At 72.7% G+C, this 54,183-nt stretch carries 58 protein-coding genes; 28 read left to right on the top strand and 30 right to left on the bottom strand.

The window, feature by feature from the left end:
- Positions 1–56: 56 nt before the first annotated feature.
- Complete coding sequence (locus ACFY7C_RS28720) at positions 57–1,409, bottom strand: hypothetical protein (RefSeq protein WP_389655770.1); 1,353 nt, start codon at positions 1,407–1,409, stop codon at positions 57–59.
- A 91-nt stretch (positions 1,410–1,500) separates the two neighbouring features.
- Positions 1,501–1,683 (bottom strand): hypothetical protein, encoded by a 183-nt coding sequence (locus ACFY7C_RS28715; RefSeq protein ID WP_389655768.1) that lies wholly within the window; start codon positions 1,681–1,683, stop codon positions 1,501–1,503.
- Between the two features lie 250 nt (positions 1,684–1,933).
- On the opposite strand from ACFY7C_RS28715, the gene ACFY7C_RS28710 reads away from it, so the two are divergent.
- A complete protein-coding gene (locus ACFY7C_RS28710) occupies positions 1,934–3,982 on the top strand; it encodes a HelD family protein (RefSeq protein ID WP_389655766.1) in 2,049 nt (682 codons plus the stop codon).
- Here the strand turns inward: ACFY7C_RS28710 and ACFY7C_RS28705 are convergent.
- From ACFY7C_RS28705 to ACFY7C_RS28695, 3 genes are all read right to left on the bottom strand, one after another.
- A complete protein-coding gene (locus tag ACFY7C_RS28705; protein WP_389655764.1) occupies positions 3,979–4,905 on the bottom strand; it encodes an aminoglycoside phosphotransferase family protein in 927 nt (308 codons plus the stop codon). The genes ACFY7C_RS28710 and ACFY7C_RS28705 overlap by 4 nt on opposite strands.
- Positions 4,906–4,915: 10 nt before the next feature.
- Positions 4,916–5,467: a hypothetical protein gene (locus ACFY7C_RS28700; RefSeq protein ID WP_389655762.1), complete on the bottom strand. Its 552-nt coding sequence runs from the start codon at positions 5,465–5,467 to the stop codon at positions 4,916–4,918.
- A 98-nt stretch (positions 5,468–5,565) separates the two neighbouring features.
- Positions 5,566–5,796 carry a hypothetical protein gene (locus ACFY7C_RS28695; protein ID WP_389655760.1) on the bottom strand — a complete coding sequence of 77 codons (231 nt, stop codon included), beginning with the start codon at positions 5,794–5,796 and terminating at the stop codon, positions 5,566–5,568.
- A 257-nt stretch (positions 5,797–6,053) separates the two neighbouring features.
- On the opposite strand from ACFY7C_RS28695, the gene ACFY7C_RS28690 reads away from it, so the two are divergent.
- Positions 6,054–7,352, top strand: coding sequence for a multiprotein-bridging factor 1 family protein (locus tag ACFY7C_RS28690; protein ID WP_389655758.1), 1,299 nt, complete (start codon positions 6,054–6,056; stop codon positions 7,350–7,352).
- Here the strand turns inward: ACFY7C_RS28690 and cutA are convergent.
- A complete protein-coding gene (cutA, locus tag ACFY7C_RS28685) occupies positions 7,349–7,666 on the bottom strand; it encodes a divalent-cation tolerance protein CutA (RefSeq protein WP_389655756.1) in 318 nt (105 codons plus the stop codon). The two genes, ACFY7C_RS28690 and cutA, sit on opposite strands and share 4 nt — an antisense overlap.
- Positions 7,667–8,043: 377 nt before the next feature.
- On the opposite strand from cutA, the gene ACFY7C_RS28680 reads away from it, so the two are divergent.
- Positions 8,044–8,838: a hypothetical protein gene (locus ACFY7C_RS28680; protein WP_389655754.1), complete on the top strand. Its 795-nt coding sequence runs from the start codon at positions 8,044–8,046 to the stop codon at positions 8,836–8,838.
- A 1,245-nt stretch (positions 8,839–10,083) separates the two neighbouring features.
- Positions 10,084–10,788 carry a GNAT family N-acetyltransferase gene (locus tag ACFY7C_RS28675; RefSeq protein ID WP_389655752.1) on the top strand — a complete coding sequence of 235 codons (705 nt, stop codon included), beginning with the start codon at positions 10,084–10,086 and terminating at the stop codon, positions 10,786–10,788.
- A 115-nt stretch (positions 10,789–10,903) separates the two neighbouring features.
- On the opposite strand, the gene ACFY7C_RS28670 is transcribed toward ACFY7C_RS28675, so the two are convergent.
- On the bottom strand, positions 10,904–11,299 hold the full coding sequence (locus tag ACFY7C_RS28670; protein ID WP_389656899.1) for a RidA family protein: 396 nt from the start codon (positions 11,297–11,299) through the stop codon (positions 10,904–10,906).
- A 114-nt stretch (positions 11,300–11,413) separates the two neighbouring features.
- Here ACFY7C_RS28670 and ACFY7C_RS28665 point away from each other — a divergent pair, with 114 nt between their 5' ends.
- Positions 11,414–12,406, top strand: a complete 993-nt coding sequence (locus tag ACFY7C_RS28665; RefSeq protein WP_389655750.1) for a helix-turn-helix transcriptional regulator — start codon at positions 11,414–11,416, stop codon at positions 12,404–12,406.
- Between the two features lie 21 nt (positions 12,407–12,427).
- On the opposite strand, the gene ACFY7C_RS28660 is transcribed toward ACFY7C_RS28665, so the two are convergent.
- A complete protein-coding gene (locus tag ACFY7C_RS28660; RefSeq protein WP_389655748.1) occupies positions 12,428–13,117 on the bottom strand; it encodes a copper homeostasis protein CutC in 690 nt (229 codons plus the stop codon).
- Between the two features lie 47 nt (positions 13,118–13,164).
- Entirely contained in the window at positions 13,165–14,154 is a 990-nt protein-coding gene (locus tag ACFY7C_RS28655) for a hypothetical protein (RefSeq protein WP_389655746.1), read from the bottom strand.
- Between the two features lie 183 nt (positions 14,155–14,337).
- Between ACFY7C_RS28655 and ACFY7C_RS28650 the strand changes: the two genes are divergently transcribed.
- The 10 genes from ACFY7C_RS28650 (at position 14,338) to ACFY7C_RS28605 (ending at position 23,424) form a co-directional block, all read left to right on the top strand.
- The gene (locus ACFY7C_RS28650; protein ID WP_389655744.1) at positions 14,338–14,628 is read left to right on the top strand and encodes a heavy-metal-associated domain-containing protein; all 291 of its coding nucleotides are present in this window, start codon (positions 14,338–14,340) and stop codon (positions 14,626–14,628) included.
- Between the two features lie 91 nt (positions 14,629–14,719).
- Positions 14,720–17,014: a heavy metal translocating P-type ATPase gene (locus ACFY7C_RS28645; RefSeq protein ID WP_389655742.1), complete on the top strand. Its 2,295-nt coding sequence runs from the start codon at positions 14,720–14,722 to the stop codon at positions 17,012–17,014.
- 35 nt (positions 17,015–17,049) lie between these two features.
- Complete coding sequence (locus ACFY7C_RS28640) at positions 17,050–17,331, top strand: metal-sensitive transcriptional regulator (protein ID WP_128981368.1); 282 nt, start codon at positions 17,050–17,052, stop codon at positions 17,329–17,331.
- Between the two features lie 224 nt (positions 17,332–17,555).
- On the top strand, positions 17,556–17,945 hold the full coding sequence (locus tag ACFY7C_RS28635) for a BlaI/MecI/CopY family transcriptional regulator (RefSeq protein WP_389655740.1): 390 nt from the start codon (positions 17,556–17,558) through the stop codon (positions 17,943–17,945).
- Positions 17,942–18,853 carry a M56 family metallopeptidase gene (locus ACFY7C_RS28630; protein ID WP_389655738.1) on the top strand — a complete coding sequence of 304 codons (912 nt, stop codon included), beginning with the start codon at positions 17,942–17,944 and terminating at the stop codon, positions 18,851–18,853. The genes ACFY7C_RS28635 and ACFY7C_RS28630 overlap by 4 nt, the downstream gene beginning before the upstream one ends.
- A 105-nt stretch (positions 18,854–18,958) precedes the next feature.
- On the top strand, positions 18,959–19,438 hold the full coding sequence (locus ACFY7C_RS28625) for a GNAT family N-acetyltransferase (protein WP_389655736.1): 480 nt from the start codon (positions 18,959–18,961) through the stop codon (positions 19,436–19,438).
- A gap of 222 nt (positions 19,439–19,660) precedes the next feature.
- Positions 19,661–20,545: an SAM-dependent methyltransferase gene (locus ACFY7C_RS28620; RefSeq protein ID WP_389655734.1), complete on the top strand. Its 885-nt coding sequence runs from the start codon at positions 19,661–19,663 to the stop codon at positions 20,543–20,545.
- 67 nt (positions 20,546–20,612) lie between these two features.
- Complete coding sequence (locus ACFY7C_RS28615; protein WP_389655733.1) at positions 20,613–21,053, top strand: Fur family transcriptional regulator; 441 nt, start codon at positions 20,613–20,615, stop codon at positions 21,051–21,053.
- A gap of 97 nt (positions 21,054–21,150) precedes the next feature.
- Positions 21,151–22,224, top strand: a complete 1,074-nt coding sequence (locus ACFY7C_RS28610) for a LuxR C-terminal-related transcriptional regulator (RefSeq protein WP_389655731.1) — start codon at positions 21,151–21,153, stop codon at positions 22,222–22,224.
- Positions 22,225–22,380: 156 nt separating this feature from the next.
- Positions 22,381–23,424 (top strand): LuxR C-terminal-related transcriptional regulator, encoded by a 1,044-nt coding sequence (locus tag ACFY7C_RS28605; protein WP_389655730.1) that lies wholly within the window; start codon positions 22,381–22,383, stop codon positions 23,422–23,424.
- A 70-nt stretch (positions 23,425–23,494) separates the two neighbouring features.
- Here the strand turns inward: ACFY7C_RS28605 and ACFY7C_RS28600 are convergent, their stop codons facing one another.
- From ACFY7C_RS28600 to asnB, 6 genes are all read right to left on the bottom strand, one after another.
- Positions 23,495–23,689, bottom strand: coding sequence for a hypothetical protein (locus ACFY7C_RS28600; protein WP_389655728.1), 195 nt, complete (start codon positions 23,687–23,689; stop codon positions 23,495–23,497).
- Between the two features lie 217 nt (positions 23,690–23,906).
- Positions 23,907–25,217: a D-inositol-3-phosphate glycosyltransferase gene (gene mshA / locus ACFY7C_RS28595; RefSeq protein ID WP_389656896.1), complete on the bottom strand. Its 1,311-nt coding sequence runs from the start codon at positions 25,215–25,217 to the stop codon at positions 23,907–23,909.
- A 196-nt stretch (positions 25,218–25,413) separates the two neighbouring features.
- Positions 25,414–26,979 (bottom strand): class I tRNA ligase family protein, encoded by a 1,566-nt coding sequence (locus ACFY7C_RS28590; protein ID WP_389655727.1) that lies wholly within the window; start codon positions 26,977–26,979, stop codon positions 25,414–25,416.
- 16 nt (positions 26,980–26,995) lie between these two features.
- On the bottom strand, positions 26,996–27,742 hold the full coding sequence (locus ACFY7C_RS28585) for an SDR family oxidoreductase (RefSeq protein WP_389655726.1): 747 nt from the start codon (positions 27,740–27,742) through the stop codon (positions 26,996–26,998).
- Between the two features lie 138 nt (positions 27,743–27,880).
- A complete protein-coding gene (locus ACFY7C_RS28580; RefSeq protein ID WP_389655724.1) occupies positions 27,881–28,762 on the bottom strand; it encodes a hypothetical protein in 882 nt (293 codons plus the stop codon).
- Positions 28,763–28,802: 40 nt separating this feature from the next.
- Positions 28,803–30,611: an asparagine synthase (glutamine-hydrolyzing) gene (asnB, locus tag ACFY7C_RS28575; RefSeq protein ID WP_389655722.1), complete on the bottom strand. Its 1,809-nt coding sequence runs from the start codon at positions 30,609–30,611 to the stop codon at positions 28,803–28,805.
- Between the two features lie 156 nt (positions 30,612–30,767).
- On the opposite strand from asnB, the gene ACFY7C_RS28570 reads away from it, so the two are divergent.
- Complete coding sequence (locus tag ACFY7C_RS28570; protein ID WP_389655721.1) at positions 30,768–31,508, top strand: PIG-L deacetylase family protein; 741 nt, start codon at positions 30,768–30,770, stop codon at positions 31,506–31,508.
- 89 nt (positions 31,509–31,597) lie between these two features.
- Here the strand turns inward: ACFY7C_RS28570 and ACFY7C_RS28565 are convergent, their stop codons facing one another.
- From ACFY7C_RS28565 to ACFY7C_RS28550, 4 genes are all read right to left on the bottom strand, one after another.
- Positions 31,598–32,245, bottom strand: a complete 648-nt coding sequence (locus ACFY7C_RS28565; protein WP_389656893.1) for a DUF5701 family protein — start codon at positions 32,243–32,245, stop codon at positions 31,598–31,600.
- Between the two features lie 169 nt (positions 32,246–32,414).
- The gene (locus ACFY7C_RS28560; RefSeq protein ID WP_389655719.1) at positions 32,415–33,371 is read right to left on the bottom strand and encodes a sigma-70 family RNA polymerase sigma factor; all 957 of its coding nucleotides are present in this window, start codon (positions 33,369–33,371) and stop codon (positions 32,415–32,417) included.
- Positions 33,372–33,381: 10 nt separating this feature from the next.
- Positions 33,382–34,590, bottom strand: a complete 1,209-nt coding sequence (locus tag ACFY7C_RS28555; RefSeq protein WP_389656890.1) for an NAD(P)/FAD-dependent oxidoreductase — start codon at positions 34,588–34,590, stop codon at positions 33,382–33,384.
- Positions 34,591–34,687: 97 nt separating this feature from the next.
- The gene (locus tag ACFY7C_RS28550; protein WP_389655718.1) at positions 34,688–35,611 is read right to left on the bottom strand and encodes a LysR family transcriptional regulator; all 924 of its coding nucleotides are present in this window, start codon (positions 35,609–35,611) and stop codon (positions 34,688–34,690) included.
- 80 nt (positions 35,612–35,691) lie between these two features.
- On the opposite strand from ACFY7C_RS28550, the gene ACFY7C_RS28545 reads away from it, so the two are divergent.
- Positions 35,692–36,660, top strand: a complete 969-nt coding sequence (locus tag ACFY7C_RS28545; RefSeq protein WP_389655716.1) for an EamA family transporter — start codon at positions 35,692–35,694, stop codon at positions 36,658–36,660.
- A 54-nt stretch (positions 36,661–36,714) separates the two neighbouring features.
- Here ACFY7C_RS28545 and ACFY7C_RS28540 read toward each other — a convergent pair whose 3' ends face one another.
- The gene (locus tag ACFY7C_RS28540) at positions 36,715–37,137 is read right to left on the bottom strand and encodes an ATP-binding protein (RefSeq protein ID WP_389655715.1); all 423 of its coding nucleotides are present in this window, start codon (positions 37,135–37,137) and stop codon (positions 36,715–36,717) included.
- On the opposite strand from ACFY7C_RS28540, the gene ACFY7C_RS28535 reads away from it, so the two are divergent.
- Positions 37,136–37,348 carry a DUF397 domain-containing protein gene (locus ACFY7C_RS28535; RefSeq protein WP_389655714.1) on the top strand — a complete coding sequence of 71 codons (213 nt, stop codon included), beginning with the start codon at positions 37,136–37,138 and terminating at the stop codon, positions 37,346–37,348. The genes ACFY7C_RS28540 and ACFY7C_RS28535 overlap by 2 nt on opposite strands.
- Position 37,349: 1 nt before the next feature.
- On the opposite strand, the gene ACFY7C_RS28530 is transcribed toward ACFY7C_RS28535, so the two are convergent.
- Together ACFY7C_RS28530 and ACFY7C_RS28525 are read right to left on the bottom strand one after the other, a co-directional pair.
- Positions 37,350–37,961 (bottom strand): SMI1/KNR4 family protein, encoded by a 612-nt coding sequence (locus tag ACFY7C_RS28530; RefSeq protein WP_389655713.1) that lies wholly within the window; start codon positions 37,959–37,961, stop codon positions 37,350–37,352.
- A complete protein-coding gene (locus ACFY7C_RS28525; protein ID WP_389655712.1) occupies positions 37,961–38,515 on the bottom strand; it encodes a Uma2 family endonuclease in 555 nt (184 codons plus the stop codon). The genes ACFY7C_RS28530 and ACFY7C_RS28525 overlap by 1 nt, the downstream gene beginning before the upstream one ends.
- 177 nt (positions 38,516–38,692) lie before the next feature.
- Here ACFY7C_RS28525 and ACFY7C_RS28520 point away from each other — a divergent pair, with 177 nt between their 5' ends.
- The 4 genes from ACFY7C_RS28520 to ACFY7C_RS28505 all read left to right on the top strand — a co-directional run bounded on the left by ACFY7C_RS28520 (position 38,693) and on the right by ACFY7C_RS28505 (position 40,464).
- Positions 38,693–39,187, top strand: a complete 495-nt coding sequence (locus ACFY7C_RS28520) for a carboxymuconolactone decarboxylase family protein (RefSeq protein ID WP_389655711.1) — start codon at positions 38,693–38,695, stop codon at positions 39,185–39,187.
- A gap of 57 nt (positions 39,188–39,244) precedes the next feature.
- The gene (locus tag ACFY7C_RS28515; protein WP_389655710.1) at positions 39,245–39,706 is read left to right on the top strand and encodes a hypothetical protein; all 462 of its coding nucleotides are present in this window, start codon (positions 39,245–39,247) and stop codon (positions 39,704–39,706) included.
- Positions 39,703–40,074: a hypothetical protein gene (locus ACFY7C_RS28510; RefSeq protein WP_389655709.1), complete on the top strand. Its 372-nt coding sequence runs from the start codon at positions 39,703–39,705 to the stop codon at positions 40,072–40,074. Before ACFY7C_RS28515 ends, ACFY7C_RS28510 begins: the two co-directional genes overlap by 4 nt.
- A gap of 108 nt (positions 40,075–40,182) precedes the next feature.
- Positions 40,183–40,464, top strand: a complete 282-nt coding sequence (locus ACFY7C_RS28505) for a hypothetical protein (protein WP_389655708.1) — start codon at positions 40,183–40,185, stop codon at positions 40,462–40,464.
- A gap of 66 nt (positions 40,465–40,530) precedes the next feature.
- Here ACFY7C_RS28505 and ACFY7C_RS28500 read toward each other — a convergent pair whose 3' ends face one another.
- Complete coding sequence (locus tag ACFY7C_RS28500; protein ID WP_389655707.1) at positions 40,531–41,514, bottom strand: MBL fold metallo-hydrolase; 984 nt, start codon at positions 41,512–41,514, stop codon at positions 40,531–40,533.
- Entirely contained in the window at positions 41,511–42,098 is a 588-nt protein-coding gene (locus tag ACFY7C_RS28495; protein ID WP_389655706.1) for an NADPH-dependent FMN reductase, read from the bottom strand. The genes ACFY7C_RS28500 and ACFY7C_RS28495 overlap by 4 nt, the downstream gene beginning before the upstream one ends.
- 235 nt (positions 42,099–42,333) lie before the next feature.
- Here ACFY7C_RS28495 and ACFY7C_RS28490 point away from each other — a divergent pair, with 235 nt between their 5' ends.
- The 6 genes from ACFY7C_RS28490 (at position 42,334) to ACFY7C_RS28465 (ending at position 47,616) form a co-directional block, all read left to right on the top strand.
- Positions 42,334–43,458 (top strand): MFS transporter, encoded by a 1,125-nt coding sequence (locus ACFY7C_RS28490; RefSeq protein WP_389655705.1) that lies wholly within the window; start codon positions 42,334–42,336, stop codon positions 43,456–43,458.
- Positions 43,459–43,488: 30 nt separating this feature from the next.
- On the top strand, positions 43,489–43,983 hold the full coding sequence (locus ACFY7C_RS28485) for a cupin domain-containing protein (protein WP_389655703.1): 495 nt from the start codon (positions 43,489–43,491) through the stop codon (positions 43,981–43,983).
- 105 nt (positions 43,984–44,088) lie between these two features.
- Entirely contained in the window at positions 44,089–44,775 is a 687-nt protein-coding gene (locus tag ACFY7C_RS28480; protein ID WP_389655702.1) for a TetR/AcrR family transcriptional regulator, read from the top strand.
- Positions 44,776–44,859: 84 nt separating this feature from the next.
- Complete coding sequence (gene tpx, locus ACFY7C_RS28475; protein WP_389655701.1) at positions 44,860–45,360, top strand: thiol peroxidase; 501 nt, start codon at positions 44,860–44,862, stop codon at positions 45,358–45,360.
- Between the two features lie 165 nt (positions 45,361–45,525).
- Entirely contained in the window at positions 45,526–46,914 is a 1,389-nt protein-coding gene (locus ACFY7C_RS28470; protein WP_389655699.1) for an FAD-binding oxidoreductase, read from the top strand.
- Between the two features lie 129 nt (positions 46,915–47,043).
- Positions 47,044–47,616, top strand: coding sequence for a dihydrofolate reductase family protein (locus ACFY7C_RS28465; protein WP_389655698.1), 573 nt, complete (start codon positions 47,044–47,046; stop codon positions 47,614–47,616).
- 45 nt (positions 47,617–47,661) lie between these two features.
- Here ACFY7C_RS28465 and ACFY7C_RS28460 read toward each other — a convergent pair whose 3' ends face one another.
- From ACFY7C_RS28460 to ACFY7C_RS28435, 6 genes are all read right to left on the bottom strand, one after another.
- Positions 47,662–48,405 carry a class I SAM-dependent methyltransferase gene (locus ACFY7C_RS28460; RefSeq protein ID WP_389655696.1) on the bottom strand — a complete coding sequence of 248 codons (744 nt, stop codon included), beginning with the start codon at positions 48,403–48,405 and terminating at the stop codon, positions 47,662–47,664.
- A 115-nt stretch (positions 48,406–48,520) separates the two neighbouring features.
- Entirely contained in the window at positions 48,521–49,162 is a 642-nt protein-coding gene (locus tag ACFY7C_RS28455; RefSeq protein WP_389655695.1) for a LysE family transporter, read from the bottom strand.
- On the bottom strand, positions 49,159–49,452 hold the full coding sequence (locus ACFY7C_RS28450) for a DUF2087 domain-containing protein (protein WP_389655694.1): 294 nt from the start codon (positions 49,450–49,452) through the stop codon (positions 49,159–49,161). The genes ACFY7C_RS28455 and ACFY7C_RS28450 overlap by 4 nt, the downstream gene beginning before the upstream one ends.
- Before the next feature lie 89 nt (positions 49,453–49,541).
- Positions 49,542–53,291, bottom strand: coding sequence for an amino acid adenylation domain-containing protein (locus ACFY7C_RS28445; protein WP_389655693.1), 3,750 nt, complete (start codon positions 53,289–53,291; stop codon positions 49,542–49,544).
- Between the two features lie 81 nt (positions 53,292–53,372).
- Positions 53,373–54,053: a maleylpyruvate isomerase family mycothiol-dependent enzyme gene (locus ACFY7C_RS28440; protein WP_389655692.1), complete on the bottom strand. Its 681-nt coding sequence runs from the start codon at positions 54,051–54,053 to the stop codon at positions 53,373–53,375.
- On the bottom strand, positions 54,053–54,183 hold a 131-nt coding region (locus ACFY7C_RS28435; protein WP_389656887.1), incomplete at its 5' end, for an adenosylhomocysteinase. The genes ACFY7C_RS28435 and ACFY7C_RS28440, both read right to left, overlap by 1 nt.

Genomic DNA, 54,183 nt, shown 5'->3' with positions numbered 1-54,183 from the left:
GCCCCGTCCATGCGCGGACGGGGCCCCTTGTCGTACAGCGTCGTACAGCGGAGGCTTCAGCCCGCCGGGTTGAGGACGATCTTCGCCTGGTCGTTCTTCCGGTTCGGGTCGAACGGCAGCGGCGTGTCGCCGTACGGCGGCTTCAGCACCACCGCGCCCTTGGCGCCCGTGACGACCGTGTCGATCCGCAGCGCGAACGGGAACGTCACCGTCTGCTGCTCGGCGACCCACATCGGCAGCCGGCACAGGTAGCGCGGCGCACCCGTGCGCACCTCGCTCTCCCACCAGCCTCCGTCCGCGGTGCGCGGCTCGCAGGCGTCGGGCACGGCGGTGGCGGTGGCGCCGCGCGGGACGGTGACGTCGACGTCGGCGACGGGGTCGCCGGAGGTGAGGTTGGCGACCCAGGCCGGGCCGCGGTTGCGGAAGGTCACCGGCACGGTGACGGTCCGGCCGGCCTCGGCCGTGAGCCTGGCGCCGCGGACGGCGAAGTCCGCGGTGTTGACGGCGGTGACGTCGAGGACCGCGCCGTTGCCCTCCGGCTGGAGGTCCTCGGCGCCGCCGCCCGGCTGGACGCCGATGTCGACGCGCTCGGCCAGCGCGTACGGGGCGACCTTCGCGGACGGCGGCTCGGGCAGGGTGAAGGTGCCGCCCGGCGGGACGACGTCGGCGAAGGCGCAGTCGTACCGGGTGATGGGCTTGATGGTGCCCTCGCCGATCGGGGTTCCGGTGCACTGCTGCGGGAGACCGGTGAGTTCGAGCCCGCGCGTGACGTAGAGGCTGAACTGGACGCCCTCGGCCGGGCGGTTGCCGTGGTTGGCGACGGAGAGGCCGACGGGCACGGTGCTGCCCGGGGTGACGCCGGTCACGGGCGCGGGCCGGTCGAGGACGAGGTCGGGGCCGGAGGCGACCCGGAAGTCGGTGCCGTTCTCGGCGGCGGTGAGCTCGCCGCCCTCGGCCGTCGTCGTGGCCTCGGCCTGGTACGAGATCCGGCCGGTGGCGCCGTCGGCCGCGCCGGCCACCGCACGGACCTGGAGCTTGACCGGAGTGGAGCTGTTGACGGGGACCTCGGGGAGGGAGCAGACGGCCGTGGTGCCGGCCGGGGCGCAGTTCTCCGGCCAGGTGACCTCGGCGATGCCGGCGAGGCCGGATATGTCGACGGTGAGCCGGCCGTCCGTGACGCGGTGGCTCGGGTTGTCGTGGTAGAGCCCGAGGGCGAGGGTGACCGCCGGGGCCTGCTGGGTGCCGTCGACGACGTTGGGCAGCACGAGCTCGTACGGGTTCGCGGCGATCCAGAGCTGGTCACTGTCCGCGAGGGCCGGCGTGGCGGTCATCCCGACCGCGACCAGGCCCGCCGCCGCGGCACAGGCACCGAGCCGCGCGATACGGCGGCCGGTGAGGGGCTTCTTCATGATCTCCTCGTTCGTCGATGGGGGCGGTGCGAAGAGGAGACCCGTGAGGCCGGGTGATGGTTGCCCCCTGCTCCCTGCCCCCTGCTCCCGCTCAGGCGGCAGGCCGACCGACGTGGACGGGGCGGGGGCTGCGTACGCCCGCCTGCTCGTCGGAGTCGTAGGAGCCGAGGAGGACGACGGAGGCGGCGGCGGAGCCGAAGGCGCGTATCGCCCGCAGGGCGTGGGCGAGGGGGTGAGGGACGGTGGTCGCTGGGGTGAGGGTCGTGGCGGTCATGTCTCTATGATCCGAAACGGACATTACGAACACATCGGTCTCGGGGGCGAACCGAGCTCCCCCTCAGGTCGGACCCCGCCCCTACGGGAAAAGCGTTCGCCCCGACGAGACCGGGCCCGCTACACTCGCCTGCTTCCCCGCCTCCCGCACGGTTCCGGCACCGGTTCTCGCGCGCGGAGCGCCGCCGTCCGGTCGGAAACCGGCGGCCACCTTGACGTGTCCGCGCATCACCCCGTCCGGAGGCTTCACCGTGTCCGCACCGTCCGCCGCGCCGTCCGCCGACGACCCGCTCGCACCCCTCGCCCGAGAGCGCGCCCATCTCGCCGCCTCCCGCGCCGCCCTGCGCGCGATGCGCGAGGACGTGGAGTCGCTCGACATCAAGGACGTCACCGCGAACTGGGTCAACGCCGTCGTGCTCACCCGCCAGATCGAGGACCGCATCAAGGCGCTCGCCGACCTCGCCGACACCCCCCTGTTCTTCGGCCGCCTCGACTACCTGCACACCACGCAGGAGGGGCAGCGCTTCTACATCGGCCGGCGGCATGTGCACGACGTCGACGGCGACCCGATGGTGATCGACTGGCGCGCGCCGGTCTCGCAGCCGTTCTACCGGGCGTCGAAGAAGGACCCGCAGGACGTCGGGCTGCGGCGCCGCTTCGGCTACACGGGCGGCGACCTCACCGCGTACGAGGACGAGCACCTGTCCGACCCGGACGAGCTGGAGAGGACCAGCCGGCTGCTCCAGGCGGAGATCGAGCGGCCGCGCGTCGGCCCCATGCGGGACATCGTCGCCACCATCCAGCCCGAGCAGGACGAGATCGTCCGCTCCGACCTGTCCGGCACGGTGTGCGTGCAGGGTGGTCCTGGCACCGGTAAGACGGCCGTGGGCCTGCACCGTGTCGCGTACCTCCTCTACGCCCACCGGGAGCGGCTGGCCCGCACGGGGACGCTGGTCATCGGGCCGAACCGTTCCTTCCTCCACTACATCGAGCAGGTGCTGCCCGCGCTCGGCGAGCTGGAGGTGCGGCAGGCGACCGTCGACGACCTCGTCGCCCACGTCGAGGTGCGCGGGACGGACGAGGCGGCCACCGCCGTCGTCAAGGGCGACGCCCGGATGGCGGAGGTGCTGCGGCGGGCGGTGTGGTCGCACGTGACGCTGCCGAAGGAGCCGCTGATGGTGGTGCGCGGCTCGCGGCGCTGGCGGGTTCCCGCGTACGAACTGGAGGAGATGGTCCGGGAGTTGACGGACCGCGACATCCGTTACGGGGCGGCCCGCGAGGCCCTGCCGCAGCGGGTCGCGCACGCGGTCCTGGTGCGGATGGAGCAGGCCGGGGAGGCGCCCGACGACCGGGTGCAGAACGCGGTGGCGCGGAACGCGGCGGTCAAGGCGCTCGTGAAGGAGTGCTGGCCGGCGGTCGACCCGGCGAAGCTGGTGCTGCGGCTGCTCGGCGACGCCGACTTCCTGGCCGAGCACGCGGCGGGGATCCTCGACGAGGAGGAGCAGAAGCTGCTGCTGTGGACGAAGCCGTATCGAAGCGTGAAGTCGGCGAAGTGGTCGGCGGCGGACGCCGTCCTCATCGACGAGGCGAGGGACCTGGTGGAGCGCACGCAGTCGCTCGGCCATGTGGTCCTCGACGAGGCGCAGGACCTCTCCCCCATGCAGTACCGCGCGGTGGGCCGACGCTGCACGACGGGCTCGGCGACCGTCCTCGGCGACCTGGCGCAGGGCACGACGCCGTGGGCCACGGAGAGCTGGGCGCAGGCGCTGACGCACCTGGGCAAGCCGGAGGCGGTCGTGGAGGAGCTGACGGCCGGTTTCCGCGTGCCGCGCGAGGTCATCGCGTACGCCTCGCGGCTGCTGCCACACATGTCGCCGGGGCTCGCGCCGGTGGAGTCGGTCCGTGAGAACCCGGGCTCGCTGACGATCCGGCACTCCGAGGACCTCGACGCCGACGTGGTGGCGGCGTGCGCGGAGGCGCTCGGCAACGAGGGCTCGATCGGCCTGATCGCCGCGGACGCCCGGATCGCCCCGCTCGCCGAGGCACTGGCGGCGGCGGGCCTGACGCATCTCTCCCCCGGCGAGGAGACCACGGCCGAGTCCCGGCTCACCTTGGTCCCGGCCTCCCTCGCGAAGGGCCTGGAGTACGACTACGTGGTCCTGGACGAGCCGGCCGCCGTCGTCGACGGCGAACCGGACGAGCGGACCGGGCTGCGGCGGCTGTACGTGACGCTGACGCGTGCGGTGTCCGGCCTGACGGTCATTCACTCGGCGGCGCTGCCCGCGCAGTTGACGTCTTAGCCGGGCACCTTCGCGTCACCGAGGGTGTACTCGGGCAGGGCCTGGCTCCAGGAGCGGTGCGCGACATCGGCGAGGACCGGGTTCTTCCCCCGGTAGTAGTGCTCGGTCACGATCCCCCAGCACAGCGCCCAGCCCCGGCCGCGCGCCCAGGTCGCGTCGTCGACCTGGGCCGCCTGCCGGAAGAGGGGCCGGGTCTCGGGGGTGAGGAGGGTCCAGGCCGCCATCATGTCGACGGCCGGATCACCGACGCCGAGCCCGCCGAAGTCGATGACGGCGCTCAGCCGGCCGTCGCGGGTCAACAGGTTGCCCGGCAGCAGATCGCCGTGCACCCAGACGGGTTCGCGGTCCCACTGCGGGAGCCGGAGCACCGCCTCCCAGGCGGCCGTCGCGGCCGCCTCGTCGAGCGTCCCGTCGGCGCCGAGGTCGCGGATGGCGGTCGCCATGCCACCCTCCTCCCACTCGGTGATGTGACCACCCCGGAAGGACACGGGCCCGCCGGTGGCGTCCACCGTGCGCAGCGCGGCCCCGAAGCGCCCCAACTCGTCTGCCGCCGAAGCGAGATCAACGATCGGCGCCTCGTACGCATCGACCCCGTCCAGCCACGCGTACACCGACCACGCCTGACCGAAGCCCTCCCCCGGCACCCCCTGCCCCACCGGCACCGGAATCGGCAGCGTCACGTGCGGCGCCAGCAGCGGCAACCACCGCTGCTCCTTGGTCACTTGGCCGTGCGCCCAGTCGGCCTTCGGCAGCCGGAACGCAAGCTCGTCGCCGAGCCGGAACATCGCGTTGTCGGTCCCGGCCGTCTCCAACCGCCGTACGGGAAGGGCGGCCCATTCCGGGAACTGCGCGGCGATCAGACGGCGGACGAGATCCTCGTCGAGGGGTGCGGGTGGGGGCGTGGACGGGGAGGTGGGCTGCATGCGGCGGAGGCTACGGAAGCCGTGATCCCACCGCCACCGGATTTGCCGGCCGCCGCCCCGCGCGGTGCCGCTTCGCGTACGACCAGGTCACGGCGGTCATCAGCACCGGGATGGCGGCCAGCGGGGCGAAGACGACGGCCCAGACGGCGTGGGCCGTCCCGCCGCTCATGTACGTCTGGCTCTCGACCGTGAAGGCGACCACGACCTGCCACAACGCGACCAGGACCAGGACGCCCGAGGCGGCCCACGCCAGACCGGCGAGAACCCGGGGCGGCAGCGGCCGCCACCGTTCACTGACCAGCAGCATCGGAAACAGGGCGGCCAGCTCCCCGAAGACGGACAGCCCGACGACGTAGGCGACGCCCCATCCCGGTATGTCGAACACCTCCCGCAACACCTGGTCGCTGTACCCCACGTACACCCCCGACGCCATGGCGATCCGCCACAGCCCGGACGGCAGCGCACACAGCGCGACGGCATGAGCGGCCCACCGGGCCCATCGCGGCGCGGGCGCGGGGCCGGTGGCGGTTGTCGTCGCGGTTGCGGTTGCGGTCGTCGTCATGCCACCCATGCTGGCCGCGTCCATGCCGCCCGGACATCGCCCTCCACGGCAGCCCGCCTCCGCCACACGGCGGAGGCGGACTCCCCCGGCCGCAGGGTTCAGCGCACGGGCTGGACGTTGGCGGCGGCGGTCGTCCACTCGATGCCGTTCTCGGACCGGATGTGAGCGATACGGACCACGCGCCCGTCCCCGTGCAGTTCATGGATGACAGCCGTCAGCTCACCCTCCCCCTTGCTGGCGGTATCCCGCACCCGCACCCCGAGCAATGGGTGCTCCTCATACCCGTCCACCCCGACCGGATACGCCTCCCGTTCCTCGACCCGCCGCATGAACCGCTCCCACCCACCGGCCGCCCGAAGGCGAAGGGCCCGGCTGGGTGCGCCTGGGGGCACATCGGACGTGGTCACGTTGTCGCTCCTCTCGACAGAGAACGGGTATCGCCCCCGGAGGGATCTCCGAGTGCGGTGACCAGTCAACTGCCGTGACGGTTTGGACGGATGAGCCAAGGAGCATGGCCATTTCGGGGACATGACCGGGAAACATGGCCAGGCTGACTTGCAGGGGCTGGAGCCGATGAGGAGCGGCGATGGTGATCAAAAGTGAGGACGACGACGTGGAGACCATCGGTCCTCTGGTGCGACGCCTGCGCGCCGTGAGCGGCCGAACGCAAGAGGAGCTCGCTGCCGCCCTCTCGGCACGGCGTGGGTACCCGCTGGAGCAGTCCTCGGTGTCGAGGTGGGAAAACGAGGAGCGTCTACCCGATCCGGAGTCGCGCAGGCTTTTGGCAGCCGAGTTCGGCGTACCCGAGAACACGCTGCAACGGGCCGTTGCCCTCGCTCGGCGCCTTCGCCGTCAACGTCAGTGCCAACGTCACCAGGACACCGTCCAGAGCCAGGAGACCGATGTGGACCGACGTGAGTTCATCGCCGCCTCGGCCGGTGCCGGCATCGCCGCCATACAGCCCACCTCACTACTGTCCTCCGGCCGCCGTATCGGCGCGGATGTGCCACGGCAGCTGGCGGAGAGAACGGCACGGCTGCGGCGTCTGGACGACTTCGTCGGGGGCGGTGACACCTATCGCATGTACGACTCGGAGCTGGCCGCCACCGTCAGGATCACCGACGAGGGCATCTACAGCGAGTCGACCGGGCTCGCCCTTCGCGGGATCATCGCCGAGCAGAGCCAGCTTGCCGGATGGGCGGCGTACGACGCCGGACAGTATGCAACGGCGAGGCGGCATTACATGACAGCCCTGGCCGCCTCGAAGGCGGCGGGCGATGCCTCGCTGGAGGGCAACTCACTCGCGTTCCTCGCGTACCTGGAATGGTCTGCGGGCGGTAGCTCCGGTGTTTCGTACGCTGCCGCCGGCTTCGAGGCGATCAGAGCGGGCACGGCACCGGCCGTACGGGCGCTCCTCGCGGACCGACTGGCCTGGCAGCACGCCACCCAGGGCCACGAGCGTGAGGCGGACTACGCCCTCAAGGCTGCGGAGGAAGCGATCAACGATGACTCCGATGGTCCCGCTGGTCCCGCGCCGGACTGGGTCTACTGGGTCGACGGCGATGAGATCGCCATCATGACCGGCCGCTGTTGGGCGGAACTCCGCAGGCCCCTGCGAGCGATCCCGGCCCTGGAGGATGCGCTGAGCCGCTACGACGACACCCGGGCGAGAGACAAGGCCCTCTACCTGTCCTGGCTGGCCTCCGCCTACCTCGACGCCGGGGAGGTCGAACACGCCGCCGCGATCACGACGCGCGTACTCGACCTCTCCGAAGGTCTCGCCTCTGTCCGGCCGATGGGCCGGGCCCACATGGTGATCAAACGGTTGGAGCCGTACCGCGCCCTGGCGTCAGTGGGCGCGCTGCTGGAGCGGACGCTGGGCTAGCGAGTGGCGCGCGTGATCCACTCCAGGTATTCGGCGCGGCCACCGTCGATCGCGAACGCGATAACCTCGGGAGAGTCGTAGGGGTGGCTCTCCACGAGGTGGTTCTCCAGACCCTCGCGCCGGTCCTCGGTCGTGCGGAAGACCACCTGGTACTCAGTCCCGTCCGCCACCTCCCCGAGATGCCGATACGTCGTCTCGATGGGTCCGCTCACCTGCCCGGATGCGGCGAGACCCGCCTCCACGGCGGAGCGGGACAACCGGCGTGCGGATGCCTTGCTATCCACTGTCGTGATCACGATCAAGAAATCGGTCATGTCGGCAACCTAACCGGGGCGTGGTCGGCCACGCCCCGGTGGGGCTCGACGCCCTTAAAAGAACGGTGGGAAAGAACCCCAAACCAACCCCCTCCATCCCCCAACTGCCCTTCTCACAGGATCGGGTGACAGACTGTCCGGTAGGCGGACGGGTGGGGTACGGTCGGCCTCGACCGAGTGGCATATGCAACTCGGCCCCCGGCAGGAGGGCAATCCTGACGGGGGCCTACCGACCAGGAAGCAAGACCTTCCCGATGGCTGATCCGCAGTCTAACGCGGCCGCGTCCGCGTCCCCCGTCCCGTTCGAGATCCCCGCCGACGCTCCACGCTCAGGAGTGATCCACGTACGGCACCGGCACCGCGACAGGTTCACGCCCGTGGGCCATCACCTGGCCCAGCACCCCGAGCTGTCGGCCGCGGCGATCGGGATCGCCACGCACATCCAGTCGCTGCCCGACGGGGCCGACATCAGCGTGAAGCGACTCACCCAGCGCTTCGGGGGCGAGATCACCGTCCGGCGGGTGCTCAACGAGCTCGTCGCGGCCGGATATCTGGAGCGGAGGCGGGTGTCGCTCGGGGGTGGGCGGTTCGCCACGCGGCTGATCTCGTACGACAAGCCCGGGTGCGGCGGTGGCGTGGAGCCGGAGCCGGACGACACGCCCGCGCGGGAGCCTGAGGCCAAGCCCCGGCCGGAGCCGAAGCCGAAGCCGAGGCTAAGGCCGAGGCCGAAGTCCAAGCCGTCACGGGAGTCGGGTGCGGCGTCCGAGCCCGAGACGGAGCCCGAACCAGCTCCCGCACCGCCGCCTCCGCCCCCGCCCACCGGACCCGCCGTCGACATCCTCGCGCGGCTGCGGGCCTTCGACTCCCGACTGCTGCTGTCCCGGCGTGACGTACGGGAGTTGGCGTCGGCCGTCGACAAATGGCTCGCCCGCGACGCGAGCCCGGCACAGATCACCCGCACGCTGACGGCGGGCCTGCCACCCGAACACGTCCCCATCCACCACCCGGCCCGCTTCCTCGCGTACCGCCTGACCACCTTCCTCCCCCCACCGCTACCGGCCGCCGCCCCGCCGCCCAAGGCCCCACCCCTGGTCACCTGCGACGGCTGCGAGCGCGCGTTCCGCAGCCACGACCCCCACGCGACCTGCGGTGACTGCAGACAGGCAGCCTGAAGGCGGCGGGTGGCGGGGTTCTCGGAGCGGGCGTTTCATGTGCGCTTCTGGTCCGGCCGCCCCCTTTCCGAGTGTGGCCCCCTCCACCACCGCGTCAAGGGCGCTCCTTCGTCGCGTCGCGAGCGATGGCCTCCGGCCCCCCTTGACCCGGTGGCTCCAGGGTCCTTTACACACTCGGAGGGCGGCCGGGGGCGTGGCCGCGCGGCAAGGCCGGGGAGCCCTTCCCGCCGTAGGCGGGTGGCGGGTCGGTGAGTGGGGGCTCGGTTCGTGGCGGGGGTGAGGGGGGTGGCCTTTCCGGCGTGGAGGGTGCGCGGCTGTGGAATGGGGTGCTCATTCCCGGCTCGGCGGCGAGTGGGCCGTCGTTCGGCTGGGGTTCAGGCCCCGCTGGTCACCGCCGGTGGGGGTTGGCGGTGCAAAGGTGCATGTCGCGGGCGGGGATGTGACGGGAGGGGACTTGTGTGACGGGGGAGGTGACTCCGGCACCGCGAGTGGCACGTTTGCACCGCCCGGCGGTGCCAAAACCGCCCATCCCGGCCTTCGTGGAACGGGAGTTGTCTTCTGTGACTGGGGAGGAGTCCCGGCGGTGCAAAGGTGACACTCGCGGGCCGTGGTGTGACTGGAGACGACCCGTGTGACTCCAGAGGCACCCCGCCGACCGCCCGCGCGCGGGAGTGCGCAGTTAGCACCACACACCCGGCCCTTCCGCCCACCGGCGGTGACCAGCGGGGCCTGAACCCCGACCGAACGACGGCCGTCGGCCGCCGAGCCGGGAATGGCCGCCCCATTCCACGCCCGCGCACCCTCCACGGCGAAAAGGTCATCCCTCGCCCCCGCCACAAACCGAGCCCCCACCCACTCACGGGCACCGCACGGCCGGCCGGAGCGATACCCGCCCCCCCACCCACACACCCGCGCGCCGCCCACGGCCCCCGGCCGATCCCCGGCCTTGCCGCGCGGCCACGCCCCCCGGCCGCCCTCCGAGTGTGTAAAGGACCCTGGAGCCACCGGGTCAAGGGGGGCCGTAGGCCATCGCTCGCGACGCGACGAAGGAGCGCCCTTGACGCGGTGGTGGAGGGGGCCACACTCGGAAAGAGGGCGGCCGAACCCGACACCCACCCGAAACCCCCACCCCGACGGAGCCAAACCCCGCAACCGTCCGCTTGCGTCGAGGGCCCACGATTCACTCGCGGCCGACGGCCGATGCCGGCCCATCCGTACGACTGGGCGGCAGTAAAGTCCCTGGTCGTGGACATACCGATGCTGTGGCGCAGGGGCGCGCGCCGCCCGCCCTTCGCGATTGACGACTGCGGTGGTGGCCACCACGTCCTGCGCACCGCACGGCTGGTGGTGCGCACGCCCCGGGATCATCTGGACGAGGCGATCGGGGAGGCGAGCTCGGCCGACGCGGAGGCGCAGCGGTGGCTCGGTTATCCCGCCGGCTCCGTTTTCGACGGCCCGACGGCGCAGTTTCTCCTGTCCATCGACGACAGCAATCGCGCCGAACGACTGCGCGCCTTGCGCGCCCACTCGCGTCGTCAGCTGACCCGGCCGTTCGTGCCTGGTGACCGCCTCCCGCGACTTCCCCTGCTGGCCGTCGAGGCAGCGACCGGCCGCGTCGTGGGGATGAGCTCGGTCACCATGGACACCAGGACCATCGGCCTTCAGATCGCCCCGGCCCACAGGCGTCAGGGGCTGGGCCACGAACTGGTCCAGGCGACCGCCCGGATCGCCCACACCCACCTCGGACTGGAGGTCGTGTGGGCGGGCACCGAGGCGTCGAACGACCATTGCCGAGAGGCCCTGACCACCGCAGGCTTCGTCCCCTGCGATGGTCCCGCTCGGCACACGCTCCCCGACGGGAGGGTCATCGACTCGGTCTGGTACCAGCACGGCATGGCAGAGACCTCCCGCTGCGACACAGTCCCCCCTGATCCAGGGGACACGCCCTAGACGCCATGGGATGCGGTGCGTGATCCGGGCAGTACCGAAGGGGGCGAGAGCCCCGGCGAGCGGAGTTGGCTCGCCGCCCCTGCCCGGTCCGCGCGCCCGCCCGGCCGAGGCCCCGTCAGCCCACCGCCGTGCCCTCCAGTTCGACCAGCTGGCCTGGGATCGCCAGGCGGGACACCCCGAGCATCGTGGTGGTCGGGGCGACGCCGGCGGTCGTGAGGCGGGAGGCGAGCAGGCCGTAGTGGGGGAAGAGCCGGTCGACGTCCGTGGTGTAGACGTTGAGGCGGACGAGGTTCGCGAGGGACATGCCGGCGTGGGTGAGGACGGCCTCCAGGTTGTCGAGGCTCAGCGCCAGCTGGGCGGCCATGTCGCCGTCGTGCTGGGGTTTGCCGTCGGGGTCCGTCGCGGTCTGGCCGGAGCAGTAGAGGGTCCGGGTGTGCCCCGAGACGAGCTCGCCCTGGTTGAATCCCAGCTCCACCGACCACGTCACCGGGTTGACCGCTGTTCGTTCGATTGACACGTCGACTCCCTTTGTCTATCCGGGGCTTCCATATGTCCGTCCACCGGTGCTCAGGAGCCTGCCGCCCAATCACGACACCCTTGGTCATGTATTCGGTACGGTTCCCGTATGCGCGCCGATCGGCTGGTCTCGCTGGTGCTGTTGCTGCGTCAGCGCGGTCGGATGACCGCCGACACGCTGGCCCGCGAGCTCGAGGTGTCCACCCGTACCGTGCTGCGCGACATCGAGGCGCTGTCCTCGGCCGGTGTCCCCGTCTACGCCGAGCGCGGCCGGCACGGCGGGTTCGCGTTGCTGCCGGGGTTCCGGACCGAGCTCACCGGGCTGAACCACGACGAGGCCCTTGCCCTGCTGACGGCCGGATCGGGGCGCGGCGAGAAGGTGTTCGGTCTGGGCCAGGCGCTCGCCTCGGCCATGCGGAAGGTGGTCGACGCGCTGCCGGAGGGCCATCGGGCCGCGGCGAGCGACGCGGCCCGGCGTTTCCTCGTCGAGCCGGAGACCGATCTGCTCCCGCGGCGGTCGGACACCGAGGAGGTGCCCGGCGCGGCGATGGTCGAGATCCGGCGCGCGGTGCTCGCCGGACACCAACTGCGCCTGCATTACGCGGCGGCCGGGGACCCGTCACCGCGGTGGCGGACGGTCGACCCGATCGGGCTGGTCACCGTGCGCGAGCGGGGCTATCTGCTGGCCACGCGGTCCGGCGCCGACCGCACCTATCGGCTGTCGCGGGTGCGGGCCGCCGAGGAGCTTCCGATCCCGGCGCAGCGGCCCGACCGGGTCGATCTGGACCGGGCGTGGCGGGAGCGCTGCGCGCGGTTCCTGTCCGAGGGGCATGTCGCCGTGCTCGTACGGGTGAGGCCGGAGCGGCGGGAGGAGCTGGTCAGCTCCGCTGTGGCCGTCCGCACCGCGGAGCCGGAGCCGGAGCCGGAGCCCGAGGCGGACGGCCGGCTGCGGCTCGAGGTGACGTTCCAGGACCTGCGGCACGCCGAGTGGGCGTTGTGGCAGCTCGGCACGGACGCGGAAGCCCTCGGTCCGGAGGCGCTCCGCGCCTCGCTGCGCGACCGCGCCGCCGCCATGGCCGCCCGGTACGGGGATTCCTCCTGAGGCGCGCCGCCGGCCGTGGCCCTACGCGTCCACCGCCTCCCGCCACGTCCTGACCGCCTCGGCCGAGACCGGCGCGGTCCAGCCGTTCGGGCGGGCGGCGCCGCCGATGTGGAAGGCGGTGAGGCCGGCGGCGCGGAGGGTGGGGAGATGGTCGAGGCGGAGGCCGCCGCCGACGAGGATCTGGGGCTCGTAACCCGGTTCGCCGGTGCGGGCCGCCTCGGCCCGCAGGGTGGCGAGGCCGTCGTCGACGCCGGTCGGCGCGCCCGCCGTGAGGTAGGTGTCGAGGCCCGGCAGGTCCGCGAGCTGCTTGCGCAGGGCGTCGCGGTCGGCGGCGCGGTCGATGGCGCGGTGGAAGGTCCAGCGGCAGCCGTCGAGGACGGTGATCAGGCGTTCCACGGCGACCAGGTCCGGCTCGCCGTCCGGTGTGAGGAAGCCGAGGACGAATTCCTCCGCCCCCGCCTCCCGCAGCTCCGAGGCCCGCCCGACCAGCGCGTCGATGTCGCCCGCCGCGAAGCCGTCCGCCAGCCGGAGCATCACGCGCAGCGGGATGTCCACCGCTGCGCGGATCGCCGCGAAGGCGGCCGTGGACGGGGTGAGTCCGTCCGCCGCCATGTCGGTGACCAGCTCCAGGCGGTCCGCCCCACCGGCCTGGGCAGCGACCGCGTCCTCCTCGTCGAGGGCGATCACCTCCAGCACTGCACGGTTGCTCATCGAGCCCATTCCTCCAGTACGACTACAGGTCTAGTCCAATGGACAGACTAGCCGTGCGAGTGGGCTCCCGCATCGTGCGACGACTCTTCCCCGGGAACGCCGGCCGACACACCCGCACCACTACCCGCGCGGACCGTGAACGCCGCCGTCCTGACCTTGCCCTCGTGCTGGAAGTCGAGGAAGAGGCGGTACGTGCCCGAGCTCGGCGCGGTGGCGGTGAAGGAGACGTCGGGGCCGGGGCCGCCCTCGTTGGGGTGGACGTGGAGGTAGGCCAGGTCACCCTCGCGCAGGGCGACGAGGTGTCCGTACGCCCCCAGGTAGGGCTCCAGGTCGGTGACGGGCCGGCCGGCCTTGGTGACGGTGAGCCGCAGTTCGCCCGCCTTGCCGGGGTCGAGCGTCCCGCCGAGCCGCACCTGGTAGCCGTCGACGTCGGCGGTCGGGGCGACGGGCGGCATCGGCCTGGGGGCGTACGCGCCGGGGACGGACAGGTCGGCGCCGAGCGTGATGCCCTTCGCCCCCTTCACGGCCGGCTTGAAGTCGGCGAAGGCCTTGTAGCCGCCGGCCGCCGGCAGGTCCGCGTCGACGGTCCAGGTGCCGTCGGGGGCCTTCTCGGGGTGGAGGTGACGGAAGACGGTGAGGTCGCGCGAGGCGACGATGAAGTGGAGCTCCTTGCCGTGCTCCGTGGTGAACGCGGTGACCTTCCTGCCGGCCGTGTCCTTGACGGAGAACTTCAGCACGCTGCGGCCGACGGGAGGTGTCGGGGTCTCCAGGGCGAGGGTGTAGCCGCCCTCGGAGACCTGGAGGCCGCCGGCCGCCGGGGCGTTCGCGGTCCCCGCCGTGCCGCCCCCGTGCCCGTCCCCCTGCCCGTCCCCGTGACCCTCTCCGCCCTGCTCCTTCGGCGCCGCCTGTGCGTGGTCGCCGTGCTCGGCCTGCCGCGGCTCCTCGACGGGGCCGACGCCCTTGCCGACCCCGTACGCGGTCCCGAAGGTCGCGGCGAGCGCGGCGGCAAAGGCAGTGATCTTCACTCCGGTGTTCATGACTGCTCTCCCGTACGTGGGTGGCATGCGTCGGGACCCTTCTGAACCCTTCGCTGCACCTCACCGTACCCCTAGGGGGTATCAAGTCAAGTCGTCGTCACGCCTTGCCATCCCATACCACCCAGGGGTATACATGGACACACACCGATACCCCCCGAGGGTATCTGATCGAGGAGGAAGAACATGGGTTCCTGCTGCACCCCCGACAACAGCTGCTCGACCGGCACCGTCGAGATCTCGACTGCCACCGCGGTCGCCGAGAGCACCACCACCGTCTACGCCGTCTCCGGCATGACCTGCGGCCACTGCAAGACCGCCATCACCAACTCCGTCAGCGCGCTCGACGGCGTCATCTCGGTCGACGTCGACGTCGCCGGCGGCAAGGTGACCGTCACCACCGGCGGCGAGCCCGACGACGCCGCGATCGCCGCCGCGATCGACGACGCGGGCTACGAGCTGACCGGCCGCGCCTGACCGGCGCCCCCAGCGCCAGCCGGCCGCCGGGGCTCGCCCACCACGCCCGGGCCCCGGCCCCCGAGCCCCGTAACGAACGAGGAGCAGTTTCATGACCACGACCACTCCGGGCACCGCCCAGGTCGAGCTCGCCATCGGCGGCATGACCTGCGCCTCGTGCGCGGCCCGTATCGAGAAGAAGCTCAACCGCATGGACGGGGTCGAGGCCACCGTCAACTACGCGACGGAGAAGGCGAAGGTCACCTTCGACGCGGACGCCGACATCTCCGTCGCCGACCTCATCGCCACCGTCGAGGCCACCGGCTACACCGCGCAGGAGCCGGAGCCCGAGCGCCCGGCCGCGGGCGGCGCGGGCGGCGGCGCAGCCGGATCCGCCGAGGGCCTCTCCGACGAGGAGAAGGCCGACGAGGAGCTGCGGCCGCTGAAGCAGCGGCTGGTCACCGCCGTCGCCCTCGCCGTCCCCGTCATCGCGATGGCCATGGTCCCGGCCCTGCAGATCGAGTACTGGCAGTGGCTGAGCCTCACCCTCGCCGCGCCGGTCGTCACCTACGCCGCCTGGCCCTTCCACCGGGCCGCCTGGACCAACGCCCGGCACGGCGCCGCCACCATGGACACGCTCATCTCGGTCGGCACCATCGCCGCGTTCCTGTGGTCGCTGTGGGCACTGTTCTTCGGCACCGCCGGCACGCCCGGTATGACCCACCCCTTCGAGTTCACCATCGCCCGCACCGACGGCGCCGGGAACATCTACCTGGAGGCCGCGGCCGGCGTCACCGCCTTCATCCTGGCCGGGCGCTACTTCGAGGCCCGCTCGAAGCGCAAGGCGGGCGCCGCCCTCAAGGCGCTGATGCAGCTGGGCGCGAAGGAGGTCACCGTCCTGCGCGACGGCCGCGAGGTGACCGTGCCGACCGCCGAACTCCAGGTCAAGGACCGCTTCCTGGTCCGTCCCGGTGAGAAGATCGCCACCGACGGCACCGTCGTCGAGGGCTCCTCCGCCGTCGACGCCTCGATGCTCACCGGCGAGTCCGTGCCCGTCGAGGTCTCCGTCGGCGACTCCGTCACCGGCGCCACCCTGAACGCCGGCGGCCGCCTGGTCGTCGAGGCCACCCGCGTCGGCGCCGACACCCAGCTGGCCCGGATGGCGAAGCTCGTCGAGGACGCCCAGAACGGCAAGGCCGCCGCCCAGCGCCTCGCCGACAAGATCTCGGCCGTCTTCGTGCCGATCGTCATCGCCCTCTCGCTCGGCACCCTCGGCTTCTGGCTGGGTACGGGACAGGGCCTGACCGCCGCGTTCACCGCGGCCGTCGCCGTCCTGATCATCGCCTGCCCGTGCGCCCTGGGCCTGGCCACGCCGACCGCCCTCATGGTCGGCACCGGCCGCGGCGCCCAGCTCGGCATCCTCATCAAGGGCCCCGAGGTCCTGGAGACCACCCGCAAGGTCGACACCATCGTCCTGGACAAGACCGGCACCGTCACCACCGGCCGGATGACCCTGATCAAGGTCCACACCGCCGAGAGCGTCGCCGAGACCGACGTGCTGCGCCTGGCCGGCGCCCTGGAGCACTCCTCCGAGCACCCGATCGCCCAGGCCGTCGCCACCGGCGCCGCCGCAAGGGTCGGCACCCTGCCCAGCCCCGAGGACTTCGTCAACATCCCGGGCCTCGGCGTCCAGGGCATCGTCGACGGCCACGCCGTCCTCGTCGGCCGCGAGAAGCTGCTCGACGAATGGGCGATGTCCCTGCCCGCGGAGCTGAAGTCCGCGAAGGACGCCGCCGAGAAGGCCGGCAAGACCGCCATCGCGGTCGCCTGGGACGGAAGGGCCCGCGCGGTCCTGGAGGTCGCCGACGCCGTCAAGGAGACCAGCGCCGAGGCCATCCGCCGCCTCAAGGCCCTCGGCCTCACCCCGATCCTGCTCACCGGCGACAACAAGGCGGTCGCCGAGGCCGTCGCCGCCGAGGTCGGCATCGACGAGGTCATCGCCGAGGTCATGCCGCAGGACAAGGTCGACGTCGTCAAGAGGCTCCAGGCCGACGGCCGTTCGGTCGCCATGGTCGGCGACGGCGTCAACGACGCCGCCGCGCTCGCCCAGGCCGACCTGGGGCTCGCGATGGGCACCGGCACGGACGCCGCCATCGAGGCCGGCGACCTGACCCTCGTACGGGGCGACCTGCGGGCCGCGGCCGACGCCATCCGGCTCTCCCGCAAGACCCTCGGGACCATCCGCTCGAACCTCTTCTGGGCCTTCGCCTACAACGTGGCCGCCCTGCCGCTCGCCGCGGCCGGACTGCTCAACCCGATGATCGCCGGTGCCGCGATGGCCTTCTCCTCGGTCTTCGTGGTCGGCAACAGCCTGCGCCTCCGCGGCTTCCAGGCCGCCGACAAATGAGCCAAGTCACCTGACGGGACTGACAGGAGGCCGCCGTGGCCGGTTACGTACAGCACAAGGAAGACATCATCAGACGCCTGAGGCGCATCGAGGGTCAGGTCCGGGGGGTGCAGCGGATGGTCGACGAGGACGTCTACTGCATCGACGTCCTGACCCAGGTGTCCGCCATCAACGCGGCGCTCCAGTCCTGCGCGGTCGCCCTCCTGGACGAGCACCTCAGCTGCTGCGTCACGGAGGCCATCGAGGCCGGCGGGGACCAGGCCAAGGTCAAGGTCGGAGAGGCGTCGAAGGCGATCGCCCGCCTCATCCGGACCTGATCCGGGTCCCGGGAGACCTGACGCACTCGCGCCGCGACAAGTAAAGAGAACGTCAACCGCCCTTGGACGAAGGGCAGTCACCGGGCCGACCGGGGACGGGGACCTTCGCCCGGGGGCGGTTCCGTACGAGGGAAGCCATCCCGCCATCGTACCCCTGGGGGGTATACCTGAGCGGGTGAGGCGGCCCGTACGATGAGCCGCCCGTGAGCGGGGAGGGGATACACGTGCGCCGGCTGGGAGAACTGGAGGCCGAGATCATGGACCGGCTGTGGGCCTGGCAGCGGCCCGCGACGGTCCGCGAGGTCGTCGACGACATCAACCTGGGGCGCCGCGTCGCCTACACGACGGTGATGACCGTCGCCGACATACTCCACCGCAAGGGCTGGCTGCGCCGCGAGAAATCGGGCCGCGCCTGGCTGTACGAGCCCGTCCGCAGCCGCGAGGAGTACACCGCGGGCCTCATGCAGGACGCGCTCGGCGACAGCCAGGACCGGCCCGCGGCGCTGCTGCGCTTCGTGGAGACCATCTCCGACGAGGACATGGCCGCCCTCGACGCGGCCCTGCGCGCCGCCCGCCGCACCCAGGGCTCCGAGGACGGCGGCGAGAACCGGTGAACCACCACACCCTGCCGCCGCTCGGCCTCGTCCTGTGCACCGGCTTCCTGGTCCCCTGGCTGCTCGTACGGGCCCGCTGGGCCCAGCAGGTGCCGCGCCTCGCGCTCGCCGTATGGGCGGCCGGCGGCGCCCTCTTCGCCGGGTCCGCCGCCCTGCTGGCGGCCCATCTGATCCTGCCCAGCAGGACCGGCCACCGGCTCAGCGACGCGCTCTTCCTCCTCCGCTTACCGCCCGCCGAGCGGCTCCTGGAACTGAGCGCGCGGGAGTACACGGCCCTCGCCGCCGCCCTCGCCGTCCTCGCCGTCCCGGCCGCCGGCTTCGCCCGCGCCCTGCTGCGGGCGCGCCGGCAGCGGCGCCGGCACGCCGAGACCCTCCGGCTCGTCGGCCGCTACGACCCGGAGCTCGGGGCCACCGTCCTGGAGCACGAGCGGCCCGCCGTCTACTGCCTGCCCGGCCGCTCCCGCCGGGTCGTCGTCTCCTCCGGCGCCCTGCGCACCCTCACCTCGCCCCAGCTGGACGCCGCCCTCGCGCACGAGCGCGCCCACATCACCGGGCGGCACCATCTGCTCGTCGCCGCCGCCGAATCCTTCGCCTCCGTCTTCCCGCGCCTGCCGCTCGCCCGGCACGGCGGCACGGCGGTGCCGCTGCTCCTGGAGATGACCGCGGACGACCGGGCGCTGCGCCGCTGTTCGCGCGACGCGCTGGCCACCGCCCTGTACGCGCTCGCCTCGGGCCGGGCGCCGCGCGAGGCCTTCGGGGCGGGCGGTCCTTCGGCCGCCCTGCGCATGCGGCGGATCCTCGCCCCGCAGGCCGCGGGGCACCCGGTCCTGCGGGGGATGCTCACGATCGCGGCCGCCGGTCTCGCCGCGGCCCCGCTGATCATCGCCTGCTGCTCGTTCCCCAATTAAATACTAAGGGAATTCGTAGATTTCACATCGGTCACACCGGCTTCGAATTCCCGGCTATTGTGGGTACGTTGACGCTCAGCTCGGCACGTCGAAGGGTACGGACCAATGCAGCTGGCTGACGTGCGGGCGGCGGAAGCCGCCGACGCGACGACGATATCCAGGCTGCTTGCGGAGTCCATTCGGGGCAGCTACGAGGAAATACTCGGCGAAATCCCTACGCGGCGACTCGTCTCCGCGCAATGCGCGCTTCCCCGTATCCGCGCGGAAATTGAAATTCCCGGCGGCGCTCCCGGCTGGCTCGGCTGGCTGGTGGCGACCGGAGCCGACGGCGACCTCGTCGGCGCGGTGGCCGGCGGTGTGCCCGTCCCGGGCGAGGGTGAGCTGTACGCGCTCGCGGTGACGCCCGGCGCCCGCCGCGGCGGAGTCGGTACGGCGCTGCTCGCGGCGACCAGCGACCGGATGCGCGCGTTCGGCGCGACCCAGCAGCGGGTCACGCTGCCCTCCGAGCAGGACCCCTCGCTCCCCTTCTACGAGCAGCAGGGCTTCACCCCGATCGCCGCGGCCCGCCTCAACCGCCCGCTCTGAGCCGCCCGCCGCTTCCCACCCCGCTCCCCTCCTCCCCTCGGCTCCCGCCCCTCCCCCTCCCGCTCCTCCCACCCGTGGCAGACACACGCCATCGCGTGTTCACGCCCCCGGATCCGCTGGAACCGGCGGTCCGCCGCCGGTCAGGATGGAGCACAGCGGCGCGGCCCCGGCGGCACGGGTGCCCCGCCCGGACGGCCGGACCGAGCGAGCCCTGGAGGAGCGATGCACACACCGAGCGGACTTTCCCTGCCCGCCGTGCCCGCGGCGCTCTCGCCGGTCCTGCCGTCCCGATACGAACTCCCCGCCTCCGGCGCCGGCATCCGGCTCACGTCCGACTCCCTTCCCGGACTCGAGACGGTCTCCGCCGGCGACGAGGACTCGGTCTGGCTGCACGACGCGCTGCTCGGCCCGCACAGCGCCGACATCGTCCGGTACCTCGGTCTCGCCCGGTCCACCGGCGGCCCCGTTCTCGATCTCGGCTCCGGCGCCGGACGGCTCGCCGTCCCCTTCGCCCGGCACGGCTTCGCCGTGGAGGCCGTGGACCGGGACGGCCCCGCCCTGGAGCGCCTCGAGAACTGGGCCCGGCGGATCGGCCCGCAGGTCGCCGGGCTGATCGTGACGCACCGGGCCGACCTCACCGAGCTGCGGCTCGACGGCGACTACCGGCTCGCGCTGCTCGCGGGAGCGATGGTCTCCGCCGTACCGCCGCGGGCGCGGCCCCGGCTGCTGCGCGAGATCGCCACGCACCTGGGGGCGGGCGGCGCGCTCGCGCTCGACTACACCTCGCACCTGCTGCCCGGCCTCGTCGCCGAGCCGCAGCGGACCTGGGCCTTCCAGGTGCCGCGGTTCGATGGGATCGACGAGTGGGTGGTGGCCCGGCAGGACTTCGACCTGCGGAGCATGAGCGAGCGGATCACCTACTACACGGCCCGGACCGGCAAGCTCTCCACCGAGCGGATCGTGCTCACCACCGACAAGTGGATCGTGGACGGCGAGCACCTGGCGGCCGAACTGCACTCGGCGGGCCTGCACATCGAGGGCCGCCGGCGGCACCGCATCGACGAGCGGACCGAGAGCGTGCTGCTGGTCTGCCGCCCCGACGACTGACGGCAGGGACGGCCAAGAGGTACGATGCCCACAAAGGTTTGGGCCGACCAGGTGGCGGGCGGAGAAGATGGCAGTCGTGGAAGACCTGACGGGCCGCGAGGCGGTGATCCAGCGGCTGCGTGACGTCGGCCTGCGGGTCACCGGGCCGCGCCTGGAGGTGCTCACGGTGCTCGCCGCCGGCGGCCATCTCGACGTCGAGGCGATCACGGCGACCGCCCGCGAGCGGCTCGGCACGCTCACCAGCCAGGCCGTCTACGAGATGCTGCGGCACTTCCAGGAGACGGGCCTGGTCAGCAAGTTCGACCGGCCGGGCCTGCCCGCCGTCTTCGAGATCTCCGGCCCCGCCCACCAGCACGCCCTGTGCGTGAACTGCGGCCGGGTGGACAACGTGGCGGCCACCGCTCCGGCCCCGCCGCGCGGCAGCCTGGCCGACTGGGCGGTCAGTGACGCCGAGGTGGTCTTCAAGGGCCTTTGCCCCGACTGCCGGGATGAGACCCCTTCGCGCTGAAAGAGGTTGAACATCGTGCGGCCCGTTCGAATTTGTGGCAGGGTCTAGCGGGGCGTTTCAACAGGATCCGCGCGATCCGAGGGGAGTCTGCTGCGCCGTGTCCAAAAACGCCGCTGGAGCGCGTACGGGAAGCGAGCAGGCCCTCGCCCTCTACCAGGAGCTCCGGGCCGCCCCGGGCGAGACCTTCGACGCCGTCGCACTCCGACTGCAGCTGACCGAGACCGAACGGGACCGCTGCCGCGGCGAGTTGACCGACCTCGGCCTGATCGAACCCGCACCCGGACCGGCCCCCGCGCCGGAGCCCGCCGCCGTGGTCGCCTCAGACGCAGTGGTCGCCCCGGACGTCGTGATCCCCCCGGACGTCGCCCTGCTCCGGCTGCTCCAGCACGAGCGCGACCGGCTGGAGAGCCGGCTCGCCGAGACCAGCCGGGCCCACACCACCCTGGAGACCCTCGCCGGACCGTTCCTGCGGGCCGGGATGGAACCCGGCTCCGAGGTCGAGGTCGAGATCGTCGACGAGCCCGCCCGGATCCACAGGGAACTGGCCGACCTGACGAACACGGTGAAGACCTCGATGCATTCGATGCTGACCGGCTCGGTGCGGCGCGAGGAGATGGCCCTGGAGCTGGGCCGGGACCGCGACCGGATCGCCCGCGGCGTGCGGGTCCAGGCCATGTACAGCCACCGGGTCGGCCAGGTACCGGAGATGGTGCAGCACCTGGCCGAGCGGACCGCACTCGGCGTCGAGGTCCGCCTCTCCCCCGTCGTGCCCATGAACATGGTCCTCGCCGACGAGAACTTCGCCCTGCTGCCGACCGACCCGCACGACCCGGACTCCGCCGCGATCCTGGCCCGCGGGCCGGGCCTGGTCCGCTCCTACCGCGCCCTGTACGAGTACTGCTGGCACGCGGCCACCCCGTACGGCCACGAGGAATCCGCCGAGCACGGCGGCGACGGACTGACCGAACAGCAGCGGGCCGCGCTGCGGATGCTCGCGTCCGGGATCAAGGACGAGCAGGTGGCCCGGAACCTGGGCGTCTCCCTGCGCACGGTCAGCCGGCTGATCTCCGAGGTGATGCAGGAACTGGACGCCGCGAGCCGCTTCGAGGCGGGGGTGAAGGCCGCCCGGCTCGGTCTGCTCGACGGCGAACCGTACGAGCACACGACATAGCCCGGCGGCCGGTGGCCCCGGTCCTGATCGCCACCTTTCGTCTCGGTCCGCTGGACGACGACTCGCCCGGGCGCGGCACGTAGCCTGACGGCAAGGTTCCGGCCCGGCCCGCCCACGACGACGACGTGAACCACGAGGACAAGGGGGAGATTCGCCATGGCTACGACAGGCAGCACCACTCCGGAAGGCCGACTGGTGCCCCTCTACCAGGAGTTGCGCCGCCGTGGGGTGTCGAACTTCCCGGAGGTCGCCCGTGGCCAAGGGCTCACGGCCGAGGAGTACGAGCGATGTCGCGTCGAGCTGATCGAGCTCGGCCTGATCGTCCCCACGACCACCACCCATGCCACCAACGCCGATCTGCGCGACGAGCGGTGGCAGCCGGACGCGGACACCGTCGCCTCGGTCGACCCCGAGATCGCGCTGCTGCGCCTGCTCGACCGGGAGCGGGCCCGGCTCCGGGAACACCTGGCCGAGGCGGATCTCGCGTACAGCACGCTGGAGACGCTGGCCGGCACCTTTCTGCGGCCCGGTTCGCTGACCCGGTCGGAGATAGCGGTCGAAGCGCTCACCGACTACCGGCGCATTCAGCAGGCCCTCGAGGACATCGTCGATGTGATGCAGGAGAGTTCGGCGTCGATGTACCCGGGCGGGCCGAGCCGTGAGGTGCACGACGTGACGCTGGACCGCGACCGGCGGCAGCTGGACCACGGGGTGCGGGTCCGGGCGATCTACGCGCGCGAGCACGCCTCGCGCCCGGACGTGGCCGAACTCCTCAACGCCCGTACGGCGCTCGGGGTGGAGATCCGGGTGGCGTCGGTGGTGCCGCTCAACATGGTGGTCATCGACCAGCAGTACGCGATGGTGCCGATCCATCCCGAGGACGCGCGCAAGGGCGCCATCCTGGCCCGCGGTCGGGCGCTGGTCCGCTCGTACCTGGGCCTTTTCGAGCACTGCTGGCACACGGCGGTGCCGTACGGCACGGAGGTCGCCGCCGAACGGGGCGGGGACGGCCTGTCCGAGCAGCAGCGGGCCGCGCTGCGGATGCTGGCGACCGGAATGAAGGACGAGAAGGTCGCGCGGAACCTGGGGGTTTCGCTGCGGACGGTGAGCCGAATGCTGTCGGAACTCATGCAGGAATTGGGGGCGACCACACGTTTTGAGGCGGGTGTGCGCGCGGCGCGTCTGGGCTGGCTGGACTGACCGCGTCCGGCCACGCGAAAAGGCCCCGCGATCGTGGCAGCGATCACGGGGCCTTTCTGTGCCGCGGTGCTCAGTTGGTGGGCGCCGGGGTGGGGACCGGCCAGTTGACGTCGTCCGCGAACATCTGCTGCTGGTGGGTCGCCGGCGCCTCCGCGTCACCGGAAGCGACGGCCGCCGCACCGCCCGCGACGGCCAGACAGGCGACGAACGCGAGGGCGAACTGGCGGACGGTCTTGCGCATTCCGAGGTTCTGCTCAACGGACATGATTCCTCCAGGAGTGGGAATGTGAATTCCGTCTTCTTGGGGCCCGTGCCGCCGGGCGCTCCCTGAAGACATCTCTATTCTGTCCGCGCTTCCGAGGCGTTTCCAGGGATTCTGGATGCGTGGACCCGCCATGGCGTAAGTGCGTCAATGTGCCGTCACAGCAACGGAATTGACCGATCCGGAGCGCCTCTAACCTTTGGTCGAACCAAAAGAGATGCTAGACTCGTGCTACGGCCTTCTCGTTCCTCCAGGAGAGAGAGGCCGCCGGGGCAGGGGCGTGCCGCCGCCCTTGCCCCACCCGCCGCACCGCCCACGGCGCGGCCCGCTCCAGACCCGCCAGCGCGTCCTCGTAGACGTCCACCGTCCGCGCGGCGGAAGCACGCCAGCTCATCCCCCGGGCATGCCGGACCGCCGCCTCCCCCATCGACACCCGCGCCTCCGGATGCCGCGCCAGCCACAGCAGCCGCCGCGCGTACTCCACCGGATCGTGCCCCGGCACGAGCAGCCCCGACACCCCGTCCCACACCGCCGTCGGCAACCCGCCCACCGCCGACGCGAGGACCGGCGTCCCGCACGCCTGCGCCTCGAGCGCCACCAGACCGAACGACTCCGACCGCGACGGCACCACCAGCACGTCCGCCGCCCGGTACCAGTCCGCGAGCCGCTCCTGCGGCACCGGCGGACAGCCCTTCAGCACGTCCGCCACCCCGAGCTCCGCCGCGAGCCGCCCCACCGCGCCCTGCTCCCCCGCCCCCGAATGCCCGCCCACCACCGGCACGAGCAACCGCCGCCGCAGCTCCGGCGCCATCCGCAGCAGCTCCGCGACCGCCCGCACCAGGACGTCCGGCCCCTTCAACGGCTGGATCCGCCCCGCGTACAACGGCACGAACGCACCGGCCGGCAGCCCCAGACGGGCCCGGGCCGCCGCCCTCCCGTCACCCGGCCCGAAGGTGCGCAGGTCCACACCCGGACGCACCACGTCAGTCCGCGCCGCCACCGCCCCGTACAGCGAGCGCAGCGCCTCCGCCTCGTCCGCCGTGTTGGCGATCAGCCGGTCGGCGTCGCCCACCACCTGCCGCTCGCCCCGGATCCGCAGCTCCGGCTCGGGCACATCGCCCTCCGCGAGATGCGCGTTCTTCACCAGGGCCAGGGTGTGCGCGGTGTGCACCAGCGGTATGCCCCAGCCGAACGAGGCGATCCGCCCGGCCTGGCCCGACAGCCAGTAGTGCGAGTGGACCAGGTCGTAGCGCCGGTCCTCCTTGAGCAGGGCGAGCGAGAACGGCACGACCAGGTCCGGCATGGCCTCCTTGGGCAGCGGCCGGCGCGGACCGGCGTGCAGATGGCGGACCCGGACCCCGGGGCCGACGTCGACGAGACCGGGCAGGCCCTCGCCTCGGCAGCGGGTGAACAGATCGACCTCGACGCCCTGTTCGGCCAGGGCGCGGGACAGCTCGATCATGTACACGTTCATCCCGCCGGCGTCCCCCGTTCCTGGCTGGTGGAGCGGGGAGGTGTGGACGCTGAGCATGGCGACGCGCAGGGACACGTGGGGCTCCTGTGGAGTGGGCCACGTGTCCCCGCGCGTCGCGCGCGCACGGTCACGCGGCAGGGATGAGGGGCGTGCGGACGAAACGAGACGTCGAACTCCGAGCCGTCGGTCTACGGGACGGTGAACTACGGAACCTCGGACTCCGAGACGTCGAACTACGCGACTTCTTAGCGGCTTAGAAGCCGAACACCGGGCCCGAGGGCGGCGCCAGGCGCGTCCCCGGCAGCGGGGCGATCAGCGCCGACCAGTCCACCGGCCGGCCCGGCGCCACCTGGAGCGCCGCCGCCAGCCGGTCCGCGCCCTCCGGCATCACCGGACGCGACCAGGCGGACAGCGCCGAGGCCACCGCCAACTGCGCGGCCAGCGCGGGAAGATGCCGGCAGGACGTGGTCGGCCGGCAGCGCTCATGGGCGTTGACGTACCCGAAGTCGGCCACCGATCGGACCATCTCGTCGAGCACCGCGACCGCCCGGCGCGGATCGAAGGCGTCCGGACCGTAGGCCTCGCGCAGGTCGTCCACGCCCCGGTGCAGCCGGCGCTCCAGGATCTCCCAGCCGGTGCCGCCGGGCAGCGCCTGCGGCGCGAGTCCGTCGCACTCCTCGCGGACCGCCGTGAACAGCCGCGCCAGCCAGCTGTTCCAGCTCTCGTCGAGCTCCCGCCGGGCCGCCGCGAGCCGCTCCCGCCGGAACACGGTCCTGCGGCCGGTCGGACGGGCCTGGAGCACGTGGCGGCGCAGGGTGTCGGAGCCGTACTCGGTGAGCAGGTCGAGCGCCCACACATTGCCCTCGCGGACGCCCTCCTCGACCACGTACGACTCGTTGACGTTGAAGTCCTGCGGCAGCTTGATGTCCTGCGCGAGCAGCAGCACCGGAAGCAGCACCGCGTGGCAGAAGGCGTGCCCGAAGCCGGAGAAGTGGATGGCGCGGGCCGGCAGCGGACCCGTGGCGTCGAAGCCGAACAGGTGCATCGCCGCCGCCTCGAAGCAGGCGTCGATGCGGTGGTCGGGGAAGCCCTCCACCGGCACCTGAAGGCCCCAGTCCGCCGGGTGGCCGACCGCGATGTCCGGCAGCCCGTCCTCCACCAGCGACTCGCACAGCGCCGCGAGCCGCGGCGGGAGCCCGGCCGCCGACCAGTAGTCGGCCAGCCGGTCGCGGAACGGCTCCAGGGGCACGTAAAGGCGTCGGCAGCGCTTGGCGAGCGCGGGCGTGTCGCACATCGAGCAGCGCGGCGCGATCAGATCGCCGCCGTCGTTCGGGCGCGCGCACTCGTGGCACATGCCGCCGTCGCTCAGCGCCCCGCAGTGCGGGCAGGTGCCGGTGACGTGCGCCCCGTACAGCCACCGCTCGCACGGCTCGCAGTACGGCAGCAGACGGGTCCGCGGGGCGATCACGCCCTCCGCGTACAGGCGGCTGAACAGGTCCTGCACCCAGCGCCCGTAGCCGCGGTCCCGGCGCGGTCTGACGATGTGGTCGAACTCGACGCCCGAGCGCAGCCAGTCGGCGGTGATCGCCGCGCGGTAGCCCTCGGCGACCTCCTCGGGCTTGCGGTGGTGGCGCAGCGCCCGGACCTCGACGGAGCTGGCGTGGTCGGCGGTTCCGGTGGTGAAGCGGACGGGTTCGCCCTCGGCCCGCAGATAGCGGGTCAGGACGTCGGCGGCCACGTACGGTCCCGCGAGGTGACCGATGTGGAGTTCGCCGTGGGTGGCCGGAGGGGTCGCGGTGATCCAGACGGGGGAGCTCATGGAGACCTCCTGAGCGTCAGCGCGGTTCGAAGTGGAAGGAGCGGATGAAGCAGTCACGGGGCTGTTCGACGGCGTAGACGATGCATTCGAAAAGGGCCTGCGTGGTGAGCTTCTCGTCGGGGGCTATTCCGTCCGGATTCGATCCGTCCCATTCGGCGAAACGCGGATCGGAGGTGGAGAAGTCCGGCGGGAAGAGGGAGAACACCCGCACCCCGGAAGGGCGCAGCCGGCGCGAGAGGATGTCGGCGAATCCGGCCTGGGCGCTCTTCGCCGCCCAGAACGCCTCGTGCGCGGCACCGGCCGTCGCGGCGGACGCGCCCTCGGCGTCCCGGACGGCGACCATGTTGACGATGTCGGGCCGCAGCGAGCCGCGCAGCAGCGGCAGGAAGTGCTTGACCATGAGGACCGTGCCGCCGGCCGTCGACTCGATCGTCTCGACGATCTGGTCGTCGCTGGCCGCCTCCAGGTCCATGCCGTCGAGCCAGCGGGCGCCGTTGTTCACGAGCAGGTCGACCCGGTCGGTGCGCTCGCCGACGCGCGCGGCGAACTCCCGGATCTCGGCCGGCCGGCTCAGGTCGCAGCCGAAGGCGTGGATGCGGTCGCGGGCGGATCCGAGGACCTCGGCGCGGGTCCGCTCGGCGGCCTCGACGGTCCGGGCCGACACATAGACCTCGGCGCCGAGATGCGCGAATCCGACGGCGAGCGCCCGGCCGAAATAGCGGGATGCCCCGGTCACGACGACACGCAGATTCTCGAATTTCATGTGTGTCTGCTCTCCCCACGGATACGGCACGGGATACGGCAGGGCGGCGCGGATTCCCTTTGCGGGCCCGCCGGTTGCCGGTCGTCCTTCAGCGTGGCAGAGGAAAACGGCGGAATGCCTGGTGAGCGGGGTGCGCGTTCACGCCGTTGCGTGGATACGCCACGGCAGCTCCAGATCGTCGAGCACGTGGGCCCGCTTGTGGTGCACCCGCACCCGGTCCTCGGCGGCGGACACGGTGACGTCCCCGCCGGGGGTGCGGATCCGGCCGACCGGACCGGGCACGACGGTGCCGTCGATCGCCCCCGCGGCCGCGAGGGCGGCGGCGCCCGTGAGGGCGAGCCGGGGGTGCCAGCCGCCGACGGTGAGGGCCCGTGCGAGGAGGCCCTGCGGGTCGCGGCGGAAGGCGGCGATCTTGGGGAGCGGGGAGTGCGGCGCGTACCCGAGGAGCCGCCCGGCCCGGGCCCGCAGGTCGAGCAGCCGCTCCTGGAGCCGGTCGCCGGGCAGCAGCCGGGCGTCGACGAGGACGTACGGGTTGCCGTACCGCACCAGGGACACCGGCACCCCGTCGAGGACGTCGACGGGCCGCCCGGTGGGCAGCGTGCCGGCGGCGGTGGGAGCGCGGAGGAAGGCGAGGGTGTACGCGCCGCCGCCCTCGGGCGTGCACAGGACCGTGTCCCCGGTCGTGACGGCCCGTACGGTGACGGGCCCGGGCCGCCCGTCGGCGACGACGCAGGCGAGCAGCGAGTGCCCGCACCCGGCACGGAAGTCGAACCGCCCGTCGGGCAGGACCTGCACGAAGCGGTAGTCGAGCCTGGTGGACGGGTGGGTGGAGGGTCCGTACAGGGCGATCTTGTGGAGTCCCGCGTACGGGGTGGAGCGAAGGGCCTGGCGTACGGACGCCAGCTCGCCGCCCAGGGCCAGCGCACCCGGCGGCAGCCGGTCGAGCCGCACGACGAGGGTGGGCCCCGGCGCGTCCTCGGCGCGGACGACGGCGGCCCGGACCACGGCGGCCCTCGTCATGCCCGCCCCGGCCCGGCTCGCGGACGCGGCGGGCGGCGGTTCAGGCGGCCGCACAGCCCAGCGGGATCCGCATGCCCTGGACGACGTCCGTCCACAGCTCGTGGACGGCCAGCGCCCACAGCGCGAGCGCGATGTGCTGGTTGGGGCGCTCCAGATGCCGGTTCAGGAGCTTGTTGACCCGGTCCGCGCGGATCTTGCCGCCCAGCACGAGCCGGGCCGGCGACAGCAGCTCCCGGACCGTGTCCAGGAGCGGCCCGCCGGGCGCGATCATCGCGGCGACCGGCAGGGTGAAGGGCTGCTTGGGCCGGTTCAGGACCGTCGCCGGCAACAGCTCGGCCCCCGCCTCGTACAGCGCCCGCTTCCCCTGCCGCGCCTCTGCCGGCAGTGCCCGCGCGTGGGCGACCACGGACGGCTGGCAGAACGGCATGCGCGCCTCCACCGCCCAGGCCATCGACAGGTGGTCGACCCGCCGCAGGTGGTAGGCGGGCAGCCGCCACCGCGTCTCGAAGGCGCTCATCACCGTGGCCCGGTCCGCCCCGGCGGCCTCCGCCGACCGCAGCTCCTGCTCGATCCGGTCGGCCGCCGATCCCCGGTCGGCGATGAAGGCGGCGTACGACGACGTGTACAGGTGCTCCCGCAGCAGCCGGGGCGCCGCCGACAGCGCGTCCGCGTAGGAGGCGGCCCAGTCGACGCCGGGGGGCGAGGTGAGCGCGGCGCGCATCCGGTCGTAGCCGCCGAAGAGCTCGTCCGCGCCGTCGCCGGCGAGGGCGACGGTGAAGCCGCTCTCCCGGACGGCGCGGAAGAGGGCGTACGTGGACAGGGCGATCGGGTCGGCGTTGGGCTGCCCGAGGTGCCGCACGGTGCGGGTGAGCAGCGACGGGATCTCGTCGGGGTCGACGGTCACCTCGTGGTGGACGGTCCTGGCGCGGCGGGCGACGGCGCGGGCGTGGGCGGCCTCGGAGCCGGGCCACTTGCCGCGGTAGGTGAGGTGGAAGGTGTGCAGCGGCGGCGCGTCGGTCTCGCGGGCGTGCTCGGCGGCGAGCGCGGTGACGAGCCCGGAGTCGAGCCCGCCGCTGGTGATCGCGCAGACCGGCGCGTCGGCGGTGGCGAGCCGCCGCACCTCGTGGCGCAGCACGTCCTGCGTGTCGCCGAAGGGCCGCGCGGCGTGCGGGGCGCGGCGCCGGACGACGGGCGCGCGGCCCGGCCGTACGAGGGCGGTGGCACCGGGCGGCAGGACGGTGACGCCGTCGAGCGCGGTGTGCGCGGAGTAGGAGGTGCGGGTGGCGAGGACGGTGTCCAGCGAGTCCTCGCGCGGGGCGATCCGGACGCCCTCGAAGGCGAGCAGGGCGGGAATCTCGGAGGCGAAGCGGGTGGAGCCGTCGTGCGGGTCGTGGTGGAGGTGGACCGGCTTCATGCCCATGTCGTCGACGGCGAGGACGAGTTGCACGCTGCCGGGCCGCAGGTCGAGGACGGCGACGGCGAACATGCCGTCGAGGTGCTCGGCGAAGCCGGGCCCGTACTCGGCGTAGAGGGCGGGCAGCAGCGTGCCGTCGCAGCGGTCGGGGAAGCGGTGGCCGCGCGCGGCGAGGTGGCGGCGCAGCTCGGCGTGGTTGTAGATCTCGCCGTTGAGCACGGCGAGGACGCCGGGCAGGTGGGGCAGCCGGTAGGGCTGCCGGCCGCCGCACGGGTCGGTGACCGCGAGCCGGTCGCAGCCGAGCGACCAGCCGGGGCCGCTGAGCACCTGGTGTTCGTCGGGGCCGCCGTGTCGCTGGCGGGCCGAGACCGCCGCGAGCTCGGCCGGGTCGGGGCGGTCCGCCGACGCGGCGAAGGAGCCGAGAATCCTGCACATGCCGGTCGCCTCCGGATCTCGTTTACCAGTCACTGTCCACATGCCGCAGCCAATGATTTGAATCTACCAACTTTTTGAGTGGCGCGTAAGTGCCATGTCCTGTTCACGCCACCGGTTGGCCTTGCGACGCCCCCCGCCGCCCAACAGGCTGGCCCCATGGAGGACTTCGCGATCGACCCGACCGTCCGCAGTGCACCGGAATCACTGCTGGTGGTGGCGGCACACCCGGACGACATCGAGTTCTGCGTGAGCGGCACCGTCATGCAGTGGATCGAACGCGGCACCCGCGTCACCTACTGCATCGTCACGGACGGCGGCGCCGGCGGTTACGACGAGGCACTCCCCCGCCAGGCCATGGCGGACCTGCGCCGCGCCGAGCAGGTCCACTCCGCCAAGCTCAGCGGCGTCGCCGACGTCCGCTTCCTCGGCTACCCCGACAGCTTCGTCGAAGCCTCCGTCGAGCTGCGCCGCGACCTGTGCCGGGTGATCCGCGAGGTCCGACCGCAGCGGTGCATCATCCCGTCCCCCGAGATCAACTGGGCCCGCGTCGCCGACCTCCACCCGGACCACCGGGCCGTCGGCGACGCCTGCCTGCGCGCGATATACCCCGAGGCCCGCAACCCCTTCGCCCACCCCGAACTGCTCAAGCGGGAGGGCCTGGAACCCTGGATCGTCCACGAACTGTGGCTGATGACCGGCCCCACCCCCAACCAGTACGTGGACGTCACCCCGGTCTTCGACCGCAAGGTCGAGGCCCTGCGCATCCACACCTCCCAGACCGCCCACTTCGACGACCTGGCGGGCCTCCTGCGCGAGTGGCTCACCGAACACGCGACGGCGGGCGGCCTGCCGCCGGGCCGGATGGCGGAGGCGTTCCAGATCGTGCACATCGACTGAGGCGGAGGGGTGGGGGCAGGGGGTGGGGGGCTCGCCGGCGCGTGCCCCCGGGGGCTGCCGGTGCGTGTTCGCTCCCCACCCCTGGAGGGCTACCGGCGCCCGGTCGTGGACCCGAACCCCAGCCAGGTGTGCCGGTTGCCCCACCAGCACCAGCCCACCTTCGGCGCGTCACGCCGTTCCTTGCCGTCCCGGCCCGTCCCGTTGCTGATCCAGATCGCCGGCGTACGGGCGTCGTACGTACCCTTCGGCTTCCGCAGCCGCGAGCCGATCGTCATGAAACAGCGATTGCGCTCCAGGGCCTCCGGCTGCTGGAGCACCCAGTGGATGCCCTCGCTCAGCACCAGCGGGCTGCGGCCCTCCTTCGTCAGCGCCGGCAGCGCCTCCTCCGGACTCCAGTTGGCCATGCGGTCGCCCCGGTCGACCCCGTCGACCAGGTAGAGCGGGGCGTCCGGCAGCTCCACGCCGCCGTCACCGTACGGGGTGAAGTCGTCGACGTCCGGCATGTCGACCACGACGAAGCCGGGCTTGTCGGCGCGGCGGAGCAGCGGCGCGAGCGCGGAGGCGGGCGCCCGGTCCGGATGAACGGCGAGCAGGGCCCCGGCGCTCCCGGAGTTCTCGGGGCTCCCCGCGCTCTCGGCGAAGGCGCGCAGCTCCTCGGCGGTCAGCCCCGCGATCTCGTGCACCCCCAGCTCGATCAGCCGCTCCGCCTGCGCGGCGAGGGAGGGCAGGGGGGCCAGGGTGCTCGTGGTGTCGGGCGTGGTGGTGTGGGAGGACGTGCTGTCGGGCGTGGTGGTGTCGGGCAAAGCGCTCCTTGGATCAGGTTGTCGGCGTCAGCCAGAGATCGAACGCGACACCACCCCCGATTGTTCCCACCCCCAACGCCCTCTTTTCCTCGGCCACTTCACTTCACCACTCCGCGATGATCGGCGCGCCCGTGCCACTGTGCCGCCAGGCCTCGGTGAGCCGCCCGAGCCGAGCGGGAGCGGCGATACCGCGCACGGTGGCGATCTTTCCCCCGACGATGTCGAACGTCACGGAGCCGACGACCCGGTCGTCGACCACCGCCAGGACGGCCGGGGCGCCGTTGACGACCGCGTAATGGATCGCGGGCGTGCCACCGGCGAGCCGCCGCTTCGCGGGCGTGGGCTTGAAACCGGCCCGTGCGATGGCGGCGATGCGCCGCGGAGTGTCGTACCGCAGCAGCTTCTCCGTCAGGCCGGCGCCGTCGGAGATCGCGGTCGCGTCGTCGGTGAGCAGCTCCACCAGCCGTTCCGTGCGCCCCGAGACGGCGGCGGTGAGGAACTCCTCCACGATCCTGCGGGCGGACGCCGGGTCGACCTCGCCGTCACGGCCGCGGCGCTCGGCGGTGACGCGCCGCCGCGCCCGGTGAAGGTGCTGCTGGCTCGCGGACTCCGAGATGTCCAGGATCTCGGCGATCTCGGCATGCCCGTACGAGAACGCCTCCCGCAGCAGATAGACGGCCCGCTCGAACGGCGACAGCCGCTCCATCAGGGTCAGCACGGCAAGCGACACCGATTCGCGCTGCTCGAAGGTGTCGGCCGGGCCGAGCATCGGGTCGCCGTCGAGCAGCGGCTCGGGCAGCCAGGCGCCCACCGTGCGTTCGCGACGGGCCCGGGCCGAGCGGAGCCGGTCCAGACACAGGTTGGTGACGACCTTCGTCAGCCAGGCCTCCGGCACCCTGATCCGCTGCCGGTCGGCGGCCTGCCAGTGCAGGAACGCGTCCTGCACGACGTCCTCGGCGTCGGCGGCGGAGCCGAGGAGGCGGTAGGCCAGCGAGGCCAGCCGGTTCCGGCCGGCCTCGAACCGGTCGATGTCGAAGCGATCGCTCGCGATGCTGTCCACGCGGCCCACCCTAGACAGCCGCGCGCTCAGCCCGCTCTGCGAAGGCGGCAGAAGCGACGGTCACGCGGAGCCTCCGCTGGGGCATCCCGAACGTCGGGTGGGAGGTGCCCCAGAGGGAGCCCTTGAGAACGACCGCCTTGAGCCGCGCGGCCCTCCGGCCCCTCAGGCACTTCGGCTTCGCGTTCCCTTCGCCGTCGATGAACTGGAAGATCGCATCCCGCCGACCGAGGCTGATGTGGTTGGCCACGTACTCCAGCTTGACGCGGGGGACCTCGCGGCCCGTCAGACCGCCAACGATCGCTCCGACCGCCTGCCGGGCGGTGTAGCCGGCCGAGGCGCACGACATCGGCAGCGGCCGGCCGTTGTCACCGATCACGTGGAGGGCGTCACCCGCCGCGTACACCTCCGGATGCGACACCGACCGCATCTGTCGGTCGACGACGATCCGCCCCTCCTCGGTGACCTCCAGCCCGCTCGCCGCGGCGATCGGATGCACCGCGAACCCCGCCGTCCACACGGTCGCGTCCGACGCCAGGACGGTGCCGTCGGCACACACCACCCGCGCCGCCTCGACCGCCACGACCTCGGCGTGCTCCACGACCTCGACGCCCAGGCGCTCGCACGCCCGCCGCAGGTGGTCGCGGGCCCCCGCGGAGAGCCGCGCGCCCAGCTCGCCCCGGGCCACCAGGGTCACCGACAGGCCGGGCCGCGACTCCGCGATCTCCGTGGCCGTCTCGATGCCGGTCAGCCCGTCGCCGACGACCAGCACCCTCCCGCCCTCGCCCCGCCGCTCCAGGACGTCCAGGCGCTCCCGCAGCCGCAGCGCCGAGGCCCGGCCGGCGACGTCGTGGGCGTGCTCGCCCACGCCCGGCACGCCACCGTCCGCGACACGGCTCCCGAGCGCGTAGAGGAGCGTGTCGTACGCGATCTCGCCACCTCCCTCGCCGTCGGCCACCTCCACGACCCGGCGCTCGGGGTCGACGGCGGTCACCCGGGCCACCCGCAACCGCACCCCCGTGCCCGCGAGGACATCGGTGAGCTTCGGGGCCTCGATCTCCTGGCCGGCCGCGAACTGGTGCAGCCGCAGCCGCTGGACGAAGTCCGGCTCGGCGTTCACCACGGTGATCTCCGTGTCCTCCGGCGACAGCCGCCGGCCCAGGACCCCGGCCGCGTAGGCCCCGGCGTATCCGGCGCCGAGGACGACGATGCGGTGCTTCATGAGTCGATTCACGAGTCGCTCCTGTCGATGGGCTTGGCCTTCGCGACTTGAGCGGGGCAGCCCCCCGATCCCTGACAGAAACCGCGTGTGATGCGCGTCACAGGGGCTGCGCCCCCTGGCCCGCACCCCCCTCCTCCGCCACCCCCACCAGCTCCAGAAACGCCCCCGCCGCCGGCGTACGCCCCGCCGCGCTCCACACCGCGTACTCCACCCGCTCCGGCGCGTCCGTCACCTCCACCGTCTCCACCGTCGTCAGCCCGCCCAGACGCGCCACATACGCCGAGGCCAGCAGCGCCACCCCCAGCCCCTGGCCCACCAGCCGCGCCAGGAAGTCCGCGTTCGTCACCTCGAACGCCACGTCCCGCACCAGCCCGGCCGCCGCGAACGCCTGGTCGGACTGCACGCGCCCCGCCGTCCCCGCCGGCAGGTCCACGAACAGCTCGGTGGAGAGCCGCCGCAGGTCAACCGCCCCCGGCTCCTCCGCCGCCAGCGGATGCCCCGGTGCGACCACCGCCACCAGCCGGTCCCGGCCGAGGTCCCTGGCCCGTACCCCCTTCGGCGGCACCGTCCCCGTCGGCAACCCCAGGAACGCCACGTCCAGCGTCCCCTCCTCCACCTGCGCCGCCAGCTCCTCGCTCGCGCCCACCCGCAGGCTGACCCGCACCTCCGGATGCCGCTCGTGGAACTCCCGCAGCGCGCCCGGGATGTCGACGGCCGCCACCGACGGGATGACGCCCACCGCGAGCCGCCCCCGCACCACGCCGACCGCCGCCGCGACCTCCGCGGCGGCCCGCTCGGCGGCGTCCAGGCACTGCCGGGCGGCCGGCAGGAACGCGGCACCGGCCGGCGTGAGCCGCACCCTGCGGCTGGTCCGCTCGAAGAGCCGCGCGCCCAACTCCCGTTCCAGGCGCGCGATCTGGTGACTCAGCGCGGACTGGACGACCAGGCACCGCTCGGCGGCGCGGGTGAAGCTGTTGGTCTCGGCGACGGCGATGACGTACCGCATCTGCTGGAGCTCCATCGAGCCATCGTGTTCCGCGATGAATGCGATGACAACCATGTGTTGGACTCATCGACGGCCCCGCGCCGAGACTCGACGCCATGACCACGAGCCCTTCCGCCCCTGGGGTCACGGCCGGAGCGGGCCGAGCCGGACGCTTCGGCGGCACCGCTGGCGCCGACGGGCCCCTGCCCGGGCCCCTGCCCGGACCCCTTCCCACAGCCCTGCTCACCGCGATCGCCCCCGCCACCTGGGGCACCTTCTACGTCGTCACCACCGAGCTCCTGCCGCCCGGCCACCCGCTGTTCGCCGGCCTGCTGCGGGCCCTGCCCGCCGGGCTGATCGCGCTCGCGATCGGCCGGACGCTGCCGCGCGGCGGCGCGTGGTGGGGCAAGGCGGCGGTGCTGGGCGTCCTGAACATCGGCCTGACCTTCCCGTTCCTCGCGATCGCCGCGGAGCGCCTGCCGGGCGGGGTGGCGGCGACCCTCGCGGCGGCCCAGCCGCTGGCGGTCGCCCTGCTGGCGACGGCGGTCCTGCGCGAACGGCTGTCGGCGTGGCGCCTGGCGTGGGGCGTGACGGGCATGGCCGGGGTGGGCCTGGTGGTGATCGGCCCGGCGGCGTCCTTCGACCCGGTCGGCATCGCGGCGGGCCTCGGGAGCGCGGCGTCGATGGCGCTCGGGGTGACGCTCACCCGGCGGTGGGGGCGCCCGGCGGGAGTGGGACCGACGGCGTTCGCGGGGTGGCAGCTCACGGCGGGCGGGCTGTTCCTGCTGCCGGTGACGTTCCTCGCGGAGGGCGGCCCGCCGACGATCGACGCGTCGGCGGTCCTGGGGTACGCGTGGCTCGGCCTGGTCGGCGGCCTGCTGGCGTTCGTCCTGTGGTTCCGGGGCCTGACCGCGTTGCCCGTGACCTCGGTCGCGGTCCTCGTGCTTCTGTCACCGCTGGTGGCGACGGTGCTGGGGGCGGTCGTGCTGGGCCAGACGCTGGGCCCGGTGCAGGTCGTGGGCTTCGGCCTGGCGCTGGCGGCGATCGTGGCGGGCCAGTTGCCGGCGCCACGAGGTGGGGGGTGACGGCCTGGGTGGTGTCGCGGGGGCCGCTCCGGTGGACGCGTCACCCGATCCTGGTCACGGACACCACCGGCGGCCAGGCGGTGCGGCGGGGCCACCCGGATCCGCTGAGGCCGGAGGACTGGCCGCGGGAAGCTCGCACCACACCGTCTTGCCGTACGGCGCCTGATCGACGCCCCAGCGTGCGGCGAGCGCGTCGATGATCCCGATGCCACGTCCGGACTCGGCCCCGTCGGACACCTCGCGGAGTACGGGCCAGAGGCGCGGATCGGGGTCACTGACCGCCACCCGCACCCGGCCGGCGTGCGCCGCCGTCACCCGTACGGTGACCGGGGTGCCCTCGCCGACGTGCTGGATGACGTTCGTCAGCAACTCGCCGACACAGAGCCGCACATCGTCCCCGCGCGCCATCCGCCGCACCTCCGCCACGGCCTTGGGCAGGGCGAGGAGCTCCGCTTCAAGAGGGACCACTACCGACATGGCCAGCAACGCCCTTGATCTGAGCACCGCCGTCTGGCGAAAGAGCAGCTACAGCAACGGCGATGGCGGCAACTGCCTGGAAGTCGCCGACGGCATGAGGGGCCTCGTCCCGGTCCGGGACTCGAAGCGGCCCGACGGCCCCGTGCTCGTCGTTCACGCCGCCGCGTGGGCGCCCTTCGTCGCGGCGGTGAAGGTGGCGGCGGCCGGCTGACTCAGTACCGCACCGCGACCGCGCCCGGGTTGGTGATCCAGTCCGCGAAGCGGGCGTGGCGACCCCCGTACGTCATCGGGAGGATCAGGTCGCAGGTGGCGCGGCTGTCGAACCACATTTCGCCGCGGTGGGGGCCGGTGACGACCAGGAGGGTGTGGAAGCCGCAGCCGCCCTCGTGGATGTGGACGGCTCCCGCCGTCTTCCGCTCCTGGAGCACCCCGCACTCGGCGTCCCAGGCGGCCCACGCCGCCTCGTCCTCGCGCGGCGGCTCGCGGTCGCCCAGCTCGTCGTCGTAGGCGCGGTACGAGTCGGGGTGCGGGAACGGCTCGGTGAGCAGGTGGTAGTTGGTGTCGCGGTCGCCGTACCAGCCCCAGCCCTGGGGCCCCCGCTGGAGCCGGTTGATCCGGTGCCCGGCGCTGACCCGCAGCAGATGGTCCCGGTACTCCTCCGGGAACGCGATCCCGAGCTCCGCCTCGGCCTCCCGCACCTCCGCCTCGGTCAGTGGCGGCGACGCGGTGGCGTCCGAGTAGGTCTGCCAGGCCTGCGGCGCCGCGGTCTCGTAACGATGCCCCCGCTCCAGGCGCCGGCACTCCGCTGTCCAGTCGGTCGTCATCAGGCGAGGTCGCTCGTGTCGAGTTCGAGGTCGAAGGGCTCGGGCAGGTGGAGGCGGGTGCCGAAGGGGCGGGGGCCGTCGACGCGGGTGTAGCCGAGACGGCCGGGCTCGGAGTAGAGGGTGACGCTCTTCTCCTGCCGGTCCACGACCAGGTACAGGGGGGCGTGGTACTCGGCGTACCGCTTCCGCCTCACGACCCGGTCGGTGTCGCGGTTCGACTCGGAGGTGACCTCGACGATGAGGAGGGTGTCCTCCGGGAGGAGCGCGGTGGCGCCCTTGGCCTGTGCTGCGGGGACGACGGCGATGTCGGGCACGTACCAGTTCGACGAGCCGGGCAGGTCCAGGTTGCCCGAGCCCGTGACGCAGCCGAGCTCGCGGGCGCGGGGGCGGATCTGGTCGCGGATCGTCTCGGCGGCTGCTTCGTGGTCCCAGGTCGGCGACACGGGCTCGATGATTCCCTCGATGATCTGGGCGCGGTCGCCGCGGATGTGCTGGACGGCGTACTTCAACGCCTGTTCCGGATCGACGTTGTTGTAGTCGGGGGCTGTGCTCATCGTCCGTCCTGCGTCCCGTTCCGGGCTGGAGGGTGTGTCGGTTTCGACGGTACCGCGCCCGGAGTCACGGGATCGGAAAAGAAATCTCCGGCATCCGGTCACATCGGGGCGGCCGCGTCCGTCAGTGGGGTGAAGGCGCCGATGAGGGCGCCGCGAGGCAGAAACGAGAGTGCAGCCATGACGAACACCGCCGCTTCGATCTCCCGCATGCCGAACCCGGCCGACTTCGTGCCCGAGGTCGCCGACGTGAGTGCCGCGCTGTTCCGGGCCACCGGGAACCAGTCGGTGCCGCGGACGACGATCAACCTGGTTCACCTGCGCGCCGGGCAGATCGTGCGGAACACCTATCTGACCGTCCTGAACACCAGCTTCCTGCGCAAGGCCGGGGAGAGCGAGGAGCGGATCACCGCGGTCTCCTCCTGGCAGGACGCCCCGTACTTCACCGACGCGGAGCGCGCCGCCCTCGCGCTCGTGGAGGCCACGCTCCAGCCGGCCCCGCACGGCCGGGAGCGTGTGACGGACGAGCTGTACGCGGAGGTGGCGCGGCACTACGACGAGAAGGCGCTCGCGACGCTCACGATCGCGATCGGGCAGATCAACTTCTTCATCGCCCTCGCGGTCATCGGCAAGCCCCAGCCCGTCGCGTCCCTCGCCGACCAGCAGTGGGACTGAGGTCGGCCGGGCCCTTGTAGGGTGGCGCCGCCTTGGGGTGTGGGAGGGGTGGGGCTGATGGGACAGCGGGTCGAGGCGGCGGAGCTGCCGGTGGTGTTCCGGCGGCCGATGCGGCTGCACGCGTATGTGCTCGGGCACAGCCGGCTGGTGTTGCGGGGTCCGCAGGATCCGGAGGAGGGGCGGACCACGACGGTGGACGTGGAGTTCGCGGACCTCGGGTCCATGTCGGTGAGGGACTACTACCCGTCCCTGACGATCCGGTTCGCGGACGCGGAGGAGGAGGCCCGGCTGCGGGCGGCGGATCCGCGGGAGTGGCACGACTGGCGGGCGTTCGTCCTGGAGACGGAGGACGGGGCGAACGGACACGTGGTGGCGGGTGGGCTGCACTGGGGCGAGAGCGCGGCGCCCGAGACGTACGACAGTTTCCTGCTGCCGTGGGTGGAGTTGAGCCGCTTCCGCCCGGAGGCCCCGGCGCCGGCCGAGCCGGCCGTCGTCCACAGCGCCTGGCCCCCGCGGTGATCCCCTGGTTCTGGGTCGGCGAGGACGACACCACTGACGCCTTCGGGGAGTTGGAGGGGTCGGCGCGGCGATTCGTACGGGTGCTGCGGGAGCGGGCCGTGACGTGGGGCGGGGATCCGGACGACACGTTCGTGCTGCGGCCGGAGGAGACGGGGTTCGGGCATCTGGTCGCGCTGGTGCGCGTGGGGGCCGAGGTGTTCGGGGCGTTCTTCGACGAGCAGGGTGGCGTGTACGGCACCGAGCTGCACGACCAGATGTACGTGCCGCTGCACGGCTCCTCGGCAGGACCCTTCCGTACGGCCGGGTCGCCGGGCGCGTGCGCGGAGCGGACGGCGGACTGGTTCGAGACCCTCCGGAGCAGGGTGTGATCCGAGGCTTTCCGGTGGCGGCCTTGGTCCATTAGGTGGTTCTCGGCGTGACCGCGAGACCCCGGGGGCGTTCAGCATCACGATCCTCCCTGCGACCTGGAGAAACGCATGCGCGTACGCACTGTTCTGACGGCGACGGCCTTCACCGCCGCGGTGGTTTTCGGTGGCGCCGGAGTGGCGACCGCCGCCGACCCCGAGACGACCCCGACGACCACACAGACCACGACCACCACGCCGACCACGACGACCACGAAGTGCACGCAAGCGGACGACGCCTACGCCATCCCGCTGAACAAGATCATCGGCCAGGCGACGGAGGTCGTCATCGGCAAGGAAGGGCGAGCGTCCTTCCTCGACAAGCTGTTGTGCGTGGGGATGGTGCGCCGGTAGACCCGCCCCGCGGGCTCCTGCCTCGCCGGTCGGGGCAGGCGCCTCCCGCTGCCCGGCCAGGGACGGTCAGGCCAGTCGCTCCGGGAGGCCGGGGCGCAGCCGGCGCAGTCGGCCGGCGAGGGCCGGGTCGGCGGCGAAGGCGGCGGTGATGCGGTTCGGGTCCTCGGCGAGGTGGGTCCAGGAGTCGAAGTGGAGGGGGATCACCGTGCGGGCGCCGAGGGTGCGGGCGAGGGCGGCACCCTCGGTGGCGCTGAGGGAGAAGGCGAGGTCGCCCGTGCTGGGGAAGTGGGCGTCGCCGAAGTGGAGGAAGGCGACGTCGAGGGAGGGGAAGCGTTCCGCGATCTCCTTCAGGGCGTCATGGCGGACGGTGTCTCCGGAGAGGTAGAGGCTGCCGCCCGGGTACTGGACGACGAAGCCGGTGACGGGGCCGGTGGCCTGTTCGGTGCCCTCGGGGCCGTGGCGGGCGGGCGTCGCCGTGACGGTGACGGTGGCTCCGAGCCGGTCGGTGGCCGTCGCCGGGTCTGCCGCCCCCGTCCCGCCGGTGGCCGCCCCCATCCGGTCGGGCGCCGCCGTGAATCGGGCCGTGAAGGTGCGGCTCTCCCAGGACGCCAGGCCCTCCGCGCGGCCGCCGAGGCGGCCGGCGGCCTCCGGGGTGGTGAGGACGTGGGCCGCCCGGGCGAGGACCTCGCGGCCGGTGCGGTCGAGGTTGTCGGCGTGCTGGTCGTGGGAGAGCAGGACCAGGTCGATCGGCGGCAGCCGGTCGGCGGTGAGGGCGGGTCCCGCGGTGCGGTGGAGCGGGCGGGCCGCCGGGTAGTCGGCGGGGGCCGCGTCGAAGGCCGGGTCGGTCAGGATTGTCAGCTCCCCGATCCGGAGCAGGACGGTGGCCGTGCCGATGTACGTGGCGGTGACGGGCAGCCCGCCGGCGGTGGGAACGGCGGCCGGACCGGCAGCGAGACCGGCGGCCGGAACGGCGGCGGAGCCGGTCATGCGCGGCCCGCCGGCGGCCGGACTGGCAGCACCAGCGGCCGGACCGGCTGCGGAGCCGGTCATGCGCGGCTCGCCTCGATCTTGGACTGGAGGGCGGACAGCAGCTGCTGGAGCAGCTCGATGGTGATCTCGTCGGTGAGGTTGCCGTCGGCGTCGAAGCGCTCGTGCGAGCGGAACACGTGGACCTCGGGCTTCACCACGACGTCGCTGTCGGTCCAGACGAAGATCTGACGCAGGGCCAGCTGCGCCCGCACGGTGCCGAAGTTGGCCGGCGAGGCGCCGAGGACGGCGATCGGCTTGCGGTGCAGCGGAAGTCCTTCGGTCCGCGTCCAGTCGGTGCTGAGCCAGTCGAGGGCGTTCTTGAGCACGCCGGGGATCGAGTAGTTGAACTCGGGCGTGGCGATGAGCAGTCCGTCGGCCTCCTGGACCCGGCGGCGCAGCTCGGTCACGGCGGCGGGGCGCAGTTCGGGGGTGTCGAGGTCGAGGTCGTACGGCGGGATGGCGCGCAGGTCCTCGTAGATCTCGATGTCCTGGCCGCCGGGGTTGAACTTCAGTGCGGCGCGGAGCAGTTGGGTGTTGTGGGAGGCGGCGCGCAGCGAGCCGGAGATGGCGAGGATCCGGGACGGGCGGGCGGCGGTGGCGGTCATGGCGGGGCTCCTTCGGCGTTCACCAGGGGTGACTGACGGTGGTTCAACTCGACGAGCAGGAACGTAAACCGTTCGGTTCAGTCTGTCAACGGAACAGTTCAGTCTTGACAGTGAACTGAATGGTGTAGTTCATTCGTCGCATGCCTTCCTTCGACGAAATGCCGCTGGGCTACGCCACCCTGACGTGCCATCGGGCCGGCCGCCGCGGCCGGGCGGCGTACGGACGGGACCGGGTGTGACCGCGACCGCCGCCCGCCCGGCCGCGCGGCCCGGCTCGGGCGCCCTTCCGCTCGCCCTGCTCGCCGCGCCCGCCGCCGCCGGCCTGTCAGGGCCGACCCTCGCCCTCGCCGACGCCGCCCGCGACCTGGCCGTCCCGCCCGGCTCGGCGGCCTGGCTGCTGACCGCGTACGGGATCGGCATGGCCGTCGGCACTCCCCTGCTGCCCGCACTCGCCGCGCGGAGCGCGCGGCACGGCGCGGCCGGGCTCGGCGGGGTCACCGGGCTGGGCGGAGTCGGCGGAGTCGTACGGGCCGGTGCCGTCCTCGTCGTCCTGGGGGCCGTCCTCTGCCTCCTCGCCCCGAACCTCCCCGCGGTCGTGGCGGGGCGGATCCTGGAGGCGGCCGGCGCGGCCGGGCTGAACGTCGCGGCCTTCCAGATCGCCGGCCGCGACCGCTCGGGCCGGACCCCCGGACTCGTGGCCATCGGCAGCGCGGTCGGCGGCACGACCGGCGTCTTCGCCGGTGCCGCGCTCGCCGGGGCGCTCGGCTGGCGGGCGACCCTGCTGCTGCCGCTCCTGAGCCTGCTCGTCCTCGCGCCCACCCTGCGCCTGGCCGGCCCGCCGGATCGGACCCCCGCCGGCGCCGTCGCCGCCCCGCGTGGCGCACTGCCGCTCGACGTGTTCGGCGCCCCCGGCTTCCGTATCGCCGCCGGAATGATCCTCGCCCTCGCCACCGTCAACTTCGCGCTGCTGTACGAGGCTCCGCGCCGCGTCGCCGCGCTCACCGGCTGGACCGCCGTGCAGACCGGCGCCGCCGCGTCCCTCGCCACCCTCGCGGGCGCCCTGCTGTCCTGGCAGCTGATCCGCGCGGCCCCGCGCCTCGGCCCCCGGCGCCTGCGGGCGCTGCTCGCCGCCGGGTCGCTCGGTTCCGTCGCCGCGGCGGTCCTCGCGCCCTGGTGGCTCGTGGTCCTGGCCGGCTCCGGCGCCAGCGCGCTCGTCACGGCGGGCGGTCAGGGGCTGCTCACCGGCACGGCGACCGAGGGCCTCCCGGAGGCACGGCACGGCACCGCGGTCGGCCTGTTCAACCTCGCCTTCCTCATCGGCGCCTCGGCGGGCCCCGCCCTGGCCGCCGCCCTCACCTGACCGGATCACGCGAACCCCAAGGAGTCCGCCATGTCCCTGTTCGACCCCCACGCCTACCCCGCCCCCCGCTATTCGGGCGACCAGGGCGAGATCAGCGCCCGCTACCGGTCCGCCTCCGCCGAACCCGACTACACCGCCCCCGGAGCCGATTACCACTACCTGTCGACCACCCTGTCCACGAAGGGCGAGTACGGCCTCTACCGCGTGGACATGGGTCCGCAGGCCGTCGGTCCCAGCACCCACTTCCACAAGGCGATGTCGGAGGCCTTCTTCGTCCTCTCCGGCACGATGCGGCTCTTCGACGGCGAGAAGTGGATCGACGCCACCTCCGGCGACCACCTCTACGTCCCGGTCGGCGGCCTGCACGCCTTCCGCAACGAGTCCGGCGAGCCGGCGTCGATGCTGATGCTCTTCGCGCCCGGCGCGCCCCGCGAGGAGTACTTCGAGGGCATCACCCGGCTCGGCGACCTCACGGACGCCGAGCGTGCGGAGTTCTTCCTGCACCACGACAGCTTCTTCGTCTGAGGCGGGGTGGCCGGCCACCCCGCCGGGCGGCCCGAGCTTTACAGACCAAACCGTTCAGTTCATATACTGGCGGCCCCCTCTCCCCACCCCGTAAGGACACCGCCCATGGGAGCAGCCGAGCCCCAGGACGCCGCCGCCACAGACGAGTACGGCATCCCGGTCATCCCCGAGCCCGTCGACGCCGCCTCCCGCAAGCGACAGGCGATCATCGACGCCGCCCTCACCGAGTTCCTCGCCGAGGGCTACTCGGCGGCTTCCATGGACGCGATCACCCAGCGGTCCGGCGTCTCCAAGGCGACCATCTACAAGCACTTCGGCAGCAAGGAACGCCTCTTCCTCGCCGTCATCGGCGGCGTCCTGCCCAAGACCTACGCGGACCTGGAACCCAGCAACTCCACCCTCGCCGACGCGCCCGACCTGCGCGCCGCCCTCGTCCGGCTCACCACCGACTGGGCACGCATCCTGCTGCGGCCCGACATCATGTCGCTGCGCCGCCTGGTGATCGGCGAGATCGACCGCTTCCCGCAGCTCGGGCAGCTCTGGTACCGGGTCAGCTACGACATGAACAACGGCCCGCTCGTCGAGGCGTTCACCGAGCTCCACGCGCGCGGCGCCCTCCACGTCCCCGACCCCAAGCTCGCCGTCCAGCAGCTCGTCGCCGCCACCGTGGGCGTGCCACAGCTCGTCCGCACCTTCTCCCCCGAGGCCGAGATCGACGAGGCCGAGCTGGCCCGGATGATCACCTCCGGCGTGGACCTCTTCCTCGCCGGGTACGGACACGGACGCGGCTGAGCGGCCCGGCGGAATACGATCGGACCGCCGACAGCCGCACCGGTGGCTGACAACGGCAACACCCTCTGTCTAAGGAGATTCCTCATGGCCCAGGTCGCGCTCAAGGGCAACCCCGTAACCGTCGACGGCTCCCTGCCCGCCACGGGCAGCCAGGCCCCCGAGTTCAGCCTGGTCGGCGAGGGTCTCGCGGACAAGTCGCTGAAGGACTTCGCCGGCAAGCGCAAGGTCCTCAACATCTTCCCCAGCGTCGACACCCCCACCTGCGCCTCCTCCGTGCGCGCCTTCAACGCGAAGGCCGGCGACCTGGAGAACACCGTCGTGCTGTGCATCTCGGCGGACCTCCCCTTCGCCCAGGCCCGCTTCTGCGGCGCCGAGGGCCTCGAGAACGTGCAGAACCTCTCCACCCTGCGCGGCCGTGACTTCCACACCGACTACGGTGTCGCGATCGCCGACGGCCCGCTGGCCGGCCTGACCGCCCGCGCCGTCGTCGTCCTCGACGAGAACGACAAGGTCCTGCACACCGAGCTCGTCAACGAGATCGCCGAGGAGCCGAACTACGAGGCCGCCCTGGCCGCCCTGAAGTAGTCCGCGCCCGCGAGGACGACGAGGCCCGCCCGGCGATCACCGCCGGGCGGGCCTCCGCGTCTGCCCGGGGCGCCCGGATGCCGGGGCCCGGGAGGCGGGGGGTCCCGGCCAGGGAGAGACTGAAGGGGTAGCGCGGCCGCAGGCAGGGGGCCTTGAGGAGTGGCCATGGGTGGCACGGCTGTGGAGACCCTGCGCGAGCTGCTGCGGGGCGAGGTGACCGGCCCCGACGACGCGGGGTACGAAGAGGCCCGGTCGATCTACAACGCGATGATCGACCGCCGGCCCGCGGTGATCGCCCGGTGCGCGGACACCTCGGACGTACGGGCGGCGGTGAGGTACGCCCGGGACACCGGCACGGACCTGGCGGTGCGCGGCGGCGGCCACAGCGGTGGCGGTCTCTGCCTCGTCGACGGTTCGCTGATGGTGGACCTGTCGGGGATGCGGTGGGTCCGGGTGGATCCGGCGTCGCGGACGGCGCTGGTGGGCGGTGGCAGTCAGCTCGGCGACCTGGACCACGAGGCGCACGGCCACGGACTCGCGACGCCGGCCGGGATCATGTCGACGACCGGGGTGGGCGGGCTGACCCTGGGCGGCGGGCACGGCCATCTGACCCGTGCGTACGGGCTGACGATCGACAACCTGCTGGCGGCGGACGTGGTCCTCGCCGACGGCTCGGTCGTCACCGCCTCGGCGGAGGAACACCCGGACCTGTTCTGGGCGTTGCGCGGCGGCGGCGGCAACTTCGGGATCGTGACGTCGTTCACCTTCGCACTGCATCCCGTGGAGAACGTGGGGCTCGCCGTCACCCTGTGGGAGCCGGAGCACATCGGGGCGGTGCTGCGCTGGTACCGCGAGTTCATGCCGGCGGCGGACACCGACCTGAACGGTTTCTTCGCGACGCTGGTGGTGGCGCCGGGGCCGCCGTTCCCGGAGGAGATCCACGGGAAGCGGATGTGCGGGGTCGTGTGGTGCCACACGGGCACCACGGACGAGGAGGCCCTCGCGAAGGCGTTCGCCGTCGTCGCCGACCCGGCGCCGCCCGCGTTCCACTTCGAGACGCCCGTGCCGTATCCGGCGATCCAGTCGATGTTCGACGACCTGATCCCCAAGGGGCTGCAGTGGTATTGGCGCGGGGACTTCTTCGACGGGATCACGGACGACGCGATCGACGTCCACCGGACCTACCTGGAGCGGATGCCGACCGAGCTGTCGACGATGCACCTCTATCCGGTCGACGGCGCCGCCCACCGCCCCGGCCCCATGGACACGGCCTGGGCGTACCGGGACGCGGTCTGGTCCGGCGTGATCGCCGGCATCAGCTCCGAACCGGCGGACGCGGAGCTGATCCACCGGTGGAGCGTGGACTACTGGGAGGCCCTGCACCCCCACTCCATGGGCGGCGCGTACGTCAACTTCCTGGGCGCGGACGAAGGCGGGGACCGGGTCCGGGCCACGTACCGCGGGCACTACGACCGGCTGGCCGAGGTGAAGCGGACGTACGACCCGGACAACGTCTTCCGTCACACGCAGAACATCGTCCCGGCGGGCCGATGACTTTCCCGTTTCCCGCGGCCCGATGAGTTTCCCGTGGACCGATGAGTTTCCCGGGGGCCGCCGGTCCTAGATCATGAACGCGATACGCGAACGCGATACGCGATACGGCGACCTCTCAAGGGGACTTCCATGCGCACTCTGATCAGCTCCGCCTTCGTCTCGCTCGACGGCGTCGTGGAGGCCCCGGGCGGCGAGCCCGGCTACCGCAACTCCGGGTGGACGTTCAAGGAGGTGGAGTTCCTCCCCGAGGCCTTCGAGATCAAGGGCCGGGAGCAGAAGGAAGCCACCGCGATGCTGCTGGGCCGCACCAGCTACGAGGCCTTCAGCGCCGTGTGGCCGGACATGGAGGACTTCGCCGACTACAAGGAGATGCCGAAGTACGTGGTGTCCACCACGCTCGCCGAGGACGACCTGGTCTCCGACTGGGGCGAGACCACGATCCTGCGCTCGCTCGACGAGGTCGCCGCGCTGAAGGAGACCGAGGGCGGCCCGATCATCGTCCACGGCAGCGCCACCCTGAACCGGGCCCTCTCCGACGCGGGCCTGATCGACCGCTACCACCTGCTGGTCTTCCCGCTGCTGCTCGGCGCCGGCAAGCGCCTCTTCAGCACCACGGACAAGGACGCCCAGAAGCTGCGCCTGGTGGAGCACGAGGCGTACGCGAACGGCGTGCAGAAGCAGGTCTTCGACGTCGTCCGGTGACGGCCCGGGGCCCGGGGCGCCGGGCCGAGGACCCATGCCATCGGGTCAGGCGCGGCAGCGCAGCATCTCCAGCGGCGGGTTGGCGTGGAAGTCCGACCAGTAGTCGGCGCCGAACTCGCGCAGGCCCGCCTCCGACACCGTCACCGGCACCCAGGCGAGGTCGCGGAATCCGGCGGCCCGCAGGGAGTCCTCGTAGACCTCCCGGCGGGGGCGGTTGGCGACGAAGGAGACCGGCGGGTCGAGGAGCGCGGTGAGGCGGACCTTGGGGCCGGTCTCGATCTGCTCGCCGGTGAGCTCGCAGCGGAAGCCGTACCGCTCCGGCGTGGGGCCGTCGAAGCGGTAGTCGGGCGACTGGTTGAGGATGAAGAACTCGCCGCCGGGCCTCAGGCTGCGGTGGATGTTGCGGCACATCCGCTCGGTGGTGGCGATGTCCGGTGCGTAGCTGAGCATCTGGACGCCGAGCACGATGTCGAAGGGCCGCTCGAAGGGCCGCAGCTCGGCGACGTCGCCCACCTCGTAGGCGATGCCCAGCGGGTCGGTCTCCTCCAGCTTCCGGGACACGGCGACCATCTCGCCGGAGATGTCCACGCCGAGCACCTCCGAGGCGCCGCGCCGCCGGAACTCGCGACTGTAGAAGCCGGTTCCGGAGGCCAGGTCGAGGATCGATTTGCCGCGTACGTCGCCGACCAGGGCCAGGAAGGACGGCACCACCGCGTACTGCTCCAGCGGCAGCGCCTTGAATCCCTCGTAGGCCTCGCCGATCTCGTCGTACTGCTGATACGTGGTCATCTGCTGTACCCCCGTGCTGAGTTGGTGATCCGTTTCGCTTGGCAGTCTTGCCGGATCACGACTCCCCGCCGTATTGGCGGAACCCACAGAGATGCGGGTCCCGCCTCGGCCTCCTCTACGGGGCCTGTGTCTGGACGAGCAGCGCCACCGCCAGGACCACGATCAGCGTGCTCGACGCGAGGGCCGTCGTGAGGCGGCCGCGCGGGCCGGTGAGGGTGCGGCCGAGGAGGCTGCCGCCGGTGGTGAGGAGGAGCTGCCAGCTGGCGGAGGCCAGGAGCGCGGCGAGGACGAACACCATGCGCTCGGCAGGGGTCGCGGGGGCGTCGGGACCGGTGGCGAGGATCAGCGCGGCGAAGTAGATCACCGTCATCGGGTTGAGGAGCGTGATGCCCAGGAAGGTGAGGTACGCGCGGGCCGGAGTGAGGGTCGTCGTGCCGTCGTCGCGCGAGGCGAGGGACCCGGCGCGGTGGGTCCGTACGGCCAGGACGGCCGCCCGGACCGCGAGGGCCACCAGGACCACGGCGGAGACCCAGCGCAGCGGGGTCATGACGGGGGCGAGCAGCGGGACGAGCGCGGAGCCGCCCGCGACCGCGAGGAGGGCGTAGACGCCGTCGGCGGTGGCGACGCCGAGGGCCGCGCCGGCGCCCGTGCGCCAGCCGGTGCGGGCCGTGACGGCCACCAGGTAGGCGCCGACCGCGCCGACGGGGATCGCGATGCCGTAGCCGGCCAGGAGGCCGGCCACCGCCGCGGCGATCACGCGACGGCGGGGGTCGCTCCCGCGGGGACGCCGGGCTGCTGCTGTCGGTGGTAGGCCGAGCCGTCCTTCGTACGGGCGAGCTGCCCGCCGACGACCAGATAGCGGCGCAGGGCCGGGAAGTCGGCGTGCACGGTCTTCAGGGCCTCGTTGACCTCGCGCTCGGTGTAGGAGCGGGCCGGCTCGAAGAGCGTCGCGGCCAGATGGTCGAGCAGGGCGGCCCGGCGCGCGGGCTTCCGCGGGATCGCCTTGAGGCGCCCGTCGGCGGCGAACAGATCGGCGGTGGAGTCCATGCGGTGAAGCGTGACGGGCCGGGCGGCCCGCCCGCAAAGCATTTACCGCCCGGCCACGGCCAGGGCTGGGGCCACGGCCACGGCCACCGCTACCGCCCCAGCCGGTAGCGGATCTTCTTCACCAGCTCCTTCAGATCCGGCGCCCGCAGCAGGCTGTAGTGGTCGGCGTCCAGCTCCACCACCGTCGGCGGCCGGGAGGACCAGCCCGTCGCGGTCTCCAGGAAGGAGTAGTCGTCGCCCCGGGCCTTGAAGATCGTGACCGGGCAGGAGACGGTGCGTTCGGTGAGTTCCCGGAAGGTGTAGGTGAACTCGAAGGTCTTCTCGACGATGGCGATGATCCGGGCCACCAGCTCCGGGTCGAGCGCGGGGAAGCGTTCCGTCACGTACGCGGCGAAGCCCTCCGCGTCCTTCGCCGCCGCCGGGACCTCCTCCAGCGCGCCCGCGAAGACCGAGTACAGGATCCGCGTGAAGCCGGGGCTGTCGTACGAGGCGCCGCCGGCCGCCGACTCCTCGCGGACCTTCGGGGAGCCCGGCGCGATCAGGAACAGGTGCTCCACCTGCTCGCCCGCCGCCTCCAGGAGGTGCGCCGACTCGAAGGCGACACGGGCGCCGAAGGAGTAGCCCCACAGGGTGTACGGGCCGGCGGGCTGACGGCGGCGGATGGCGGCCACGTCGGCGGCGGCCATCTCGCGGATGGTGTCGTACGGGGTCTCGCCGCGGTTGACGCCGTGCGCCTGCACCCCGTAGAAGGGCCGGTCGATGCCGATCTCCTCCGCGAGGAAGCGCAGGTTCATGGTGTAGCCGCCGAGGCCGGGCCAGCAGTAGACCGGCGAGCGGTCGCCCTCGGCGTGCAGCCGGACCAGCCGGGAGGCGGGGGTGGCCGCGGCACCGTCCAGGCGGTGGGCCAGCTTCTCGATGCTCGGGCACTCGAAGAGGATCTGGAGGGGGAGCCCCGCGCCCCCTGACTCGCGCCCGAACTCCCGGTTGATCCGGGTGATGAGCGCGACCGCGATCAGCGAGTTGCCGCCCGACTCGAAGAAGTCGTCCTGGACGGAGACCGCCTCGACCTCCTCGTACTTCAACGCCGCCGCCCAGATCTCCGCGAGCCGCTGCTCGGTGCGGGTGCGCGGCGGGACGTGCGGGCGGCCGTGCAGACCGGCGTTGACGACGGCGAGTTCGGCGAGGGCCTTGCTGTCGACCTTGCCGTTGGCGGAGAGCGGCAGCCGGTCCAGGACCACGACCCGGTTGGGGATCATGTAGTCGGGCAGGTGGTGCGCCAGGTCGTCGCGGATCATCTCCGCGGGCCCCTTCATGTGGACGGTGTCCTCGTACATGCCCTCGCTGAGCCGCTGCTCCTCGCTGACGGCGCCGCCGACGAAGAAGTACGAGGGGCCGGTCGCGCGGCCCGCGGCCGACAGGATCTCGTCCATGCGGCGGGCGGCGGGCAGCGGGTGGCCGGACATGGAGCTGTAGCCGGAGGACATGAAGCCCAGCCCGTGGTCGCCGAGTTGGAGCCGCTGGAGGGCCCGGCCCAGGTCGACGTAGGCGCGCCGGCCGGCGGCCGGCCGGCTGATCGCGGTGATGCCGAGGCTCGCCCGCTCGTACACCGCCTGGTTGATGGCGATGACGTGCTTCTTCTCGACGAGGCCGGCGGAGACGGGGGTCAGCTCCCCGGCCCGGTAGGCGTACTGCCCGGGCGGGAGGTCGGCGATCCGGCCCGGGTGGGACTGGACGTACAGGTCCACCTCGGGGCCGGAGTCCCGCGCCGCCTCCTCGTCGTACGGGACGAGCTCGAACACGCCCAGGTCCTCCCGGCCCTCCCCGTCGCGCACCGGTCGGATCGCCAGGCCCAGACCCGGCAGGATCTCCTCGAACAGGCCCACCATGTGGCCGGTCTCGATCTCCAGGACCTCGCGGATGTTGTTCTTGTAGACGGGCTCGATGGCCTCCCACTTGCCGCGGAATCCGAAGCGGACGCGTGCCTCGCCCTCTCCTGCGGCGCCCGGCTCCATCAGATGCAGCCGGTGGTGCACCGGGTGGTAGTAGTACGTGCCGGGCTCCAGGCCCGCGATCCCGCGCACCTCCACGGAGAGCTGCGTCGCGTACAGCGCGCCCGGCGAGGCGTAGCCGTACTTCGGGAGCAGCCGCTCCTCGCTGAGGAACTGGCCGAACCAGCGCAGGATCTCGCCCAGGTCGGCGGCGGTCAGGGTGCCGACCGCGCGGGAGCCGATGCCCTCGGGGCGGCGGGCGAGCGCGGCGAGGACATCGGCGCGGGTGACCGGCCCGCCCTCGTAGAAGCGGTAGGTCTTGCGGGCGAAGACGGTACGGCGCATCCGCTCGGTCGGCGTGCGGCCGGGCAGCTCGACGACCGGGCGGCCGGCCAGCTCGCGCGCGTCGACGGTGCCGGCGTTGGACAGCTGCGCCTTGACCTGGAGCTTGGACTCCTTGGACTGGTGGTGGGCGCCGTGGTTGCCCTGGTCCATCAGTGCGGCTTCCTTCGGGGACAGCTCGACGCAGGCGACCAGGTTCTGGAAGCCGGTGCGGGGCTCGTTCCTGACGATGACGGCGGCGGACTTCACCCAGTCGTGGTTCTCGATGGCGAGCGCGATCTCGTCGAGCTCGACGCGGAAGCCGCGCAGCTTGATCTGGTTGTCGGCGCGGCCGGCGAACTGGACGGTGCCGTCCTCGTTCCGGGTGGCGAGGTCGCCGGTGCGGTAGAGGCGCTCGCCGCTGCCGGTGGTGACGAAGCGTTCCGCCGTGAGCTCGGGCCGGTCCAGGTACCCCCGCGCGACCTGGATGCCGCCGATGCACAGCTCGCCGTCCCGTATGTGGAAGGTCGTGTCGTACGCCGGTCTGCCGATGGGTATCGCGGCGGGGCCGTCGGCGACGGTGGCCCGGTCGACGGTGTGGGAGGAGGCGTTGATGGTGCACTCGGTGGGGCCGTACAGGTTGACCAGCTCGGCGTGGGGAAGTTCGGCGAGGAGCTGGACGGCCAGGTTGCGGGAGAGGGTCTCGCCGCCCGAGTAGACCCGGCGCAGGCTGGTGCAGGAGGCGAACCGCTCGGTGTCGAGCAGGGCCTGGAGGAGGGTCGGCACGCACTGGAGCATGGTGGCGTCGTGCCGTCGTACGGTGTCGATCAGGGCTTCGGGGTCGCGGTACACCCCCGGCGGGCCCATGGCGACGCGGGCGCCGACGGCCGGGGCGAGGATCTCCCACTGGGCGGCGTCGAAGCTCATGGGGGTCTTCTGGACGACGACGGCGCCGGGGCGGAGGTGGTGCTCGGCGGACATCCAGCGCATCTGGGCGGCGATCGAGCGGTGCTCGACCATGACGCCCTTGGGTCTGCCGGTGGAGCCGGAGGTGTAGATGACGTACGCGAGCTGGGCGGCGTCCACCGCCGGGTCGGTGACGGGCTGTTCGTCGCCGGCGGTGCGCCAGGCGTGCTGGACGGCGTCCTTGAGGGTGACGACGGTGGTGCCGGGCGGGGCGAGCTCGGTGACGCGGGCACGGAAGCGTTCCTGGGTGAAGACGATCCGTGCGCCGCTGTCCTCGATCATGTAGCGGAGGCGCTCTTCCGGATACTCCGGGGAGAGCGGGACGTACGCGCCGCCGGACAGCACCACGCCCCACGTGCCGATCATCAGTTCGAGTGAGGGTTCAACGTGGACACCGACGCGGTGGTCGGCGGCGACGCCGAGGGTGCGGAGATAGCCGGCGAGGACGGCGGCGCCTTCGTGGAGCTCGCGGAAGGTGAGGGTGTCGTCCTCGAAGACGACGGCGGTGTCGTCGGGGCGCGCCTGAACCTGGGCGCGCAGCAGCCGGTCCAACGTACTGGGCATGGAGGTCCCCTGCGTGAGTGAGGCGGGAGGGAAAAGGGGCGGGCCCCGGTCCTGGAGGACCAGGACCGGGGCCCGTCGCCGTCAGCGGTAGATGAGCAGTTCCCGCTCCGTCGCACCCGTCAGCTCGTAGCGGGTGCGGACCAGCGGGCGGCCCGAGTAGATACGGATCAGGGTGGCCGCGTCGCCGTGGAAGCGGGCCGGCGGGCGGCCCTCGACGGCGTTGCCGAGGTCGACCTTTTCGGCCCGGTCGGCCAGGACGCCGACGAGCCGCGGGGTCTCCCGCCTGCGGCTGGTGACGCACAGCAGCGGCAGGGCCAGGTCGAGGGCGGCCCCGCAGTAGGCGCCGGGTTCGCCGAAGGCCTCCCGTACGTCCCCGGCGTGCACCCACTCGCCGAGCGCGACCGCGTCGAGGCGGCCGTCCTCGTGCCCGGCGATGACCGGACCGGCCTCGGTGAGGCCCCGCTCCAGTTCGTCGAGGATCCGGCCGAGCGGCCAGTCCTCGCGCTCGGCCACGTCGGAGGCGTTCGCCTCGGGCAGGAAGACGCCCTCCTCCAGGCGCCCCTCGACGATCCTGACGAGCGCCGCCGCGCAGTGGGCGAGCACCTGTCGGGCGGTCCAGCCGGGGCAGGCGGTGCGCAGCTCGTACGCCGGCTCGGGGGTACGGCGCAGCAGCGGCATCAGCAGGTCCCGCTCCGTCCGGAGGAGACGGTCCGGGAGCCACGGGTCACGGGCGTGGTCGTCGGTACACACGTCGGTACACATCAGTAGCGGTAGTGGTCGGGCTTGTAGGGGCCGTGGATGGGGACGCCGATGTAGGTGGCTTGTTCGGGGCGGAGGGTGGTGAGTTTGACGCCGAGGGCGTCGAGGTGGAGGCGGGCGACCTTTTCGTCGA

Origin of the sequence: Streptomyces sp. NPDC012769 (assembly GCF_042901205.1) — a bacterium.
Taxonomy (GTDB): domain Bacteria; phylum Actinomycetota; class Actinomycetes; order Streptomycetales; family Streptomycetaceae; genus Streptomyces.
This window is presented reverse-complemented; position numbering and strand designations above follow the sequence as displayed.

Coding starts and splice junctions, on each gene's coding strand:
- ACFY7C_RS28720 (WP_389655770.1), bottom strand. CDS start 1,409: ATGAAGAAGCCCCTCACCGGCCGCCGTATCGCGCGGCTCGGTGCCTGT.
- ACFY7C_RS28715 (WP_389655768.1), bottom strand. CDS start 1,683: ATGACCGCCACGACCCTCACCCCAGCGACCACCGTCCCTCACCCCCTC.
- ACFY7C_RS28705 (WP_389655764.1), bottom strand. CDS start 4,905: ATGCAGCCCACCTCCCCGTCCACGCCCCCACCCGCACCCCTCGACGAG.
- ACFY7C_RS28700 (WP_389655762.1), bottom strand. CDS start 5,467: ATGACGACGACCGCAACCGCAACCGCGACGACAACCGCCACCGGCCCC.
- ACFY7C_RS28695 (WP_389655760.1), bottom strand. CDS start 5,796: ATGCGGCGGGTCGAGGAACGGGAGGCGTATCCGGTCGGGGTGGACGGG.
- ACFY7C_RS28690 (WP_389655758.1), top strand. CDS start 6,054: ATGGTGATCAAAAGTGAGGACGACGACGTGGAGACCATCGGTCCTCTG.
- cutA (WP_389655756.1), bottom strand. CDS start 7,666: ATGACCGATTTCTTGATCGTGATCACGACAGTGGATAGCAAGGCATCC.
- ACFY7C_RS28665 (WP_389655750.1), top strand. CDS start 11,414: ATGCGCGCCGATCGGCTGGTCTCGCTGGTGCTGTTGCTGCGTCAGCGC.
- ACFY7C_RS28660 (WP_389655748.1), bottom strand. CDS start 13,117: ATGAGCAACCGTGCAGTGCTGGAGGTGATCGCCCTCGACGAGGAGGAC.
- ACFY7C_RS28655 (WP_389655746.1), bottom strand. CDS start 14,154: ATGAACACCGGAGTGAAGATCACTGCCTTTGCCGCCGCGCTCGCCGCG.
- ACFY7C_RS28650 (WP_389655744.1), top strand. CDS start 14,338: ATGGGTTCCTGCTGCACCCCCGACAACAGCTGCTCGACCGGCACCGTC.
- ACFY7C_RS28645 (WP_389655742.1), top strand. CDS start 14,720: ATGACCACGACCACTCCGGGCACCGCCCAGGTCGAGCTCGCCATCGGC.
- ACFY7C_RS28625 (WP_389655736.1), top strand. CDS start 18,959: ATGCAGCTGGCTGACGTGCGGGCGGCGGAAGCCGCCGACGCGACGACG.
- ACFY7C_RS28620 (WP_389655734.1), top strand. CDS start 19,661: ATGCACACACCGAGCGGACTTTCCCTGCCCGCCGTGCCCGCGGCGCTC.
- ACFY7C_RS28615 (WP_389655733.1), top strand. CDS start 20,613: ATGGCAGTCGTGGAAGACCTGACGGGCCGCGAGGCGGTGATCCAGCGG.
- ACFY7C_RS28605 (WP_389655730.1), top strand. CDS start 22,381: ATGGCTACGACAGGCAGCACCACTCCGGAAGGCCGACTGGTGCCCCTC.
- ACFY7C_RS28600 (WP_389655728.1), bottom strand. CDS start 23,689: ATGTCCGTTGAGCAGAACCTCGGAATGCGCAAGACCGTCCGCCAGTTC.
- mshA (WP_389656896.1), bottom strand. CDS start 25,217: ATGCTCAGCGTCCACACCTCCCCGCTCCACCAGCCAGGAACGGGGGAC.
- ACFY7C_RS28590 (WP_389655727.1), bottom strand. CDS start 26,979: ATGAGCTCCCCCGTCTGGATCACCGCGACCCCTCCGGCCACCCACGGC.
- ACFY7C_RS28585 (WP_389655726.1), bottom strand. CDS start 27,742: ATGAAATTCGAGAATCTGCGTGTCGTCGTGACCGGGGCATCCCGCTAT.
- ACFY7C_RS28580 (WP_389655724.1), bottom strand. CDS start 28,762: ATGACGAGGGCCGCCGTGGTCCGGGCCGCCGTCGTCCGCGCCGAGGAC.
- asnB (WP_389655722.1), bottom strand. CDS start 30,611: ATGTGCAGGATTCTCGGCTCCTTCGCCGCGTCGGCGGACCGCCCCGAC.
- ACFY7C_RS28570 (WP_389655721.1), top strand. CDS start 30,768: ATGGAGGACTTCGCGATCGACCCGACCGTCCGCAGTGCACCGGAATCA.
- ACFY7C_RS28555 (WP_389656890.1), bottom strand. CDS start 34,590: ATGAAGCACCGCATCGTCGTCCTCGGCGCCGGATACGCCGGGGCCTAC.
- ACFY7C_RS28550 (WP_389655718.1), bottom strand. CDS start 35,611: ATGGAGCTCCAGCAGATGCGGTACGTCATCGCCGTCGCCGAGACCAAC.
- ACFY7C_RS28545 (WP_389655716.1), top strand. CDS start 35,692: ATGACCACGAGCCCTTCCGCCCCTGGGGTCACGGCCGGAGCGGGCCGA.
- ACFY7C_RS28535 (WP_389655714.1), top strand. CDS start 37,136: ATGGCCAGCAACGCCCTTGATCTGAGCACCGCCGTCTGGCGAAAGAGC.
- ACFY7C_RS28540 (WP_389655715.1), bottom strand. CDS start 37,137: ATGTCGGTAGTGGTCCCTCTTGAAGCGGAGCTCCTCGCCCTGCCCAAG.
- ACFY7C_RS28530 (WP_389655713.1), bottom strand. CDS start 37,961: ATGACGACCGACTGGACAGCGGAGTGCCGGCGCCTGGAGCGGGGGCAT.
- ACFY7C_RS28525 (WP_389655712.1), bottom strand. CDS start 38,515: ATGAGCACAGCCCCCGACTACAACAACGTCGATCCGGAACAGGCGTTG.
- ACFY7C_RS28520 (WP_389655711.1), top strand. CDS start 38,693: ATGACGAACACCGCCGCTTCGATCTCCCGCATGCCGAACCCGGCCGAC.
- ACFY7C_RS28515 (WP_389655710.1), top strand. CDS start 39,245: ATGGGACAGCGGGTCGAGGCGGCGGAGCTGCCGGTGGTGTTCCGGCGG.
- ACFY7C_RS28505 (WP_389655708.1), top strand. CDS start 40,183: ATGCGCGTACGCACTGTTCTGACGGCGACGGCCTTCACCGCCGCGGTG.
- ACFY7C_RS28500 (WP_389655707.1), bottom strand. CDS start 41,514: ATGACCGGCTCCGCAGCCGGTCCGGCCGCTGGTGCTGCCAGTCCGGCC.
- ACFY7C_RS28495 (WP_389655706.1), bottom strand. CDS start 42,098: ATGACCGCCACCGCCGCCCGCCCGTCCCGGATCCTCGCCATCTCCGGC.
- ACFY7C_RS28485 (WP_389655703.1), top strand. CDS start 43,489: ATGTCCCTGTTCGACCCCCACGCCTACCCCGCCCCCCGCTATTCGGGC.
- ACFY7C_RS28480 (WP_389655702.1), top strand. CDS start 44,089: ATGGGAGCAGCCGAGCCCCAGGACGCCGCCGCCACAGACGAGTACGGC.
- tpx (WP_389655701.1), top strand. CDS start 44,860: ATGGCCCAGGTCGCGCTCAAGGGCAACCCCGTAACCGTCGACGGCTCC.
- ACFY7C_RS28470 (WP_389655699.1), top strand. CDS start 45,526: ATGGGTGGCACGGCTGTGGAGACCCTGCGCGAGCTGCTGCGGGGCGAG.
- ACFY7C_RS28465 (WP_389655698.1), top strand. CDS start 47,044: ATGCGCACTCTGATCAGCTCCGCCTTCGTCTCGCTCGACGGCGTCGTG.
- ACFY7C_RS28460 (WP_389655696.1), bottom strand. CDS start 48,405: ATGACCACGTATCAGCAGTACGACGAGATCGGCGAGGCCTACGAGGGA.
- ACFY7C_RS28450 (WP_389655694.1), bottom strand. CDS start 49,452: ATGGACTCCACCGCCGATCTGTTCGCCGCCGACGGGCGCCTCAAGGCG.
- ACFY7C_RS28445 (WP_389655693.1), bottom strand. CDS start 53,291: ATGCCCAGTACGTTGGACCGGCTGCTGCGCGCCCAGGTTCAGGCGCGC.
- ACFY7C_RS28440 (WP_389655692.1), bottom strand. CDS start 54,053: ATGTGTACCGACGTGTGTACCGACGACCACGCCCGTGACCCGTGGCTC.